Raw genomic sequence first — 57,671 nt, forward strand, 5'->3', positions numbered from 1 at the left:
CACGATGACCTTTACTGTCACTCAGGTTCCGACCATTCCCGAACCGGAAACTTATGCCATGCTGCTTGCAGGACTCGGGTTGATGGGTGCCATGGTGAAAGGCAGGAACAGTAAAAAAGCTTGAACTGATCTAACTCTAGTGCCAACCCCTCCCTCCGGGAGAGGTTGGCTGAATTAATCTCCATCAGCCTGTTTCCTGCCCTATGTGAAACAAGGCTAAGGGCCAGTCGAAGACTGACCCTCCAGTAATCTGCTACTTCAATTTTCTCATTTCTTCGGTCAGTACCCACAGGCGCGGTTGAGCCTCAGGTTCTGGTCAATCCCAGTCATAGCGCGGGTAGTGATAGAGCGCGTCCGGATTTATTCCGCCCCGTATGCCGCGCTTGATAAGGTTTTCCTGAACACCGCTAAAGGTCATCCACATGTCGCTTGCGCGATCCAGAAAGTGCCGTGGTGCCAGTAAATCCTTTTCCGTAATTGGGGCGCCGATCCGGAATCTTCATATTTGAGAGTCAAGGCGACCTCGCGCCAAGAGCACGATTATCTCCATCGCTTGCTTCACTTATGTCTACCCGAGCATAGACGCAGAGGACACGTCAGAGCTCTGATCAGATGGCTGGAAGATGAAGCAAGGCAATTGGGCTACCAGGAGCTATACCTCAAAACGGAGTACAGCAGAAATTTCTATGAGCAGCTGGTGGGAAAGTTTTTGAGGTAATCCCAGGAAGGGCCTCGGATAGGGTGCCAAACGGCCGCTTGTGCGCGGCGCATCGATGCTTGCCACCCTTATTTAGCGTTGCGAGTTTCATTTGCCAAGGATGGTCAGAGGGTCTCCATCTTCATCCTATCTGCAGGCAGGCTGGTCTGTAAAGCAGGAGCGGCGTCGATATTTTTTACGCCTCGGAATTCCAATCTGGACGCAAGAGAGTTGCGAATTGATAAGTACCTGATATCCCGATTGAAATAAAATAATATAAAAGCTGGCATAGAGATTGCTTTATATAAGTTGAAACAAACAGCTTCTTTTATTTTTATTGCTATCAAGAGGGAAAGAATCGTGAATAAAAAGCTCATCAATTTATCAATGGCTGCAGTACTGCTAGGTGGCCCCGCTATTGGATATTCCGCAACCCTGGATACATTCAGTGCAGATGGAGTACTGCAAAATTTTACAGGCTTCGACTGGCATTCAAATGGGGGTGGCTGGGTTCAGGGGTTTGACCTGACCGCTGCCAGCAAAGCCGGTGATAGCGACAGCTTCACCTTGACGTACCAGGCCTTTGCAGGTGTTATCAACACCACTTCCCCAACGAATAATCTATTTGTGGCGTCGCCTGGCCCCGAAACCGGAACGTACGAAGTAACTACCTATCAGCAGCTTACGCAGACTGCGATTTGCCAGAACGACGGGTGTTCCAGCATTCAGATCATTACGAACAGCGGAACATGGGAGATCTTCCTTGATTCCAGCCCTAATGCGGACCAGGCCACCGGGACGGGCTTTCTCGACGGAACGAGCATACTGAGTGGAACATGGGACAGTGGTTTTAGCACCTTCGCTGCAACCGGTGCAATTCCTGGTCCGGCCGTACTCGGTACGGGCGGCGGTTTTCTGTTCGGCACAGTCACCAACACTAATAGCACGTATATAAATCCGGCATTGGCAGGCACCCAGTTTCAAGCCTCGCTTCAATTCCCCGGCCAGAGTGCGCCGGAATATACGCGGCCGACAGCATTTAACGGGGTTGCCACGGGGGCTGACACTGCATCAAGTTTTGTAATACAAACCGATGGATCACAAGGTTTTACCGTCGCGGAAGTGCCTGAACCCGGGATTTTAGCTCTGATGGGTATCGGTCTGCTTGGTTTTGCCTTCACGGGTCGTCGTCGCACCTGAGCAAACAGCGGTATATTGCGTTCACTCTTTGGGCCACCCCTGTCAGGGTGGCCTTTTCATTGTTGTACCGTGGCGGCACGGCGGTTAGCGGAGGAATGCCATCTCCGTTGCGCATGCAACTGTAACCCGGATTGGGTCGCAACAAGGTCTTGCAGTTGCTGCACTCGTAGTAGAACTGACGGGGGCATAGGATGCCATATTATCGCAGCCCTGGATCATCCCTCTTCCCATGATACGGTCCATTGCGGGCCTTCATCTCCCCTTAATCTTCCACCAAACTATATATATCGTCTGTCATCCAGGGATTTTCACACAACCCCAAAATGGAAGACTCTGGTCTCTCTCTAGTCTCTTTCAGACTACTGCTAAAGGTGGGTGAAACAACGCTGCAACAAATCTGAGCAATCCCAACAGATCTAGCTGAAACGGAGTCTTAAGGAATTTATCCACAAACCTATCCCCGGTCTAACCCCGGTAACAGGGGAAACCCTCACTAATAATTCCTTGATTCGGCCTTGGTTCGGGCTACCAGCAATTTGAAGCAGCATATTTTCCTGATACCACTTCGGTTACTTTTTATTGAGCCATTTGCGCTTCAACATCCTCGATTTGTTCAAGAGTGCGGCAGGGGCATTCCCTCATTTTTGTCGCTCCGTGTGTTACCCCCACCTTGTTTTTTTGAAAACTTAATCTATTTTTAGAGTGTTTCCTCATTTAGGACAGAGGTAAATGGCGGAATTCCTCAGACCAGCAAGGAAATACAGAGGAGTATGAAAAGAATCATCGACATGTCACTTGCTCCAGGAGTAACTCCTCCCAGAGAGAAAAAAGGGCCGGTACATGATCTTGTTAACTTAACTATGGGGGGAGGACCAAATGAAGAAATTTTCCGGTGTTTTTCTATTCACCACAGTAGTGCTGGGCTCCGCCCTCGTTTTCGCCCAGCAACGTGAAGGTGGCGGAACGAACGGTAATCCGGCAAACCGTGCGGTAAACATTAATCTGGGCAGCACTGGAGGCGCGCTGGATAATTCCGCCCTGACGACAGTTCGCCGGGAGGTCGGCAAGGCCATTTCCTCAGAGGCTGTCGATACTTTCATCGTCTACAGCCCAAAAATCGGGGGTCCCGTGCAAATTGAAGGCGGGCTCAACGCCTGCGCGGAAGAAGGGTTCAGCGCGAAACCTAACCAGTTTAGGGAGTTTGTACACAAGTTGCGCGAGATTCGTCCACGGACAGGTACCTTCCTGAATGTTGAGCTTACAGATCAGTGTAAACCTGTTGGTTCCGGGACAGGAGAGGGGAACGTTTGTGGCGGCATTGCTGGAAAACGTTGTCCCGATGAAAAACAGTACTGTGATTTTGGCGTCGGTCAATGCAAGATCGCGGACGCGCAAGGCACCTGCAAGACAAAACCAAGAAATTGCACGCGCGAATTCCGGCCCGTTTGCGGCTGCGATGGAAAAACGTACGGGAATGCATGTACAGCGGCAGCTGCAGGAGTATCGATCGACCATGAGGGTGAATGCAAGACTGAGCGGCAAGCGTGCGGGGGAATCGCAGGTATTCGATGTCCCCAAGGTAAAACCTGTGTGGACGATCCTTCCGATGATTGCGATCCTAAGCGAGGCGGGGCCGATTGTCCGGGGATTTGCAAAGGTAGATAGCTTATGCTCTATGGGAAACCTCGTGGACGGCGGCTTATCCGTCCATCAGGTTTTCCATTCGGGGTGTGCAGGGCTCATGCGACAATCCGTTCACTTCCGCAAGGGGCAACTACACAGGCCGCACCTGCACTCTTGCTGTCCTGATTTCGGGATTGATTTCCTGTCAACTCGGCAATCGTTTCGACTAACCTAACGTCAACAGTGGCACAGGCTTGCAGAGACACCTCTGAAAGCCTGCGCTGAGCGCGTGGTTCTGCGCTTCTTCTTTGCCTAGAGAGCGCAACCGCAAGAGTATTCCTGCCTTTATCCGTCTAAAAATTCCGCATGGCCTGAATGAACTGGTAGCCATTCATTTGCGGCATGTTCATGTGCGGCTTCATTTCCCCGAGGATATGCCGGGGGTCTTTTTACAGGAAGGATTCTATGAAGGGCGGTTTGCGCCGGGCATTTGCAGTCCTTTTTCTTCCAGTTTTTTCTGCAAGAACTTCTGGGTGATTTTTAGCATTTTCCGTCGTCCATACTCCCAATCCTGGACAGTCTTGAGTGTAACGTGAAGCATTTCGCCAAATTCGATTTGCGTTAATCCAAGTGCTTCCCGTGCTTCGCGTATCTCTTCGGAGCTCATCCAATGAAAGTTAAGCTGATTGATCCCAGGTCTCGCTAGATTGCTTTTACTCTATTGTTTCTAAAATATTTATTTCTGAAAGATCAGCGGTGTTGCCATCGACCCATATCTGTGCCTCTATACTCGCAACTGCCAGAGCATCTGATTCACTCTCAAATGGAAGAATGGAATTTACGAATACTACCCTTCTCTCCATATCAAAAATTCTGTAGCAGCCAGTCCAAAATCTGTTTGTGCTATCCATCCTGGCGCTGATAAGGATGCCGTACCCCTTATAGTTGTTTCCTTTTATGTTCCTTTCATCTCTTTGCAAGCAACCCCCAGCCTAATTTCAGAGAGTAAGAATTTCCACCAATCCTGATCTTTTCGCAGCCATCACTGTTCGATTCACAGGGCTCGATAATCTGGGCGACGATGCGCGATGAAGGTGGATCTCAGGAATATCTTTTAATTAAACAATATGAAGCTCGCCCGAATAACGGGCGGCTTTCTGAATAAAAATATGGCTGGCTTGCCGCGGGCGGGGCTGGCTGGCTAAAAGACCGCTGGAAAAAGGAGTAACCAGCGGTAACGGATAACCTGTGTCTCCCTTGAAGGAGTAATGATAATGATAATGATTCTTATTATATTTGCAGAACTGGAGAAAAACAAGTGGAATTAGCAATCTCACAGAACAAGAGGAACAGAACACGCAGTAGATTGGCGTGTAGCTGCGCTTGCAGTAGAACTGGCGACATCCTTAGGATGCGACAATTTGTCGCATTCCTGCAGTAACCAAAATGGGTTACTCTCGCGCTCGATTTACTGAAAGATATTGCTCGAAAGAGAAATTATCCGCATATCTGAAAATAAGACCCACTCTAGCGAATCACGGCTTCCCCCTCACGAACAGACTGGAAAAAGTTGCGGCAAAGCCTGGAAAAGGCTGCTAGTTGAGCAAATATAAATTGAATATCCAGCGAAGACTCACCCTTTTTGCTCTGGCTTGCGGAGCCGGCATATCCTTTGTCGCAGCAGCCGATGAGCCGGCGCTACCGCCAGAAGACAACAATAAACCTGTTGCACCTGCGGAAAAGAAATCAGATATTGTTGCTCCAGCAACCGGGGTTCCCGCCAAAGGAAAAACCTCATCTGATGATCCCCCAGTCGAGTTGCCAGAAATGACGGTAACAGAAAAAGTAAAACCGCCTCGCACTCAGACTGAAATGGAACGGTACCGGTTACCTCAGACCACGGAAAGTATCACCCGGGAAAGAATCGACAATACGATCAATCTTGCGAATCCCGAGGATGCCATCAAGTACATGCCATCCATTCAGGTACGCACCAGGTATATTGGCGATACCAATGCCCCGGTTGGCATGCGCACCTCGGGCACGTCTGCAAGTGCCCGTAACCTGATCTACGCCGATGGGATCCTGTTGTCATCATTGCTTGGCAACAACAATGTAAATACCGGTTCGCCCCGCTGGAATACTGTATCGCCGGGAGAAATTGAACGTGTCGATGTCATGTACGGCCCATTTTCGGCCGCCTATGCCGGCAACTCCATAGGAGGCGTAATCAATATTACGACCCGAATGCCGGAAAAATTCGAATTTGGAGCGGACGCCCAAGCCTCGTGGCAAACGTTCAATCTCTATGGCACGAAGGATACTTACGATACGCAGCGCTATTCCGGTTACGTCGGTCATCGCTACAACGATCTGTCGTTCCGTTTTGACTACAGCCATCTCAATGCGCATAGTCAGCCCATTACGTTTGCGACCGCACTCATCTCGAATACTTCGGCGGGTGCTGGAGATACAGCCGTCACGGGTGCATTTGCCGGAGCCAATCCTACGAATGCCTCAAACCTGACGCTCGGCGCGGGGAATATCAACCACACCATCCAGGACAATTTCAAGTGGAAACTCGCCTATGACATCACCCCCTCAATCAGGCTCGCATACACCCTGGGCCTGTGGCTGAACAACGCGCAGGCGAGCCCGCAGAGCTACCTGAGGGATGCGGCAGGAAACATTGTAAAAGGCGGTTTTATCAATATTGATGGTCGCCGTTACAATCTGTCTGCACCCAACAGTCCCACTTTCGCCGGAAACCAGACTGATCAGAGAACCTGGTCGCACGGAATCAACCTTCGATCCAATACCGGGGGAGTTTTTGATTGGGAGTTGACCGGCAGCGTGATTGATTTTGGCAAGGATACGGTTCGGGCACCCACAGTTGATCCCACTCTCGCGTTCGGCGGCAATGCACCGGGCAGGATCACGAGCTTGACGGGCTCTGGTTGGCACACGGTGGATGCAAAAGGTATTTGGAGGCCTCGAACCGATCTTCTTGGCTATCATGAAATCAGCTTCGGTTTTCATCATGATTTATATACGCTGAAGAATCCCGTATTCAATACCGGCGATTGGCAAAGCGGCGGTGGTCAAAGTATTTTTACAAATTCCACTGGAAAGACCCAGACTGAAGGTTACTGGATTCAGGATGCCTGGGATTTCCACGAGAACTGGAACTTTACTATAGGGGGCCGCCTGGAATCCTGGCACGCCTACGATGGGGTAAACACGACTACAGTGGCAGGCTCGCTCCAGACGATAAACCAGGCTGATAAAAGCTCTGTCAATTTTTCGCCCAAGGCGAAATTGACCTGGACTCCGATGCAACAAATCAGAATTGGTGCCGCAATCGGCCAGGCTTATCGTTACGCAACTGCCACGGAATTGTTCCAGACCACTACAGTCGGTACTGGCGCAACGGCCATATCCGTTAATGGAAATCCGAACTTGAAGCCTGAAGAGGCATTAGCCTCGGAATTGTCCGGCGAGTACTTTGTGGACAAGGGAAGGTTTCGCGTCAGCCTGTTTCAGGAGCGCGTCAAAAATGCCATTTTTTCCCAGACCGGGTTAATCACCAATCCGCTTACCAATAAAACTGTTCAATCTACTTTTATATCGAACGTCGGAGAAATCGATACTTACGGTGTCGAAGTTTCCGGGGAAAAAACTGATGCGGTGATTAAAGGACTGGATATTCTTGGCAATCTCACCTGGGTGGATTCCAGAATAGAGGATAATCGAGCGGCGGACGCGGCAGCGGCAGCCTTAGGCCCTACCGCAGCCAATCCCAACGCCGCGGCACCGTCGACCGGAAAGCACCAGCCCAGACTCCCCACTTGGCGGGCAAACGCCGTAGTCACCTATCGAGCTAATGAAAACTTCAGTGCTTCAGTGAATGTTCGCTACAGCAGCGGCCAGTTCGGTCAATTGAACAACACGGATACCAATGGTTTTGCCTACACGGGATTGACGAGTTATCTCGTCGCCGATCTGGTGGCAAGATACAAAATTACGAAGCAGGTGAACGCGATTGGGGGGATTAATAATGTCAACAATGACAAATACTGGATATTCCATCCTTTTCCCCAGCGAACCTACTTCGTGCAGTTGAGGTTTAATTATTAAAAAAAGAAACCTTAATGCGCTCGGCCCGCCGATCACGCGATGTTTAGGCCTTGGTCGACAGCGTAAGAGATATCGACCAAGGCTTCGAATAAATTACCGCTACGCTAGCTAGTTTTTATGCCCAGAGTGCTCATGCCGCCCATGCATTTTACTCACCATTTTGTGCAGGTTTTTCATTTCATCTGGATCAAGCTTACCATTTTTGTCTTTGTCGTTCTGATCAAACATCCACTCGTGGTGTTTCATGAATTCTGCTTTACTGACACTACCGTCTTGTTCTTTTTTCATTACAGAAGGATTGTCTCCCTCATCTCCACCTGCCGCGCTAGTTGCGAAACCAGTCATGCCAATTAAAAAAGGAACGATTGCAATAATAGATCTCATTTTTCGTTTTTGGATCATGCTGATATCTCCTTGGTTAATTTCCAATAGTCCCTTAATGATCTTTATAGGAAAATGATATTTTTCCTCAATGAGGTACAAGATCGTCGTGACAGCCCGTATAGCATGATTTATCGGTCAGATCATCCAATACCGGCCACAAAAATTATAAATCAAAATATCGCAATAAGATTTGGGATTAGGTTTTTTGCGATTGGCATCAATCAGCGCATCAATACCATCTGATTCCATCGTTGATTGGTAGCGAAAGGCATCGGGAAAAACTCTCACCTTGCAGGCGCGCGATACATTGTCATGCTCCGCTGCGAGATTAAGTAGACCTGCCTTGTGCTTGATAACGTTTTGTTGAAAACTACTCATGGGGGCTATTCCTTTGCGTTTTCAACGCTCAATTTGATAAAGATTCGCAAACCTCTATTGAACTGGTAACCCCGCTTTTGGCAAGACTCTACTGGCAGATTAAGTCCGAATTACTAAATTTTTAACGACGCCGCATTGAGCCTTACCACCTATCCCGTGCTTAACGGGTCTGGAAAAATTCCTGATACCTGTAACTCGTTTCTCAAGAAAATTATCTACTCGTCTATGATTCCTGACACTCTTCCTTTTGGGAAGCTTGCTTCGATAGAAAGAATCTCGTGATTGAGATTGTCCGGGTTGCCTTACGGCGCCCGTATACATTCATCGTACTGGCACTTCTCATCCTGATTCTGGGACCCCTTACAGTTTTTCGGACTCCAACCGATATCTTCCCGGATATTCGTATTCCAGTAATTGCGGTTGTATGGCAATACACTGGCTTGCCCCCGGACGAGATGGCGGGACGTATTACTACGCTGTTTCAGCGTTCATTGACGACGACAGTCAATGACATCGAGCATATCGAAGCGAATTCTTATGCGGGTTCTGGAATTGTCAAAATCTTTTTTCAGCCTGGCGTAGACATAGCAGTCGCCAATGCTCAAGTTACAGCGATCTCGCAAACCGTGGTGCGGCAGATGCCACAGGGAACAACGCCGCCGCTGATTCTCAACTATAACGCCGCGACAGTCCCCATCCTTCAGCTCGCGCTATCCGGCAAGGGCATGTCCGAACAGGCTCTCGCTGATCTTGCCCTAAACACCATCCGCTTGCGGCTGGTGACCGTACCCGGCGCTGCGATTCCGTTTCCATATGGTGGAAAAACCCGGCAGATACAGATTGATCTCGATCAGGAAGCACTACAAGCACGCGGGTTAAGCGCGCAGGATGTGGGAAACGCACTTGCCGCACAAAACCTGGTTACACCGATAGGTACACAGAAAATAGATGCATTTGAGTACACGCTTCAACTGAACAATGTGGCCACCGCAATCGAGGATCTCGGTAATCTCCCCATCAAGGTTGTCAACAACGCAACAATCTATATCCGTGATGTGGCGCATATTCGTGACGGCAATGCGCCCCAGACCAATATCGTGCATGTCGATGGCACGCGCTCGGTGGTAATGACCATATTGAAAAACGGCATGACATCCACACTTGCCATCGTTGCTGGCATTCGCGCCAAGTTGGATGAAATAAAACCTGCTCTGCCGGAGAATCTCGAGATCAAGCCCATCAATGACCAATCGTTTTTTGTGCGGGCGGCAATCAATGGGGTGGTGCTGGAAGGGGCTATCGCGGCTGTATTGACAAGCATCATGATACTGTTGTTTCTCGGCAGCTGGCGTTCAACGGTAATCGTGGCGGTATCGATTCCCTTATCGATTCTCGGAGCCATTATCTGCCTTGCAGCCTTGGGGGAAACAATCAACATCATGACACTTGGCGGACTTGCTCTTGCTGTTGGCATACTTGTCGATGATGCAACTGTGACCATCGAGAGCATCAATCTACATTTGGAACAGGGAAAGGAAGTTGAGGAAGCGATCATGGATGGAGCTGCGCAAATCGCAACACCGGCTTTCGTGTCCTTATTGTGTATCTGTATCGTTTTTGTGCCGATGTTCTTTCTGGAAGGAGTTGCGCGCTTTCTATTCGTACCAATGGCAATGGCAGTCATGTTTTCAGTTGCGTGGTCTTTCATTCTCTCTCGTACTCTTGTCCCAACCATGTCCAAGTACTTATTGCATCCGCATTCATCCAGGGATGAGAGTCAATCATCACGCAACCCGCTAGTACATTTTCAGCGCCGCTTCGAAGCACGCTTTGAACATTTTCGAACCCGTTACCGTGAATATCTTGAATTTACGCTGGCACACCGGTACCCGTTCATATGTGGATTTCTCGTATTCGTGCTTGCTTCTTTTTTGTTGTTACCCTTTTTAGGGGAAAATTTCTTTCCCGCAGTGGATAGCGGCCAGATTCTGATGCATGTGCGTACCCCGGTTGGCACCCGTGTGGAGGAGAGCGCCAATCAATTTGCCCAGATTCAGAAATCCATCCGGGAAATCATTCCACCCGATGAAATCGACGTAATGGTGGACAATATCGGTCTTCCTCCGAGTAGCATCAACTTGACTTACAACAACACGGGGGTGATGGGTACTCAGGACGGGGATATCCAGATTGCGCTGAATCCAGGGCATCAACGTACTGAAGATTATGTGCGCAAGCTGCGCGAAGAGTTGCCGCGCCAGTTTCCAGGGGTGGCATTTTCATTTCCCCCGGCTGATATCGTAAGCCAAATCCTGAATTTCGGTTCGCCTGCGCCGATCGAACTGCAGATCCGCGGCGCCAACCTGGAGGCAAATTTCGACTATGCCGGATTGTTGCTGCCCAAGATCAGAGCGATTTCCGGCGTTGTGGATGTTCGTATCCAGCAGTCCCGTAGGAGACCTGTTTTTAACGTGGACGTTGACCGAACTCGTGCACAAGAAATGGGAATAACCATGCGTGATGTCACGAATAGTTTGGTGGCCAATCTCGCTGGCAGCAGTCAAGTTGCACCCACCTTTTGGCTAAATCCCCAGAACGGCGTGCAATATCCGATAGTGATGCAAACACCGCAGTATCGCCTCGACACACTCGCCGCTCTTGCAGACATTCCGATCGGAGGTAATGACGGAAATTCACAAGTGCTTGGCGGACTTGCGAGTTTCACACGCACCAGCGGTAATGCATTGGTCAGTCAATATGATATTCAACCGATGGTGCAAATCCATGCGACGACGCAAGGAAGAGATCTCGGTGCGGTGGCAAATGACCTTCGTCGCATCCTTGCCGATACTGCAGGTGAGGTGCCAAAAGGGTCAAGAATCTTACTGCTTGGCCAAGTAAAAACCATGGAAAGTGCCTTCTCCGGATTGTTGTTTGGTTTGCTTGGCGCAATCGTATTTATCTATCTGCTGATCGTTGTGAACTTCCAGTCCTGGACTGATCCATTCGTTATCATCACTGCATTGCCTGCTGCGCTCGCTGGAATCGTATGGATGTTGTTCATTACGCACACTCCAATCTCGGTGCCAGCCTTAACCGGCGCAATCATGTGTATGGGTGTAGCAACCGCAAATAGCGTGCTGATGATCAGTTTCGCGCGGGAACGGTTAGATGTGATTGGAGACGCTACCGCAGCTGCGCTGGAGGCCGGCTTCGTGCGTTGTCGGCCAGTCTTGATGACCGCTCTTGCGATGATCATTGGAATGCTGCCTATGGCGTTAGGCCTTGGCGAGGGCGGTGAGCAGAATGCCCCGCTGGGCCGGGCCGTGATTGGAGGCCTGGTTTTTGCCACAGTTGCAACGCTGATCTTCATTCCTGTCGTTTTTAGCGTTATACATGAACGGCATGTCAAGAAACGCATATCTGCCACCTTCGACGCCCCAGAAGCCGATGCTACCTGACTCTTCCGAATCCCGAGTCTCAACTCGAAGACTCCTTGTTTTTGGTACAGCTGCGATAATCATCATCGTTGCTACGGTTACAATTGGTCTTATTAGTCGTGCCTCTGCAAGCAAGCAGCTGCGCAACTGGACGAGCGAACAGGCAATTCCCGTTGTCGCAGTCATCACACCTGGCCTACAGGAAAATATTATCTCCCTTGATTTACCGGGTCGTCTGCAGCCATATTCCCGCGCAATCCTATATGCGCGCGTAAATGGCTATCTGAAAAGCTGGAAAGCGGATATCGGAACTCAGGTGAAGGCCGGGCAATTGCTCGCCGAGATCGAGACGCCAGATCTCGATCAGCAGTTGTTACAAGCAAAGGCCGATCTTGCCAGTTCAGAGGCGACCGCATCGCTTGCAAAGACTACCGCGGAACGATGGGAAGCATTATTGAATTCCGGCTATGTTTCAAAGCAGGCAGTCGCGGAAAAAACAGGTGATTTCATGACCAAGCAAGCATTGGTTAATGCTGCTCGTGCAAATGTGGATCGCCTGCAGGCATTGAAATCTTTTGCCCGTATCATTGCGCCTTTTGATGGGCTCATCACTGCCCGGCTAACAGACATCGGTGCACTCATAAACAGCGGCAGTGGAGCAGGGCAAGAGCTTTTCGAGGTATCAAACACAAGAATGTTGCGTGTATATGTCAACGTGCCGCAGGTTTACGTACCCCACATCTCCCCCGGCACCACGGTAACGATCACTGTGCCGGAGCATCCGGGCAAGACCTATACTGCTGCTGTTGTCGCATCAGCACAAGCTGTCAATAATGTGTCCGGTGCAACCCAGATACAAATCCAGATCGATAATGCGAGGGGAGAGTTGCTTCCAGGCGGATTTACAAATGTGAATTTCAAGTTGCCTAATAACAGACCTACGATGAGCGTACCGGCGAGTGCTCTGATATTCAACAAGGCGGGTTTAAGTGTGGCAACGATTGATCTTGATGACAGAGTTGTACTGAAACCTGTCATGATCATGCGTGATTTGGGCAAACTCGTCGAACTCAGCGCAGGTTTGAGAGCTGATGATCGTATTATCGAAAATCCACCGGATGGAATTTCAAACGGGGACAGCGTTCGTATCAGTAGTATTTCTTCACGAAACTGATGATGAAAGTGGGGCAGTGAATGATACGTTTCCTGGCCTTTCTTATATCCTCATTTTTTCATTGAGAGCCAGACCAGCTCCGCTGGGAATGCCATTTCCCCGAATGCCATTCCCAGGGGGGTATGGGTGATTCATATGACCATAATCCTCGCTTTGCAGCCTGCGCTTCTTCCTGAAGCTGAACGAGTTCCCTATCCTCCACCGATTGGTCTGCTACCCATGCCATTCCTTGCCGCACCTGCTCGGCGTTAACATTCACTCCATTACACTTAACCTTTGCCAACATGCGTCCATAGTAATCCTTGCTTATCGAACTGAACTCTGCTTCTACCCAGAAGCATAAGTCATGGAGGGATTGCTTGGAATCAATAGCAAATAGCTGATTTCCTTCCGGGGCGTCTACCCCTGCCAGGCGTACCCTTACCAGCTCCTGATTTATAACAACGCTGATCGAGTCACCATCAACAATACTGACTGCTTTTGCCCGTATCATTTCATCGGCAGAGTCAGCGGCTGAAAGAGGCAAGGCAACAAGGGTTGAGAGCGCAATGATCGCCAAAGCTATCATTGCTTTGAAGGGAGGTTGCTTGAGCCGCAGATACATTCTTTCAGCAGGGAGGAGTAGTGCCGCAAGAATGGAAACAAGTTTTTTCTTCATCGCGGCGTATCCTTTCAAGCGCAACTCACTTACAAAAGGCTGCACTTCCTATAAGTTCATCTTGGAGCAGGTTTATCGAATTCCCCTGATACTCCATATAGCCTCGTAGGAGGACGCTACTTCTTACACACCAACTCCAGCAGTGTCTCCCCTATAGTGCCGGCTATCACTTTCGTTACTGGCCCTTCTTCTATTGAGGAGGACATAATATCTCCCCTACCTCCATACTGCGAATAGTGCGTGCTTTGCCGGGTGTAATAGGATCTATTTTTGCAATCGTACCTATATTGAAACTTGGTCGACTTGGAGGGAGTCCTGGTATTAGGGAAATCGGACATTTCCCAAACATCTACAGTATTGCCGTGCCTCCTGATGCTCGGCATATGGACAAAAAAGACCTCCTTGTCAGTTGTCGCCACAACTTTCCATCCTGGCCCTGGGTGAGGGGTGTTCAGCGTATTATCCTGGCCTCGTGAAACCAGGGGGAAAGAAACAGAAATAACTAACAAAACCAGTCCAAATAAATACATCGTCATCAGTTGAGTGTGGCGCATGCCACTTCGCACGTCTTGTTATTCTGGTTTAATTCAGCTCACCCTGGCTATCTTGACAGTCAGGACACTTTTTATGCAGGCACGATCAAGGGCGTTGGCAGATTCTATCAGCAGACCTTCATCGATACCTACTTCAAGTGGCTCAGGCCAAGCTCGGCCAAGCTCCATACCAGCAAGGTGATCTGCTCAACGACCGGAGCTACCTTTCTTTGCTGAGCAGAGCGGAGTATTGAGTGCTGCGGGAAGCCCGAACCCACGATTACCAGCTCTACCTTGCGATCAACGACATCGAGCGCTCACAAACCAGGGCAAATCGTCCGGCGACCAACGGCATTCTTGAAGCATTCGTTTAACGAGTGCAATTCAGGCCTTAATACCCCTTGGCGCGCATGCAGGAAGAATAGGCAGCCTGATACTGTCCATCATGGGATTTGGTCTCATTGAGACCATAAAGAGTTCCGCCAGCAACGCCTGTTATACTACCAATCGCAGCGCCCTTGCCGGCACCTTTTCCACCGCCGGCGATCGCTCCACCTGCAGCGCCTACAGCCGCTCCTAGCGCTGCGCCGAGCGCTGCATTCTTGAGCACTTCTTCGGCTTTGCTGTTCACCTGCTCGCTTGCATAGCGGTTGCATTCATTCATGACGGACTGAGACGGGTAGGACGAACGTACCGGCTGCGGGGGATATGCCACCGGGGGAGCGTAGGACGGGGGAGGCGGAACCGCAGCTGCGGTATTCTGGCTCGATTGCGTCACTCTGGGGCGTTTTGGAGGCTCAGGTGCAGCTTGGGCGATTGGGGCCGGTTCGGGAACCGAAGCAAGAGGCTTTTTTTCTGCCTCGGAAGCCGGAGTTTCGCCCGCAGGGGAAGCTGCCTCAGTCTCAGCCCCAGAAGCCGCGAGCTCAGGCTTGGAATCGGAATCACGCCCCGTGATGAACAGGGTCGATGCAACGCTTGCGCCCACCAGCAATATTCCAATCGTTGCAAACTTCCAATAGTTAACCGCTTCGTTCGACATCACATCTCCTTCCAAAAAGTCTTTTTCTGCTATTGCTTCTGGTCTTTCCCGTCGCCTAGGGACAATTCCTAGTAATCCGCATCCTTGCCATGGCCCTTGTGGCCTTCGTGACCATTGTGACCCTTGGATCCCTTACTGGATTTATCCTTCTTGCCCTTGTCGCTGCCCCCATGATCATGAGGACCTTTACGCTTGCCTTTTCCGGCATGATCTCCATCGCCCGCTTCACGCCCATTCCCCCGCTCATCCTGGTTTCTCCAGTCGGCACGATCCTGTCCGCGTGCCGCCTCAGTAGACCACTGGGCGTTCGAGTTCTCCATGCCGTGCTGGCCCATATGCTCGGATGCCGTTCCTCCGGGGTTTGCATGTTCAACTCCCTGATGCCCGTCGTGCTTCCCGCCGCCGTTCCGTGCCAGTACCGGAGTTGCATACGCAATTGCCGCCGCCAACAATATTGCCAAAATCCGCATCCTCATCTCCTCTTGTTGAAATTGTTTGAACTGAATTCACATCTCACTCGTGGCGATTATCTTCATGTGTTGCCGTGATAGCTATTGGACTTAAGTACAGTGTTACAAGACAAGTACAGTGTTACAAGACGGGCTATCTGGTGAATGACCCTGGCTGCTCCTCCTGCGCTATCCAATAACGTGATACTACCTCGTCCGTTTACCGTCAGAGAGAATATTGTGAAGTTTTTGTGAATTTTCTGTAACGACAGGACAACCGATTCTAAAGTGACGCGTTATACCTTCTGCAGGTTGAAATAGTGAAGCTCGGCTCTTCTCTTCGTTAATTACTACTTTGGAATGGAGGTCTTCATGACAAAAATAAAATTCGGATGCTTTGCACTCATGCTGTTCATCGCAGCTCCCTTGAGTCCTGCGTGGGCTGGCAGAGGGCATGGTCACGGCCATCATGGGCACCACCACCATGGACATCATCACCATCGACACGGCGGAGGTGGGGGGTGGGGCTATGGAGTCGGGATCGGTCTGGGGTTGGGTCTGCTGGGTTACGGCCTGAGTTCCTATGCTGCTCGTCCCTCATATCCGCCTGCCTATTATCCCCCGGCAGGGTATACATCCGGCTATGGGTATGCGCCTGTCGTCTCGGTTCCCGCTGCTCCACCTGTCTATATCCAGCAGGGCGTCGTGCAGACGCCGTCCCAGCCTCAAGCCTCAAACTACTGGCATTACTGCCGGAATCCGGAAGGCTACTATCCTTACGTGAAAAGCTGCCCAAGTGGATGGCTACAAGTTGCGCCTCAGCCCGGGCAATAGCGAAATTGCCATGATTACTCCCCACGCCTCCACCTCGGTAGGGTAAGATTTTTAGTTTTGGATAACCTTACCCTTGAACCGCCTGCCGGTCTTGAACATACCCTGAGCCAAGCAATGCGCCGCAACGAGTAAGGCGGCGCATTTCAGCAGGTTGCCGCAAATTTGCTTTAATGAATTGATGAACCGGCAGTTTGCAGCAGCCGCTTTCGGCGCATTGATTTATTTCGGTTGTGTTATTCCGCTGGCAGCTGCGGAATATGAGGCCTTGCGCCAGAAAATGGTGAGGGAAGTGGTTGCCGCATCCGGTAATTTCCCTCCCGGAGCAAGTGTTGTAGCAGCAATGGAAAAAGTGGAGCGCCATCGCTTCGTACCTGCCTGGCTCTCCATATTTGCGTATCGCAATCATCCACTCCCGATCGGCCATGGGCAGACGATCTCGCAACCCCTCATCGTCGCGCGGATGACCGAGCTGCTGAAGCTCAAGAAAGACGACAAGGTTCTTGAGATCGGGACGGGCTCGGGTTATCAGGCTGCTGTCCTGGCGGAGATCGCGAAAATGGTTTATACCATTGAACTCATCGAACCTCTGGGAAACGAGGCTGCGCGAAGATTGCAATCACTGGGCTACGACAATGTGAAGACCCGCATAGGGGATGGTTATTACGGCTGGCCGGAAGCGGCCCCGTTTGATGCCATCCTGGTAACAGCTGCCGCCAGTCATGTGCCCCCTCCTCTGCTCAAGCAACTGAAGCCCGGCGGGCGCATGGTGGTGCCACTGGGCGCACCTTTCATGACCCAGTACCTGATGCTGGTGGAGAAGCAGCCGGACGGTTCAGTTACTACCCGTCAAATTGTCCCGGTTCGTTTCGTTCCCCTCAGAGGCGGACATTGAGCATCATGTCCTTGCCACGTCCGCCCTTTATTGCCATCGGACTGCTCTCCGCCTGCGTGCTGGCATATGAGGTATTGCTCACACGCTTGTTCAGCATCGTGCTGTGGCACCATTTTGCCTACATGATCATCAGCGCGGCGATGCTGGGCTACGGAGCGAGCGGCACGGCTCTCACACTCTCACGAGAAAAAATTGCCGGGTACATAGGCCCTATCTATCTCGCGGCGGCCGTCGGCCTCGCTTTTCTCATGCCCGCGGCATTTCTACTGGCGCAGGAAGTCCCGTTCAACCCCCTCGAACTGCTATGGGATCCATTCCAGTTGACGCGCCTGCTCTCCATTTATCTGCTCATGATGCTGCCCTTCTTCTGCGCGGGAACAGGTATCGGCCTCATCCTGTCGCACTTTGGACAGCAGGCTGGGCGCATCTACGCCTTCGATATTGTGGGGGCGGGGATAGGCAGTGTGTGTGTTATCGGCGTGCTGTTTCTTATACCACCACACAACCTGCTTATCGTCCTCGCCGCGCTGGTCCTGTTTGCCGCCGCTATCGCTACAGTCGAGATGAGGATACGACCCGAGTGGTTGGGGATTGCCCTTCTCGGGCTGGCTTTCCTGGTATTGCTGGCAATTCCCCCCGACTGGTTCCGTGTGCATCCTTCCCCTTACAAAGATTTGAGTCAAGCCCTGAATATTACGGGCGCGCAGGTGATCGGGGAACGTTCCAGTCCACTGGGACAGATTGCGGTCGTGGAAAGCCCGCGCGTTCCTTTCCGTTATGCTCCTGGCATGAGCCTTAATGCGCTGGAAGAACCGCCGGATCAGTTGGGTATATTCGTGGATGGAGACGGTCCCTCCGTGCTGACGCGCTTTGACGGCCGACGTGAACCACTATCCTATCTCGACCAGCTTACCTCGGCGCTACCTTACCATGTGCTGCAACGGCCTCACGCAGGCCCCCATGTGCTGGTGTTGGGAGCAGGAGCGGGCAGCGACGTTCTGCAGGCCCTCTACCATGGCGCGATCAGGATCGATGCGGTAGAGCTCGACCCCAACGTCATCAATCTCGTCGAAAAGCGCTTCCATGACTTTGGGGGAAATATTTACACATTGCCCCAGGTGCATATACACGCGGCGGAAGCGCGCGGCTTTGTTAACGCAACCCGCAGCCGCTACGATCTGGTTCAGGTCGCCTTGCTGGATTCGTTTGGTGTTGCCGCCGCGGGTGTTTACGGCTTGAGTGAAAGCTACCTTTATACCGTGGAAGCGTTTCAAACCTATCTGAGAAGGCTAATGCCGGGCGGGGTGCTGGCAATTACGCGCTGGCTGACCTTACCCCCACGGGATGCGCTGAAATTATTCGCGACAGCGATAGCCGCACTGGAGCGAAGCGGTGTAGACGATCCAGGAGCGCGCCTGGTAATGATAAGGGGCTGGAAAACGGTCACGCTGCTTGTGAAGCACAGCAATTTCACGGTGGCGGAGATCGAAGCGATCAGGAAATTCTGCCGCGAGCGCTCATTCGACATAGCCTATTACCCGGGAATGCGACCTGAGGAAGCAAATCGCTACAATGTGCTGGCGCAGCCCTATTTCTTCGAGGGAGCAACTGCGTTGCTGGCCGGGGATCGCCAAACCTTTATCGACCGGTATAAATTCTTTATCGAGCCTGCCACCGACGACCAGCCTTTTTTTTTCCGTTTCTTCAAGTGGGATTCCCTGCGCGAATTGCTTGCCCTGCGGGAACAGGGGGGTATGCCGCTTCTGGACTGGAGCTATCCCCTGCTGGTGGCAACGCTGATCCAGGCGTTCGTTGCGAGCGTTGTTCTCATTCTGGCGCCACTCCTGGCCTCAAAGGCACGCCGAGCGCTGCCTCCCGCAAAAGTCGCTTTGTACTTCCTTGCCATCGGCTTGGCTTTCATGTTCATGGAAATTGCGTTCATCCAGAAATTTATACTGTTTCTGGCTCACCCGTTATATGCGGTCGCCGTCGTATTGTGCGCATTTCTGGTATTTGCCGGTGTGGGAAGCTGGCTCGCCGGGCGCTTGCAAAAGCGGTTCCGGCGGAGCGGACATCTGACTGTTGCAGTAATGGCAATAGGAGTCCTTGCACTGCTCTATCTCGCTATCCTGCCCAGCCTGTTTGATACGCTGATCCATTTATCCGATCCGGCAAAAATCGCTATTTCGGTAGCGTTGATCGCGCCGCTTGCATTTTGCATGGGCATGCCCTTTCCCACCGGAACGATGAGGCTAGCTTTCACTGCACGCGAGGCGATCCCCTGGGCCTGGGCAATCAACGGCTTCGCCTCCGTCGTGGGAGCGGTACTTGCCACTTTACTGGCTATTCACCTGGGGTTCGCTTTCGTGATCCTGTTGGCGGTAGGGATCTATAGCTTGGCGGCGCTTACGTTGAGGGGGTTTCCGCAGGAAGTCGCGAAGTAGATTGGAACTCCTTGGGCACCTCAGCAATCTGCGCTGGCTAAGCATTGTTCGCCCCCTTCCCAAGCAATGCCGGATGCATTCGCCCTCTACGAGCCTATCCTGAATACCGGCTCACCTCCTTCGACAGATCCTCCTGAGGGCTTTCTTCTTTTAATTACCAAGCAAGATTAAAACGAGTAATAAACAGGGCGCGACGGAGATTCCAGCGAAATTATTGCCGAGCTCTTCATCAGGCTCTTCTGTAAGAGATTATATACATCCAAGTCAAAGCTCAGGGCTGAGCGCGTCTGTAAAAGATCCTCAAGCTCTTCGCCGTTTTGCACGGTTCCGAGGTGGCACCACTTGTCAAACACATGAAGTTGGCTGCGGCCGGAAACTTCATTAAATTCACGAAAGCCAATTCTGCCGGGATAGGGCCAGGGCTTCAGGCGAAGCGGGATCAGCGCCTGTTTGAGACGCAGATAGTGAAGCTCTGATAATTCCTTGCCGACACAGACCCCATCACAACGTTTGATCTGATAGGCAAAGCACGGGTTCCCAGTACCAGCACCTTGAGTACTGGCACCTTCGACTCCAATCACGCGTGGACATAATCTGTTATCGCCGGCGATCTTGCGAAGCGTATCCATGGCTGCCTTTTTCGAGCGAAAGAAACCGAAAAGATGGTCGAATCTTGCCGGATCAATGTCATCTTCCGTTACGATGCTTATCAAGGGAACCTGATCAGGTCCACCCAGGCTCAGGGAGAACAAGGTACGCGTCAAACGTAAACGCCGGTTATGGATCGGCTGGCGTTCCTTGATCAGGCTCGATTCCAGCAGTAGAGCGCCCAACTCGCCTGCCGTTTCTATCCATTCCACGCGGTTTACCTGCTGGCCGATACGCATGGCCTTGCTGGATGAATGATCACCGCTGAAGTGCGACATGACACGCGAGCGCAAAGTGACGCTTTTGCCGATATAGAGCGGGAGATTGTTTTCGCCATAGAAGAGATATACGCCCGCACTATCCGGTATCTCATCCAAAAAGGCGGCATCCAGGCCAGTTGGCAGGCTCGGCCCTTTCAACAAGGCGGCAACCTCGTCCAGGACGCGCTTCTCCCCTAATTCGCGTTTGGCCAACGCGAGATAAGTCACCAACAGATTCACATCCCCCATGGCGCGATGACGGTCGCAAGTTACAAGCGAATGACGCTGCATGATTGCATCAAGACCATGACTTCTATGCTCCGGATAGAGCCGCCGGGAAAGCTTTACCGTACACATGACCTTCTGCCGAAGTACCGCGCCCAGCCGCCTGAATTCACTCTTGAGGAAACCATGGTCGAACCGGACGTTATGCGCTGCCAGCACGGCCCCTTCAATATAGCCATACAATTTGTGAGCGATTTCATCGAACGCAGGTGCGTCTTTCACCATTTCATTGGTAATGCCGGTCAGACGGGAAATGAAAGGTGGAATACTGACTCCTGGATTAACCAGTGTTTCCCAGCGCTCCATTTCAATTCCGTTTTCGAAGCGCACGAGAGCGACCTCCGTGATACGGTCGTGCAAAGGCGAATCTCCGGTCGTTTCGAGATCCAGGACTACTAAATGCGGCAGGTTGGAAAACATTGAGTTGTCGATCGCTGTCAGAACTGAAGGCCCAACGAGACCAGGAAGAGAAAGTTGCTGAAACTAGAGCCTGTTAACACTTGTTCGCGCCCTCGACGGAGACGATTTTATTCAGCGCAAGGTATGAGCCGCACCGCAAAGCAAGCTTCTGTAAGCAGCGAGTAACGATGGGCTGGACAAATCGGTCCCCTCCGTTCGGGTTGCGCCAGCGTGAAAACCACTGACGGCCGCTTGAACTCTGAAGCCCGGGTCGCCATCAGATATTTTACCGCGATTTGGAAATTGAAGGCTTAGCTCGTCGGGTAGGTTGCACTGCTGTAAATTGAAGGTGAGATAGCTACCACTTTGGCTCGATACGACATTCCACTATCGCTTATGAAATTATTCGGCGCATTACGCACAGTCGCAGTTTTTGAAACCACCAAAGGTGCTCTGGTATTGCTGGTGGGATTTGATTTACTCTCCCTGGTACATCACGACATTCAGCAAGCCGCCGAGCACCTGCTGGCGCACACTCACCTGAATCCAGCCTCCCGTTATCCCCACATCTTTATTGATTTGGCCAACCAGCTCACAAACACCCGCTTATTGCTGATCGCGGCTGGAGCTGGCGTCTACTCGCTGGTACGATTCATCGAGGCATATGGGCTCTGGCGTGCAAGGCGCTGGGCGCAATGGTTCGCGGCTGCAAGTGGCGCGATTTACGTGCCTTTTGAGCTTTTCGAATTGTATGAGCGTGTTACTTGGCTTAGCCTTGGCGCCTTGACGCTGAACCTGGCAATTGTTGCCTTCATGCTCTACCACCTGTTCCATGCGGGTGACAAGAAGATAGCGAATGCGCCCTCATCGAGCTGAAAGCTGCTTCAACCTGGCGCCGCAGGGCGTACGTGCTCAGGTGCATCAATCCAGCCCGGGCGTATCCGGTGTTACCACTTTAAGGGTCGGAACAGTCAGTGCATCGCTCTGCCATGCCTATGACTTTTCCATTAAACCTTTCCATTGAACGTTGCAATCTGTGCCGACTATGAGAGACACGTGCAATTGCCCCGCGGGTAATTTCAAAGAATCGGCACGACGTTAGAAGGTTCGTTGAGTGGGATTCCGCACAGATTATCAGGTTTGCCGAATTTAACCTGTTTTGGAAATTGCACACTACCTTCCAAGTACCGATGAGGAGATTCCTCATGGCAACAATACATGGAACGACACGTGGAAATGGGTAAAGGGAAAGTAAAGGGAAACTGCCCTCATCTCCGATCCCCGCGCCCCCGGGAAGCGGTAGAGAAAATACATCCAGCGGCTACCCGGAACTGGCTACAGGAAGCGGCGCCTCTCACGCCCTCTCTATGTTCCTCTATTTTCTCCATGGAGAATCTTATGCATCTGCCTCTTTTGACATCCTCTGCAAACCGCCTGGTCATTTCTGTCATATTTTTTCTTGCATTCACCCCTCCTGCAGTGCTGGCGCAAGCGCGGCAATCGGCGCAGGCACCACAGCCCATTGAAGCAACCATGAGAAACATGGTTTCAGCTATTCTGGCTAACTCATTGGCCGATTTTGTATCGCCAGGAGATGAAGCATTTCAAGCCGGGATGACAAAGGAGATGCTCAGCAGCATCAACCAATCTCTCGCCTCGCGCCTCAAGCAAGGATACACCACGACATTCCTGACCACACTGCATCAGCAGGGATTCGACGTATATGTCTGGAAGGTGGTATTCAAGGACGGGAATGATGACGTTCTTATTTTCATGGCCCTTAAGGACCAGAAAGTCGGTGGATTCTGGTTGCGTTAGCTCCAAAAGAAATATGGATCAAGTCAAGCCTGCGATAAGGACCGATAGGGGCCGAGATCTGTATGAAGAAGATTAAATTGATGTGCTTTGTCCTTCTCATGCTTGGGTTGATTCCTGGCATTTCCGTATGGGCGCGTGGAGGTGGCGGGGGAGGACATGGAGGTGGAGGATTTGGTGGCGGTGGACATATGGGAGGCGGTGGACATATGGGAGGCGGTGGACATATGGGAGGCGGTGGACATATGGGAGGCGGTGGACATATGGGAGGCGGGGGGCCTATGGGAGGCGGAGGACATATGGGAGGCGGAGGAATGCATTTTGGAGGCGGCGGGCACATGGGGGGCGGGGGATGGGCGCACGACGGAGGAATGCATTATGGGGGTGGGGAGCATTTTGGCGGAGGAGTCGGTTATTATCGAGGCGGTGGAGTCGGCCGCTATCGCGGGGACGGATTTGGTTACTACCGGGGGCCGCGCGGTTTCTATCGGGGCTATGGTTACGGCCTGGGATTTGGATTTGGAGGATATGGACTAGGGCTAGGATTAGGATATGGCCTGGGTTATGGCGCTCTAGCTTATGGGCCGCCTTATTATCCATATCCACCCATGTATCCATATCCACTCGCGGTGCCTGTGCCTGCGGCACCGCTGGTATACATCCAACAAAACCTTCCGGAACAAAGTGACACGCAAAATACGGTTCAGCCGCAATCCGGCTATTGGTATTATTGCCGGGAATCGGAAGGTTATTACCCTTATGTCAAGGATTGTCCCGGTGACTGGGTACAAGTTGCTCCACAACCGCCGCCCCAATAATGTCGTTTACCTCCATATACGCATTCGCACGAAAAGGTAAAAATTGGGGTCGAAACAAAGGACTCGCACTTTGCAAGCCGTTGTTTGATGGTGGGCCGAGAACGACGAAACGGAGAACATCTACGCTATACCCCTCCAAAGTGACAAGCCAAGGACAACCGGAAGCCGCTGAAATAACCCTGCTTCCTGGCCGATCCGCTGCATTTCAAGTCAGAAAATGAAAGGGGACGCTCCGATTACTTTTCGGGCGCTGGCAATGGCGACAGCCCAAGTTCTTTCAGAAACGCATTGTGCCTGGCCTTTGTTTCTGGGATCTCCTTCTCGATCTCGACCAGTTCCTTGTGCGTAGCCGATAGATCGATCAGACCTCCTCCTTGGCCGTGCTGACATAGCGCGAGATGTTCAGGTTGAAGTCGTTGGCTTCGATCTCGTCCATTCCCACGTGCCTAGCGTACCGCTCGATACCCTTCGGATGCTGTTGGTATGTGTCGATGATCCGCTGGATATGGTCGTCGGATAGGTCGCCATTACGCCGTCGTCTTTAGGAAGTGAAACCCGTGCAGCAGGAACGCGAAGTCCGCCGCCGACTTCGGGGCCAGTCCCTAGTTTTTGAAGCGCACGCCCTCGCCCAACGCCTAGGTCGGGTTCCAGCGATAGCTGAACGGTTGTCGACCACTGCGTCGAAGTAGGATCTCTTCGCCGGGTTTGTCTCACGCAGCATGTCCCAGTGAGGTCATTCCAATATGGATGGGTTTTCAGTGATCGGGGCCTTTTTTGTAGCAAGCACTTTATCGATGCGCTTTCCATCCATGTCCATGATCTCAAAGAGCCATCCTTCCCACTCGCAACGGTCGGCCGTATGCGGCAATCTTCCCACCAGTAACATCATCATCCCACTCAAGGTGTTGTAACGTCCCTTTTCTTCTTCAGGCACCTCTTTGAGGTCAAGTCGATCTTTTAACTCGGGAATGGGAATGAAACCGTCCAGCAGCCAGGTTCCATCCTCACGTTTCATTGCCCACGCATCCTCAGGACGATGCGGTTTGAACTCCCCCGTGATCGCCTCCATTACATCCTGCAAGGTAACAATCCCTTGCACTTCCCCATATTCGTCAATAACAAAGGCGAGATGAGCTCCGGAGTTTTTGAAGTTTTCCAGTAATTCCATCCCCGTCAGGGACTCGGGAACGAATACCCCTGGTTGCAGATTAGCGGTCAAATTTAGTTCTTGGCCATGCAAGGTTTGAATGAAGAATTGTTGCGCGCTTGCGACTCCTAACACTTCTCCCCAATCACCTCGTATCACAGGAAAACGCGAATGTTCACTTGATTCAATGCGTTTAAGGTTGGCGGCCAGTGGCTCTGCAATGTCCAGGTAGGTTACTTCGCCGCGCGGCACCATGAGTGAAGCAATCTGGCGATCATCCAACCGAAAAACATTCCGCACCATTTGGTGTTCCTGATGCTCAATCACGCCTGCATCCGATCCTTCAGCTAGCATCAGATTAATCTCTTCCTGAGTCACACTCGGACCAATCCTCTCCTTGATGCCCAAGGACTGGAGTATCAATTGGGTTGAGCCAGATAATACTTTTATGAATGGTTTTGATGCGGCTGCCAGCCATAGCATTGGCCGCGCTACCAAGCGAGCTACTGACTCGGAATTAATTTGCCCCAGGCGCTTTGGCACCAATTCGCCAAAAATGATGGATAAGTAAGTTATGCCAATAACAGTTATCCCACTCGCTATATAGCCGGATAGGGTATCCTGTACTCCAAGTGTTTTCAGCCAATCGCCGAAGGGGCGCGCCAGGGCGGCTTCGCCGATAAACCCGTTTAAAATCCCGATCAGAGTAATGCCAATCTGTACTGTAGAAAGAAAACGGTTTGGATCTTCACCCAGTTGAATCGCTGCCGTTGCGGCAACATCTCCCGCTTGCGCCAGGTTTTGAAGCTGGGCTCTACGAGCGGTAATCAAGGCAATCTCAGACATGGCAAAAACGCCATTGAGAATGATGAGAATAAACAGTATGGCTATTTCCATGTGTTATATGCTCCCGAATGAGCACCGGTATTGAAATAAGTATTCATTAAAGAGCGACCTGCTCTCCAAAATCAGTACCAATCCAAAATGGAAAATTCCGGCTTCGTTGGCCTGCCTGACAAAGCGTTTTCCCTTGCCTGACGGGCGAATTTAGCAGGAGTTGTCCCCTGCCATGCAGGACGGGGACTCACCTCATTATAGTACTGCCGCATCCGTCAATCCTGCGCGTGACATCTCTCGTGACAAGAAGCGGTGCGTTCAGGCACTCCCGCCGCTCCCGCCATAGATTTTCGCGCTCCCGAAAACTTCCTATCACTACGCTAAGGTTTAGTGCCATTGAACAAAAGTAGCATCGCACTGGTGCGACAATTTGCCGCTTCCTGGATTAACTGAAATGGGCTATTCTCGCGCTCGACGCCAGGCATATTGTCTAAATGGGAATTATCCAGCTGATCTGAAACAGCCCCATCCCAGACTGCATAAAATCGGGGGTCACCTTAAAGCAGTTAATCACCGACCCTGCTTACCAAGCAGACTGTTCAACCAACCCTTATATCGAACGTTGAAGAAACGATCCCTACGGCGGCAGTCAATGCCGTGCTCCCGTCGACTATCTCGTTACAGGTCAGTCAGTTCGATCAATTGAATAACAACCGACCACAATCGTCGGTGTTAATAATGTCAGTAATGACAAGTATTGGATATTTCATCTTTTTCCGCAGCAGACTTACTTTGCACACCTGAAGCTCAATTATCAAAAATAGAAACCGCACTGAAACCAATTCATAGATTTTTCCCATGGAATTCATCTGATGCGTCGTTTTTCCTTACCGCAGTTTTTTATTTTGCTCATTTTGTTAAGCCCGGTAATAGCTGTTGCTCATGGCATTTCCGAGGAAGACAAATTGCGGATGCTCAATGGCGGTTATCTGCAATACATCTGGCTCGGCGCTACACATATGCTCACCGGATACGATCACTTGCTGTTTCTGTTTGGCGTGGTGTTTTTTCTGACCAGCTTCAAGGATATCGCCAAGTTTGTAACAGCTTTCACAGTCGGTCACTGCATTACCCTTATTTTTGCAACTTTCTATCAGATCACCTGGAACTACTTTTTGATCGACGCGATTATTGCACTTAGCGTGATCTACAAGGGTTTTGACAATAACGGGGGGTTCCAGAAGTACCTGGACATGAAATCTCCCAACTTGTTGGGCGCGGTGTTCCTGTTCGGGTTACTACACGGCTTTGGTCTTTCCACTCGTCTCCAGCAGCTACCACTTGGCGACGACAATACAGGCATTCTTTTACGGATATTGAGTTTTAATCTCGGCGTTGAGATTGGACAGATCGCCGCTTTGATAGTCATGGTCGCCATGCTTTCGCTATGGAGGCATAGACCGTCTTTTCAACGATTCAGCTTTGCCTCCAACCAAGCGCTTATTTATGCCGGCGTAGTATTACTGTTCATGCAGTTGCACGGGTATCAGCATGATATTGATCCCGATGGTTTTCGCTTCGCGAGTCAAGAGCACAGGCATGCGCACGAGGATTGGGAGATTGAGGAAAGTACCGATACAGAACACGAAAATCTTTAATTTAATAACTCCAGGAGACTGCGTAATGAGAAAACTATTGATGACAATGATCCTGACTGCCGGGCTAATTGGAGCTGGCGGCGCAGGGGCAGGGGAGAGTGGCCCTTGTCACTTTCACGGCAAAAAAGTTGCTTCGGAGGAAACTGTTTCCAATTGTGCGGCTGAGCGCAAAGAGCTCCTGATTATGGACGGCAAGATCGATCCATCATGGGAGCCTGTTGAACAAGACAAGATCGAGATGATAGATGGAAAAAAAGGCAAGGAATGGTTAGTCACCTTCGTTAACCCGGCTGTTGCCGACAAGACGAAAGAAAAGCTTTATATGTTCTTTACAGCGCCTGGAAACTTCATTGCCGCAAATTTTTCCGGGAAATAAAAGGTTGGCACCTGAACACTTCTTTCTTGGTCAGGTGCTCCTTATAGTCCCACCTCAATCCGCCGCAGAATAAAAAAGAAAACAAAATAACACCCTATAGTAACTGCGACGGACAGGCTGAGGCTCAGCCAAAAGCCCAGGCCCTGCTTAAGCAATACGGGCAACAGCAGGAAAAACAGGAGTGAAGGTAACACCAACCAGAAAATTTGCTTTGAAAGGTCGGCAATCTGCGAAGGCGCAATGCCCTCAAGGTGGAGCCAAATGAACGCGAGCAACGACGTGAGCGGCAGAGATGCTACGAGTGCAGCAAATCCTGTGTTTCGCTTTGCAATTTCCGCGATAGCTACGATTACGATAGCAGAGACAAAAACTTTGAGCGCGTAATAAAGCATAAGCCTATTTCGCCTTTTAGGCTGTCCTTGTTTTTTTTAACGATAAAAATTAATATTGCATCGCAAGATTCGGGGATTTAGCAGCCTCCCCATTCAAGACGCTTGCGTCCAAGGCCTGCTCCAATCTTAAGGGTTGAATTCCCTATGGAGGAGAATGCATGGACGTTTCAAGCCAAGGTATCACGATACTTGATTCAGATACATTCCCCACTGACCTGAATGAGAGCATAGCGCACGTACCACACGAGCCGCTTGGCCGTCTCTTTTTGCGCTTTTTGAAGTTCGGTTCACTGGCATGGGGCGGACCCGTTGCGCAAATCGCGATGCTCCGGCACGAGTTGGTCGAGGAAGAGAAGTGGGTGAGCCCGCAGCACTTCAATCGGGTACTGGCGATGTATCAGGTGCTGCCTGGTCCCGAGGCACACGAGTTGTGCGTGTACTTCGGCATGCTGGCGCGCGGGCGCACTGGCGGCATCCTGGCAGGACTCGGCTTCATGCTGCCTGGCTTCCTGCTCATGTTCATCCTGTCGTGGTTGTATGTTCACTATGGGCTACAGACGACGGGTACTATTGCGACTGTATTCGCTGTTGTGCAGGCAGCTGTCGCCGCGCTCATTGTGCGTGCGGTCCATCGCATCGGCAGTCACGTGCTGCTTGATGGATGGGCGTGGATCATCGCACTCATCGCCACGGTGGCTCAGCTCATAGGCATTCACTTCGCGATCACGCTCATCGCGGGAGGCGCAGCTTACGTGCTGGCGAAGCGGGGCTGGACGTCGCTTGCCACCCTCTTGATGGTCCTGTTCGCCGTTGGAATAACCGGTTGGCTCGCTTTCAAAGGTTTCGATCTCGCTGGCATGGGTAGCGCGGCCACGCAGCAGGGGCAAGGCCAAGCGCAGCGTTCGCTAGGGGAGTTGTTCATCTCCGGACTAAAAGCCGGCATGCTGACATTTGGCGGCGCCTACACGGTTATACCGTTCCTGCAGGAGGACGCGGTTGCTGACGGGGCCTGGATGACGAACACTCAGTTCCTTGATGGCTTGGCGCTATCCGGTTTGCTGCCCGCACCACTGATCATCTTTGCGACGTTTGTCGGTTACCTTGGCGGTGGTGCCGCCGGGGCGATTGCACTGACAGTAGGCATCTTCCTGCCTGCCTTTGCCTTCACACTCCTCGCGCATGATCCTCTGGAGAAGCTTGTCAGCCAGCCGCGCATACGCATGTTCCTCGAGGGTGTCACGGCAGGAGTCGTCGGTTTGATCGCCGGGACCACCATCGCCCTGATGGTGGTCAGCATAGTGAACATTCCCACCGCGCTCGTCTTTGCGGTAGCGCTCACAGCCCTTTTTTATTTTAAGTCCAAGCTGACTATCCCGCTCGTTGTCGCCAGCGCTGCGCTTATAGGTTTTGCGATGAGCCTCCTCTAGCGGAACAGACGCTTACCTCCAAGAAGGGCCTATTGCCCATGAGTCCTGGACAGTGCAGGAAGCTTCCCGGCCTTGCTACTGGTAGCATTCTCGTGCGCATGGACAAGCCGGTATAGCACTGGCAAGACAAGCATCGTCAATGCCGTAGACGATAGAATACCTCCGATTACCACGGTAGCCAGTGGTCGCTGTACTTCCGCCCCGGTGCTTGTCGCCAAGGCCATGGGGACGAATCCGAGCGCGGCCACGAGTGCCGTCATCAAAACGGGACGCAGCCTGGCGAGTGCCCCCGCTTGAATGGAATCATCCAGGCTCAATCCTTGTTTGCGTAAATCCCGAATGAACGCCAGCATGACGAGACCATTCAATACGGCCACCCCGGACAGGGCAATGAACCCTATCCCCGCAGAGATGGATAACGGAATATCCCGCAACCACAAAGCCAATACTCCTCCACTGAGAGCGAAAGGAACCCCCGTAAACATCAGCAAGCCGTCACGCACATTCCCAAACATCGAATAAAGCAGGATAAAGATCAGTCCAAGAGCGAGCGGTATAACGATCTGGAGTCGCTCGGCGGCTGAAATGAGTTGCTCAAACTGTCCCCCCCAGATGATCCAGTAACCAGGAGGTATCTCTGCCTGCTCTGCGACGAGCACCTCAGCTTCTTTAACGAATGACCCCAGGTCGCGACCACGCACGTTTGCGGTAACCACTATTCGTCTTTTTCCGTTCTCGCGACTGATCTGATTTGGGCCTTCGACAACTTCGAGATTGGCCACTTCGCCCAAGGCAACATAAGCGGGGCGAGGCATCAAAATGCTGTTTGTATCTCCTCCAAGGCTGAATGCGGGAATCCGGATAGGTAACTGGTTAAGCGATTCCATGTCGCCACGCCGCTCCTCTGGCAACCGGACTTGCAACTCAAAACGACGGTCGCCCTCATAAACCATTCCCGTAGGCCTGCCGGATATAGCAATAGACACTGCATCTTGTACATTGGCCACGCTCAGGCCATAGCGAGCCATTTTTTTTCGGTCCATCTGGATGGAAAGTACTGGCAGCCCGGTAATCTGCTCGGTTTTTACATCTGCCGCTCCCGGGATTGTTTGGAGGAGTTTTTCGATTTGCTCGCCTGCGCCCAGAAGTGTGTCCATGTCGTCACCGAACACTTTTACCGCCACATCCGCGCGCACACCCGATAGCAACTCATTGAAACGCATCTGTATGGGCTGCGTAAACTCGTAATTGTTACCCGGTATTTCCAGCACTGCCTGTTCCATCGCAGCAACCAATTCCGCCTTGGTCCGGTAGGCTCCCGCCCATTCCGACTGAGGCTTAAGGATGACAAAGGTATCCGCCACACTTGGCGGCATGGGGTCAGTAGCAATTTCAGCGGTGCCTATCTTGGAAAAAACCCTGTCTACCTCGGCAAACGTCTTGATCTTTTTTTCAAGCTCGTCTTGCATTTCGATAGCCGAAGTGAGGCTCGTGCCGGGAATGCGCAGCGCATGCAGCGCAATATCTCCTTCATTGAGGCTCGGCACGAATTCGCTGCCTAGCCGCGTTGCCAAGAGGCCGGAGAGCACCACAATCACCACAGCGAGTGTGACCGTGTATTCTTTATTTCTCATCGCCGCGGCAAGAGCCGGTCTATACACCTTTCTTGCCCATGCAACTGCCGCGCTCTCTTTTTCTTCGAATTTGCCATTCAGAAAAAGTGCCACCGCGGCCGGAACGAATGTTACGGAGAGAATCATTGCTGCAAAGAGTGCGATTACGACGGTGAAGGCCAGGGGGTGAAACATTTTTCCTTCGACCCCGGACAGTGCAAAGATGGGGAGATAAACAACCATGATGATCAGCTCCCCGTAGATAAGGACGCGTCGCGCTTCCCTGGATGCTTCAAAAACCATCGTAAAGCGCTCGCACGGGGTCAGCACTCGTCCTATTCGTGCCTGTTCTTGAGTCAAACGCCGAATACTGTTTTCAACAATGACGATGGCACCATCTACGATCAGGCCGAAATCAAGCGCACCCAAGCTCATCAAGTTCGCACTGACCTTGTTGGCCACCATGCCTGTGAACGTAAATAGCATCGCCAGGGGGATGACAAGCGCGGTAATCAGCGCAGCGCGCAGATTGCCTAAAAACAGGAATAACACCGCGATAACCAGGGCGGCACCCTCCAGCAGATTGGTTGCGACAGTTTGAATGGTTTTGTCTACCAGTGTGGTGCGATCATAGACAGGGGTGGCCACCACACCTTCTGGCAGATTCCGGTTGATCTCGGATAATTTTTTTGCAGTGGCGTGGGACACCGTGCGACTGTTTTCCCCGACCAACATGAGTGCCGTGCCGAGCACCACTTCCTTGCCATTTTGCATAGCCGCGCCGGTTCGGAGCTCCTTTCCTATCAAAATATCCGCCACATCCTTGATGCGTATGGGGATGCCCTGTCGCGAGCCGAGCGTGATATCGCCGATCTCGTCCAGATTCCCTATCTGGCCGGGCAAGCGCACAAGGTACTGTTCGCCGCTTCGCTCAATGTAGCCTGCGCCTACGTTGAGGTTGTTTTGTTCCAGGGCAGCGATAACGTCCTGTAGCGTTAATCCGAAGGAAATCAGTTTTTCCGGGTAGGGGGCGACATGAAATTGTTTTGTGAAACCGCCAATCGTATTTATTTCCGTCACACCTTTTACAGTGCGTAATTGCGGCCGGATGATCCAGTCCTGAATCTCTCGCAAATCAGTCGGGGTATAGGCGGTACCATCCGGTTTTCTCGCGTCTTTGTCCGCATCGACCGTCCACATGAAGATTTCACCCAGGCCGGTAGCGATGGGTCCCAATGCGGGATCCACACCGGGAGGCAACCTGTCTTTTGCTTCCTGAATTCGCTGACTCACGAGCTGGCGCGCAAAGTAAATGTCGGTGCCATCTTCGAAGATCACCGTTACTTGGGACAACCCGTAACGTGAAATGGAGCGCGTATATTCCAGGTGTGGGAGGCCGCTCATGAGTGTTTCGATCGGCAAGGTAATACGCTGTTCTGCTTCAACGGGCGAGTAGCCAGTTGCCTCTGTATTAATTTGCACCTGCACATTGGTAATATCCGGCACGGCATCAATGGAGAGGTGCCGGTAACTGAAGATTCCGAGCATGGCCATGCCCATCACCGCTAGCAGGACAAGTCCACGCTGATGGATGGAGAGCCGTAAAATACGTTCGAACATGATGGGGTTAATCCTTTAATGGTCGTGAGTTGCGCCAGACTTGCCGAGCTCGGCCTTGATAGCAAAGCTGTTACCCGCCGCGTATTGTCCTCCCGCGGATAAACCCTTGAGAACTTCCACCATTTGTCCATCGCTGCGTCCGAGCTCGAGTGGCCGTGCTTCCAGGTATTCTCCGTAGCGCCCAAACACCACAGACCAATCACGAACTTTCTGTATGGCATCCGCGGATACAGCGACGGGCACCTGGATTTCTTCAGCTTCCAGCTCCGCGTTGACGAACATGCCTGGTCGCCATTTTCCATCCCGGTTATCAAGCTCGATCCGGGCTGTCGCGGTTCGGGTTTGCTCCCCTATCAGGGTGGTTATATAAGTGATGAGGCCCTTATCCTCGATATCAAAAGCGGTTGCTTTGATGGTTGCCTTCTGGCCGACCTGAACCATCGCCAAATCCTTCGGGTACACGGTTATTGCCGTCCAGACTGTCGATACGTCGGCGATGGTATAGATCTCTTCGTCTTCCTTGAGCGTCTGACCCTGCGCGATTGCTTTTTCGATAACCAGTCCGGGGATTGGCGTACGAATTTCATAACGCGCGAGATTTCCTTCACGGTAGCTTGACTCCGGGCGTACTCCCAGTAAGCGCAGCTGTACCGCAGCCAAATCGACTGAAATTTCCGCCTCGCTCAAGGACTGTTGCGCGGCAAGGTAGTCCTGTTTGGCTGAAATCCGGTCTTCCCAAAGGCGCCTCTCCCGTTCGAAAGTGGTTTGTGCCAGTGCCAGCCGTTTCTGGGCAACCCGATACTGACTGCGTAAATCCGCCAGCATCTGGCTTTCGATCACAGCCAGTACTTCCCCTTTTTTTACTTGTTGACCGTGATGCGCGTGGACAGTCATCACAATCCCGGGTAGGCGGGGCACTACATGGACGATGGTATGTTCATTGAAGATGATCTCGCCCGGTCGGTGGAGTTTAGGCTTGATCACGGCGGGACCCGCGGTCATTATTTCGACTCCGACGCTTTTCAGCATTTCATCTGGCATTTCCACTCTCGCCTCAACCTGGCTGTATTTCCAATGGAACGTTTTGCCCTTCCAGTTCGCATCGATAAGCACGTCGAATGAATGAGGTTCCTCCACTATCTGGTCGCCAAGCAGGAAACTTGCCTGGGGCTTGAACGCAAACGCTTGCGCCGGCCCACCGAGGCGCGACAGGGTGACGGTAACCTTTGCTGCGGACGGCGGAAGCGGCTTGCCCTTCTCATATAGATAAATCCGGAACTGCGGCGGTACGCCTTCCTCATAAATAGTTATTTCAAGGCCAAAGTCATCCGTTTTGAACAGCTTTCCACCCTTTGGGCCTCTGCTGTACGACGAGTCCGCCGTACCGTCTCTAGAATCCTGTTTGCTCTCACCGGATTTTTCACTCTTGGCGCTGTCTGAGGAATCGACTGAAGCAGAGCCAGAATTCCTGTCCCATGTAAGAATCAGGCCAGCCAGCACAACGCCGATGGCGATCGTGCTGATAATGGGAACGAGCTGTTTCCTGTTTTTCACCATTTACTCCTCATAATCTTTCACAACGCTGCTATTGGTAGTTCGCTGATTCAAGACGCGATTGAGCGGTCTTCCAATGAGGCGTTCGATTTCGTTAATCAGGCGCTGATAGTTCGCAAGTGCCCGCACATGCAGGATTTGGTTCTGGAACAAGGTTCGTTGCGCATCGAGCACTTCCAGGAAACTGAATCTGCCCAGTTCATAGCCTTTGTTGGTCACTTCGAAGGCGCTTCTTGCGGCAGGTAATATCTCGTTACGCAATACCCCAATCTCGTTCTGCACGGCAGATAGGGCTTCATAAGCCTGCACAAGCTCGGTTTTAAGCCATAAATCGGTTGCAATTTGTTCATCCAGCGCTTTATTCACGCGCTGGTGGGCTTCCCGTAGATTTCCCTGATTCCGGTCGAATAACTGCAGCGGCATGGAAATGCCAACCAGCGCAGTGGTGCCGCCGGATTCCCAGTGTTTGATCACGCCCCCCAATGGTTATGTTTGGCACTCTTTGTGCCCGCTCCACTTCCAGCAGTGCCTCGCGGTGTTCTATTCCCTTTCTTGCACGATCTGCCATCGGACTGGAGAGGGAGAATTCAACAAGTGCTTCATAAGTCGGTAGAGTGACCGAAGCTTGAAGATCGCCGAGCACCTTCCCGAATTCGGGTAAGGAGTCACCCCACAGGAGGGCAAGCCGCTTGCGAGCTGAAGTAAGTTCCCGTTGTGCTTGCCCCAGTGCAATGCGCGTAGCGGAAAACGCTACCCCGATCTTAGTTTCCTCAATAGGAGGCACTTTGGCGGCCTGCACCCGCTTGCTTACGGTATCCACCACCCGCTGCGCCAATTGCTGGCTCTCCTCGGCTAGCTTCAATTGCTCCTGCCCTGCGAGCACCTCGATAAACCCGTTCGCTACTCGGACAGCAAGCTCAAGGCGTTTGGTTTCATAATCCTTGCCTGCCAGCTGCTGCCCAAGCGATGCCGCGTGCACCCGGGCTGCACGTTTTCCACCAAGCTCGATCAATTGGCTGACGCGAACAATTAAATCTTGCTGCTCGACGTTTTCTTTAATCGTTGGGTTTATGCTCGTACCAGGACGCTGCCCATTTCCCATGTTCCCCGCGTTATCCACGTTCACGGATAATTCAGGGTTCCGTAGCAGGCCAGCCTGTAAGATTGTCCCTTCCAGCGCGCGCACTTCCTTGTCAAATACGGCCAGTTCGGGGTTGTGCTGTAGCGCGAGATACAGCGCTTCTTCGAGGGTAAGGTCTTTTTTTTTCGCCACTAAAGAGAGGCTGCTTGTATCAGGGGGAACACCGGTGAAAGTATCTTCAGCAATAGCTGAAGAGACGCCATAGTCGGCAAGAAAAAGCCATCCCAGCGGCAGGACGTACCATGTGCGCGTGAATGCTAAGTAAAGATTCATGAAAATCCTCGGCAAATATCATGCGAAACGCTCGATTGAGCGAATCGACTGAAACGAGCAAGATCGAGTCCTTTTTGCGAATACAGTCAGCCGTGCGCTAAAAATAGCGGATGGTCTGGTTGCATCGTGCTGTCGGGAATCCCACCCGGAGGCTAACTGCTTATGCGAGGGGAATGCTTCGGGGAGGACGCAGAGGAGAATCCAGAATGGAATCGGGAATGTTGGCCAAGACAAATGCCATCAAAATTTCAATAGCACTGAAAGCCGGAACGATCAGCGGCGGCATAAAGAAAAACGGCTGATACTGTCCTACCGCGTGCAGGTATAGATGAGTCGCGGCATCCAGATGATCATCGTCATTTCCTTCGGGGTGATGGTGATCGTCAAGATGCGCCGCTGGATCGAGAGAAAGGACATGATGATGTGCATGATCAAGCTCATGCGCAACCAGCTTGGCATTAAATGCCCAACCACATGCGTTGGCGAGTATACCGACCAGTAACGCAAATAGGACATAGTGGCGGACAAAGCGCGTTTTCATCTCACTGCGATTATATAACTAAAAAACCGGGGACATTCAATCTTCGCCAGGGGAAGTGAAACATCAACTCACTGATATCCTGCTATGAATTAATGCAAGTATTTAGAGTGACGGTAGAGAATAGAAGATTTTTTGTTGAAGTGTTTCTGTCTTTTTAGCTGCCGTAGCACCGCAATCCATTATGCTTTTGCATACAGCATATGTATATGGAGAGTGGCAGGTGAATTACACTGTTCGCACTAATCCCGTTGACCTATCTTCCAAGTGCCCAGATTATTTTCCTTTCTACTCATTGCTTCGTGTACCGCCCCGGCTACGATATGCTGCACCAGATTGTAGAATATGATCGGGACCATTATGTTCGGGTAGGAAGATAAAGCTAAAGATGCAAGAACCAATCCAGTTCCGTTATTGTTCATCCCCAGTCCAAACATGAGCGAGATGTCTTCCGCCCGGTTCAATTTGAACAAGCGGCCGAGGCCATGGCCAGCGGCAAACAGGGTTAAGCAAAGTCCTGCCGTAATGACCAATGTGATGGCCAGAAAATCAAAATCGTGTTCAGCCATGGCTTGCGGCAAAGATACTGAAGCATTAGAGTAATTCAATAACAGCAAGACAGCGGCATTGATAAGCTTCAGATAGGGCACACCCCTTGTTTGCCAGTCTTTGCTAATCATCAGGCGTGTTGCAATACCCAGCAACGACGGCAGCACCACCCAAATGCCGAGGAAGCCACCGGAGCCGTATGCCGCCAGCCCCCGCAAAACTTTCTCGTACTCCTCTGAAGCCATTTCGCTAAAAATATCGAATGCTACCGGAGTGACGATGGGACTCAGAATGATGGAAAAAAAAACCAATCCCAGGCTTAAGGCCAGATTCCCGTTGGAGTTTTGTGCCCATGTAGTAGATGAGCCTGCGATCGGCATGGCGGCGACCAGCGCGAGCCCTACAAGAATATATTGGACTTCGAACGGTTCGTACCAGCGCCGCATGGCTATGGTCATCCCATAAATATAAATAATGGGGATGATCAGATTTGCCGCCAATCCAGCCAGCAACAAATATTTCTTCTGCATGAGGTCTTTCACATGGGAGCATCTCAGCCCCAGGCCAGCGTTGAACATGAGTATGGCGAGCATAATCATCAGCAACGATGCGCTGGTTCTGTGCTGGAAAATATTTATCTCGCCAAAAGAAACATCTCTGATCCATAGCCCAGGAACTGGCAAGATCACCGCAATAACATACGCGGCGATCAGGAACCAGAGTAGGTGGCGGTGAAAAAAATGGGATATTGAGAGTAGAAACAATTTATCCGTATCTTTCTGGAGCATCCGGTCGGATGACTTGTACGCACATTAGGTAGGCCAAATAGCCGGGAACTCACCAAAGGAAGATCAACACCTCGCAATCTGTCGCATTGTTCAACGCCTCATCGCTGTTTTTTAGAATGAGTCATTCTCGCTCCAATGGAACATTCACGTGCCTGAAGGACACCAGCAACGCCAAATCATATGCAATCTTTAAAGCTCCACAAGCAATTAAGGGAGCGCTAAGAAGCCCGCCGGCCAGCAAGGCGCCCCCCAAGCTTGGACTCAGGATTGAGGCGAGGCTGCGGGGTACGGTAGTGAAGCTCGCGGCAGCAGCGCGCTCCGGTGCCGTAACTGCGGCCATCACGTATGCAGTCCGTGTGGGCACATCCATCTGAGATAATGCACTTCGCACGAACAATAGCGTCAGCGCGATTTCTACGTTTGGAGCAATCGCCGCAAAAATGAGGCACACGTTCGCAGGAATGTGAGTGAAGACCATCGTGTTAAGCAGCCCGATCTTGCGTGCAACTACCGGTGCAGCGAGTTGTGATCCGGCTGATAGAAACCCTGCGCAGAAGAAGAAGGTTCCTGCCTCTCCCGTTGAGAGTCCAAAGCGCTCAAAAAGCCAGAGTGTGAGTAGCGAATTCACAACCAGTCCACCGGCAAATGCATCAATGCTGAACAACATCGCAAGCTTGAAAACGATACCGCGTGACGGACCTAGCGGCGCTGGTAGTTGCCTGGTAGAGATGTCGCCCGCTGGCAGGGCCCGATAGAGCAGCCAAACCAATCCGCCGAGCAGGCCGTATAGCACGAACATTGTGCGCAAACCCTCAATCAAGGGTAGCCCTGCCCATTGCATCAGCCAGGAGGGGATGCCAGCGGCCAAGCCGCCTACAGCCGCGCTTAGCGAGCCAGTAAGCGTGTAACGGGCAAACAGAGTGGTGCGTAGGGTGCCGGGTGCCGCCTGTGCCAGATGGGCATGCTCAAGCGGCAAAAACATGCTCACATCGCCCGAACTCGGATTAAGGGTTCCAACAAATGCAACAACGAGGAGTGGCCAAAATGAAGAGACGCTCGCGAAAGCAAGGCCGGTAGCTGCCATTAACAGGGCAGCGAACAGCAACAGTCGGCGGCTTGACCATCGGTGGCCGATTACCCCGATCGCCAGTGTCGCCAAGGCCGATCCCGCGAGGGTGGCCGTACTTAAATAACCTACGTCCAGCTGGCCAAATCCCAGCGCCAGGAGATACGCAGGCAGAAGCACGACCACATAACCGTCTGCAAAACCACGCAACGCCCGAGCGATCAGTAGTGGAGAAGCAGTTTTGGGTACTCCTACAGGCATGAGCAAGCGGGCAAGTATCCTGCCGGTCCGACCTGTTTCCACCGACTTAACCTTCTCTACCTGATCCACCACGGGCACAGGCCTCCCAGGATTGTGTCACACAGGACTATTCTGGATGGTCAGCTTGTTTATTCAATGCGCTCCTGATTGTTTTGGCCAGGTCCTTCGCATCCCCTTTGCCCCAGTAGTGCATGAATAAATAGTGTGGCTTCTCATGCGTCATGTGTTGATGAATTGCTACAATATTTATGCCACCTGCTCGCATTGTTCTCAAGACAGCCTGCATTTCATCTGCAAGCATGGCGAAATCCCCATCCACGACTGCCTCGTTATCGTTGCCCGCAAACGCTGCCCAGGTGTTTATACCCATTTCTTTTCCCACCGGCGCTCCATGCATAGTGGCCGGGCGGCCGATGACAACTTTAAACATGCCATCTTTCGAAGTTCCTTTCATCCCCAGGATTTGTTCCAGAGGCTGGGGGGAAATCTTGTTCTCCTGCGGGATTGTATTGGGAAACCAGGAAGAAGGCACAGGGTGGGCCGCACGGATTTCAGCGACTTTGTCATAAATCCTTTTAACGCCGGCTGCAAGCTTGGCAGAGCTCCCAATGCCACCGATGTGCATGAAATACACCTTTGGTTCATCAAAGAAAAAATGATTGTGCAAGGCAGTTACTTCCAGTCCCGCCTCGAAAGCCACGCTTATCGCCGGATTGACCTCGTCCTCGAACAGCACGGTATCGCCCATCATTACAACCTGGCCATCCTGTGCAGGAGCAAAGGCAGCCCATGAGCCCAATCCCATGAAAGGCGGCATCGGCCATTTATCTACCTTTATTTTTACATCAGTGCGGGGTTTGGATACTTTGAAAACGTTTTCTTCCTTGGAATACGTTCCTTTAAGTCCCGTCAATCGCTCGATCTCGGCTGTATCCAGGGTGGCGCGAGTATCCGCGGCATGAGCGATTGCGGCGATGAGCGCCAATGAAGCAGCAATAAGACAATGTTTAAGAAGCCCTGAATAAGACATCGTGATTCCTCCTCTGGCTAAATGAAGTTGAAAATAATCATTCCGGGAACCATGCCGATGATGCTGCAGCCTGGAATGACTGAAAAACTCCTGCCTTGAAGCGAAATAATGCAATCATTGCGATAGCGGCAACCCGCTTTTTCTGACGAGATATTGGTGCACGGTCCCGATCTGTCCGGCCACGAACCGATGAATCCGAGCCTTGGCCAATATAAAGCGGCCGGGATGAGAATAGCAGGAGGGATGTATCTAAATCCGGTACCTTGGTACCTTGGCTTGAAGCGTCCATGCATTCTCCTCCATAGGGAATTCAACCCTTAAGATTGGAGCAGGCCTTGGACGCAAGCGTCTTGAATGGGGGAGGCTGCTAAATCCCCCGAGAGATAGAGATATTTATCATAGTTATTCCCCTTCGAAAAGGCAAGGCAGAGGAAAGCGGCTTCAGCATCCCAATAAATTATTTACTGCCTAACAATGCCGAAGCTATATTTTTCCTTATTTTTGAAGGGGGAGTATTCAACCTCTTGGTATTGATACTGCGCTGGCAGGCTGCTCCAAAAAAGAGAAAAGGGCTCGTGACCTGAGAGAAGGTGCGACGAGTCCGAATGAAAGGAAGACAATGCGTCAAAACAACGTGGACTACCAGCTTCTGACAACAGACAAAACAGGGGCCTCTTGCGGCATCCTGGCAACTTCAATAAGAAGTTGCTGGCAGAATGATCGATTTTTACCGTTGCAGGAATGTGGCAAATTGTCGCGCGACAATTTATCGCAGATGTTTCGGGAGATCGGGGGCGAGTATGAAGGAATCTCGGCAGTTGCCTCAAGGAGGAGATGCCTAAAGCTCTTGCTGCCTGTGGAGCGAGGGAATCCTCGCTTCTAGATGCGAGGGCTTGACATTGAGAAGGCGTTGGCGGAGGGTCTTCCCGTAAGACCTTCCGATATTTCCTGGCTAGGTAAGTGGTTGGGCAAATTTATAATGCCCAAAACAGCCTCAATCAATATTTCAAATGAGACGGGTTTGGAAAGATGTACCTGGAAACCGGCATTGAGGGCTCTTGTCCGGTCCTGAGGCCGACTCAAAGCAGTGAGAGCCAACGACGGCGTATATTTGCCTTTATCGGCGGGGAGATTCCGCACTGCCTGAATGAACTGATAGCCGTCCATCTGAGGCATACTGATATCGCTTACGATGAGATCGAGCTTTTGCCTCTGCACCTGCTCCAATCCTTCAGCAGCAGTAAGAGACGTAATTACTTCGGCACCATGTAATCCAAGTACCAACCCAGTGAGAGCTAGTGCGTCTTCCTCATCATCTACGACCAATACCTTGAGTCCCGAGAGGGACAAGTTTTGGTTATCCATTGCAATGGAAGCCGAGTCATTTTAGCCATAATTTTAATACTTTTCCTCACTCTGATTCTGTTCGCTTCTTCACATAAAACAGCTTAAAGCATTTCAAATTGGAAAAAGGATGAAGATTTAAGGGCTGAGTAAATAAACAAAAAATCCGCCGAAGCGGATATGTTCACCTGCAGCGCATTTGTCCGCTCATTCCAGTTCTACTATATGTAGGATTACCCACCCCAATCCAATCTCTAGTTAGCTTCATCCCTTCCCTTGGGTACTCTTCCATAGCCAAAGCTCGTACCAATCGGTCCTGATCTGCGGGGATCATAGCGGCTACACATATTCGATAGCATTACCCGTAACTTCGCCGGATCGAGAGTGGCGCGAACTTCCTCAGCGCCCCGGTCTTCATGTACCGAACATTCCACGTAATCAGGCTTGAGGGTTCCGTCTGGGGAAAACCGGAGGCCGAGGCTGCTCAGGCTCTAACCCATCGATAAGGCGGGGGAATTGCTATCAACAGAGGGAGAAGAAGGATTAATGAGGATATTTTTAAGAGCCTGGGAACTAGCTCATGAGAGACAGCCGAGATGCTCCTCGTCCAAAAACTGAAACTGACGGAGGATGGGCTCATTTTCGCTCTTTCTCCTGCTTGGAATAGGTAGTGTTCACGCATTGGTTCGACTATCTCTATCTCATCCTTCTTCCTTAATGGAAGTTTGCTACTTTCTTACAACAAAATCTGTAATCCAAAATTTTTGGGCACAAGCAATCACCAGAATTCTCTTGCAACGAGAGGAGGTGGCAGGGTGGGGTCGCTCTTTTTACCTTTATTTAGAGCTAGGAATGAGTTCAAAACAATTTTACTCTACTGTCCCGCGCCGGCCAAGGTAGCAATATGGTAGCAATGAAGAAAAATAATCAAGGGGTTTATATACAAGCCCTTGGATTTTTGGTGGGTCGTGAGCGATTCGAACGCTCGACCTACGGATTAAGAGTCCGCTGCTCTACCAGCTGAGCTAACGACCCGGATTGAATGAACCGGAATTATTCAATTGCAGGTTCAAGTATGACAGAGGCAAAACCGGATGCCGCTCGCCCTTGCCTGAACCCGAAGCCTGAATCTGAGGGTGCTAATCCTACCACATCCGGAAAGAAATTCGAATGGGACAATTACTTGATCGGGCTATTACGTGATCAAAAATTGTGACCGGATGAGCAGGAGATCGCGCTTCCCCTGCCGATTGGGAAATATTCAGCTGCTCAACGTAAGCGGTTATCCAGCAAATCGATTCGACTTAATACACTCCTCCAGCATCGTCCGCATGCGCTGCCAGTGCGAACCCTCCCAGAAAACCCGCTGACAGATATCACACGTGCTGAAATGGTCGAAGCGCTCGCGTACGGAGGGCGGCAGGTGCTCAAGCACTGCAGCCTTCTCGACAGGCCGTAGAGGTGCGTTGCAGTTCAGGCATAAAGTAAAAGGCTTGATGCTGTGTGCGAGGTCCAGCCGATCGAAAATCTCGCAAAGTTGGTCAGGCGGCTTCAAGGTCCGCACATAACATCCATGCGTAATTGAGCGCCGCTTGAGCAGTTCCCGGTCGCGGGTGAGCACGATGCGCTTTTCCTGGGCAGCGAGTAATTCGATCTGTCGGTCGTGATAATTATTGTCGTACAGCGTGTCGAAACCCGTCATGCGCAACAGATGCGCCAAGCCCCCCAGATGAGCATCTGCAATGAAGCGTGTTATCCGTAGGGGATGCTCACGCACCCGCAACAAGGGTGTGACATCGACCATTTCGAATTTGGGAAAGACCGCGACCCGATCGCCATGCTCCAGTATCCGGTCGAACCCCACCGATTCTCCATTTACCAGCACCAGTTCCACTTCGGTGTGAGGTACGCCCAGTGCTTCGATCATATGCTTGGTGGTCGCTGCACGAGCGCAGGGACAGGAAAATTCCCGCTTGCGCCGCTCGGGAGCGAGAAAGTCATTCAGTTCCTCATAAAAACGGAATGTAGCGGTAACCATGAATCAGTATTGCACTTTTCAGGCTTAAGTGCATGATTACCCCTTTCCTGGAGTATCAACGGCAGTTTGCGCGAGAGTGTTCTCTTTTTCTGGAGTAACATCGTCATACTGCGCGCACGTCTGCTGTTCGTCGCCCATCAGGCGATTCCATTTAGCGGGGAAACATGCAATTCACAATACGGGAAGGTCGCCTGACGGATGCCGAGGCGGCCGGGATGATCTGCTACGAAGCATTCAGGACCATTTCTCAGCAGCATGGTTTTGAACCTGATTTTCCCTCGTTCGAAGTGGCGCGTGATCTCCTGCTGGCGTTGCTTTCGAGACCCGATGTATATTCAGCCGTGGCTGAAAGCGAAGGAAGAATCATCGGCAGCAATTTCTTGTGGCAGGATTCCGTCATTGCCGGCATTGGTCCACTGACGGTAACACCGGAAGCCCGCGGCAGGGTGGGCCGAGGCCTGATGGAGGATGCGCTGGAGCATGCCCGGAATAAACATTTCGCGGGCGTGCGGCTGGTGCAAGCCGCATACAATAACCGCTCCTTCTCCCTCTACACCAAGCTCGGGTTTGAGGTGCGGGAACCATTGGCAACTCTGCAGGGAGCACCCCTGCAAATTGATATCTCCGGCTACAATGTCCGTCCTGCGGGGGCGGAGGATGCAAACGCATGCGACTCCTTGTGCCGGAAGATACACGGCCACGATAGAGGGCAGGAATTGCGCCATGCGATTGCGCAGCAGACCGCAATGGTGGTGGAACACGGGGGCGGCGTCACCGGTTACGCGACGTTAATTGGCTTCATGGGGCATGCAGTAGGAGAAAGCAATGAAGAGCTCAAAGCCCTGATCGGCGCCGCAGACGCGTTTGCGGGCCCAGGCTTTCTTCTGCCCACGCGTAATAGCGAGTTGTTCCGCTGGTGCCTGCAGCAGGGGCTTCGGGTAGTTCAACCGATGAATCTGATGAGCCTTGGCCTCTACAACCGACCCTCGGGGGTCTTCCTGCCCTCCATTCTTTTTTAAGGGGAAGGGATTCCAGGAGCTTGCCGCAATCATATCGGTACGACAGTTGGCACGGGCGATACAGACGGATAAGTCAAACAGGAGGCCAGATGTCTCAACATGAAACATTCCTGCGGGAAGCAGTGCGTCTCGCCAAAAACAACCGTGAACGGGGTAACCGGCCCTTTGCCGCAGTCCTCGTTGTCGAGGGGCAGGCCGTTTCCACCGGCGTCAACGACGTCGTGCAGAGCAATGATCCCACCACGCATGCAGAAATGGAGGCAGTGCGCGCTGCCAGCCGGAACCTCCGTCGTCCTGATCTGAGAGGCAGCATCGTTTATGCGAGCGGCCACCCCTGCCCCATGTGCTTGGCGGCCATGGTGATAGCAGGAGTGGATGCCATCTATTACGCTTTCGACAACGATGATGCGGAACCCTATGGTTTTTCGAGCAAGGCAACCTATCAGAAGCTGCGCCTGTCACTGGAGCCTCCACCCCTGCCGCTCATTCGACTCGATCTCGGCCTGTCTCCCGCAGAACTGTACGGCGCCTAGCTTTGCAACCTGAAAAGAGGAGCAGGAAAAGAATAAGAAGCAAAGAGATAAGAATAAGGAGGTAAGACGTGGCCGTGCGTTCCGCGGCTTTTTTGGCGGGTTGGCAAGAGTGTCGAAAAGTATTGCAAATTCTAGCTCAACAAACGCTCTTTAAGTACCCGCCCTGAGCAATCAGAGAGTTATAATGACGATACATATATTGCCTGTCAAAGAAAAAGACACAGACTTTATGAATAAGCAACCATTGCAAGACATGCTGCTCCTTCCCCGAATATCAGACATACCTGAGCCTCAGGATCATGCGGAAGCTACAAGCAATAGCGAAAGTCCCGTTGAAAGCTCTATTGACAACCCCGTTGACGCCCCGATCGTGGGAGAAGCAATAGACGACAGAATAATACACCCTATGCACCTTACTCGATTTCTGGTCACAAATTTTCGCTCGGTGGAGAACAGTGGCTGGGTTGAGGTTGATAGCGTTACTGCGCTCATCGGCGTGAACGAATCCGGCAAGACAAACCTGCTGGTTCCGCTCTGGAAGCTGAACCCGGCAGTCGGGGGAGAGCTCGTGCCGGCTTCCGACTACCCGAAAAAACAATTCGGCGCCGTGCGGCAGGCGCCGGAAAGCTTCCACTTCATAACGGCGGAATTTGAGGCAGGAGAGCTTGGAGAAGAGCTTTGCGGCAAGCTGGAGATCTCCAGCGAAGAGGCCTCTCTCATCGCTGTAAAACGCTACTTCAATGGAGAGTATTCGATCTCCTTCCCCCGACGGGAAGAGCTTGGCGAGATCAGGAGATCATCGGGGGAAGGCGCAGAGGATGTTGTGGATACGGTAATCCACTCCCTTCCGAGATTTGTCTATTACTCTGAATTCGGAAATCTGGATTCTGAAATCTATCTTCCCCATGTAGTACAAAATCTTCAACGCACTGACCTTGGGCCCAGAGAAGCAGCCAAGTCGCGTACATTGCGCGTTCTTTTTAAATTCGTAGGCCTCGAGCCGGGAGAAATTCTTGAACTCGGGCGGGACTTCCCAAGGCGCAAGGGTCGTCGTCGTGAACCCACAGTAGAAGAGATCCGGGAAATCGCGATGAAGAAAAGGGAGCGTTCCATCTTGCTGCAATCGGCAGGCGGGCTTCTGACGGATAAGTTCAGAAACTGGTGGAAGCAGGGAGATTACAAATTCCGCTTCGAAGCGGATGGAAGCCATTTCCGCATATGGGTTTCCGATGACCGCCGTCCGGAGGAAGTTGAACTCGAAAGCAGAAGCACGGGGCTTCAGTGGTTTCTGAGTTTTTATCTGGTCTTCCTCGTGGAAAGCGGGGGTGAGCACCAGAACGCCGTCTTGTTGCTGGACGAGCCCGGATTGTCGCTGCACCCCCTGGCGCAGCGCAATCTTTTTGCCTTCTTTGACAGTCTGGCAAAAGTCAACAAAATCCTCTACACGACCCATTCACCATTCCTGCTGGATGCAGAACACCTGGGACGCGCGCGCAAGGTGTATGTTTCCCAGAGCGGAACGACGCAAGTGACGTCCGACCTTCGTAGCGTGGAAAAGGATGTCCGGCAGGCGGGAGCGGCCTATGTGGTTCACTCGGCATTGAACCTGAATATTGCCGAGAGCATGGTAACGGGCTGTCAACCGGTCGTCGTGCAGCGCATCTCGGATCAATATTATCTCTCGACCATCAAGACACTGCTTATTGGCGCAAACAAAATAGCCCCGAAGCGCGAACTGCTCTTTCCTCCGGCCGGCGCCAGCAAAACGGTAGGCGTTATCGCAAGCATCATCAGTGGGCGCGACGAGACGCTGCCCAAGGTAGTCCTGCGGGATGATGAAGCAGGAAAACAAATCAATGCAGAATTGAAGTCGGATTTGTACAGCGACGCGCAAGAGCGCATCTTTTCGACGGATAATTATGTTCTCTTCAACAATTCCACGACAGAAGATCTGATACCCGCACCGTTTTTTGCACAAGTGATAGACCGCTGGGAGAGGAATACGGACACGGCCTTTGCGGATGTCCTGGTCAACGGCAAGCCGGTGGTGGAGCAGGTGCAGGCCTGGGCCGAATCGCAGGACCTGGTGCTACGGGATGAATGGAGAGTTGAAGTTGCAAAGCGCGTCAAGGAACAGGCGCTGAAAAAGGGCATCGGCGCGTTTGATGCTGGCACCATTGCCCGCTGGGCAAAGCTCTTCCAGGAGTTGATCCGGAACTGATCGCCTCGAATGAATCGCTGCCAATGCTGTTGGTCCCATCGCAAGACGATTTGCAACACAAGATAGAAATCCCTGATTACTCGCGAAGCAGCTGGTCGATGACATTACGTGTGATGGCATCGATCAGCGGATTTTCGAGCACCTGAGCCCAGTCGGTAGTTCCCGCAGTGAACACCGCGCCGTTGCGCGAAAAAATTCCCATTGTTGCCGCATGAATACCTTCTCGGGCGGGATAAGCCTCTCGAGGCGGAAGTTCCTGCCAATTGCCATCCAGCACGCTTGCTGCCAGAACACGAAACCCGTCTGGAGTACCGGTATTTCCGGCGTTCGAGGAAAGGACTGCAAGTCCCGTAGCTTTGTCGAAGTCATCCAGCGGAGCGCCGTCGCACTCGTATCCGACGAGCGGTGGCGAGGTTTTGTCACCAAATGCGTCGCCGCGGCTCAACCCAGTGCCGGCAAACACCCAGTGCTCCGGGTCCTGCACGATATACCCTCCCGTGTTCCGCGGTCCATCCCACCAGCCGCCCCCGTTCCGATAACTCACGCCCGTCAATGAATCCTCGGGACGAGCCGCACCTGTGAATGGCCACCAGTGATCAAGCGCTCCACGAGGCCCCCCTTGATGGCATAGCATCGCTGCTCCGCCATCGATGATATGAATGCGCCACCAGCAGAGGTTCGCGCCGAAGAAGGCAACGTTGCCTCCTTTTGACACAAAATCTTCCGTCCGGTCGCGTATCGTCTCGCTCCAGTATTCGTCGTGCCCCACGCTCAGCATAAGCCGGTAGCGATCACACAGGTCCGGATCGGAGTGGATATCGAGATCGGTGCAGAATTCCGGCTCGTATCCGTTGCGCAGCAGCCAGCGAATGAAGCGCGCATCCCAGTGGGCGAAAGTCTGGCGTGGCGAACTCAAATCGTAGTAGTCGAGCGCGCCCCAGGTCTCACCGCCGATACCGCCACCGGGACGAAGCAGCGAGAGCCTGGCGCCTGGTGGCTCCTGTGAACGTGGAGGATTGACATAGAAGCAGCTACCGCCGGTGCAGTTATAGGCATGGTAAGTGGCAAGCGGAATCTTGTAGAGCAGCTTGCTGTGTCCACTGCCGCGGACGACGAACAGGACGGCGGCGCTTTCCATTGCCAGGGACACGGCATTGCCGCCCGGTTCCTCCAGGTGAGCAATATAGACCCCGGACAGCCAGTGGTGCGGAACAGGAAACGCGTATGATGGCCATTGCCAGTCTTCCGCCGCGCTTCGTGGGAGCGCATATTCCCCTGCCAGCCAATCCGTTTCGGACACCCGCAGCAGGCCCTCTCCCCAACGATAGAAAATCACGCGAAAGCGCGGCGCGTCGGTGGCAATGTGCAGCACTAACGAATCTCCCGGAGCGACGCCTGCCGAAGCGGGATAGCCTCGAATCACGTTATTTCTCCTGCTGTTTTCTCCTGCTATCCGACAGGAGTGACCGGCTCGGGTTCGATACGCTTGCGCACGAGATAGGGCGGCATGGCGAGTGCGTGCATGGGCGTGCGGCGAAATGACTCAAGCGCCTGGGCAGGCGTTTCAACGATAGGCTCTTCCTTTCGATTGAAGGATGTATTGAGTACTACGGGAACACCCGTACGGGCTTCGAATGCCTTCAGCAGCGCGCGCAGGAAGGGATCATCCTGCTCGCCAACGGTTTGCAACCGGGCCGTACAGTCGACATGCGTAACAGCGGGGATGATATCGGCGGCCTTGGGCCAAACCGGCGCGGCGAACTGCATGAAGGGGGATGGACGGCGGATATCGAAGAATTCATCCGCCCGCTCGAGCAGCACTACCGGCGCCAGCGGACGAAACCATTCCCGCTCCTTGACCCTGGCGTTGATCCAGTCACGCACGTAGCCATGGCGCGGATCTCCAAGAATACTGCGGTGACCGAGTGCGCGCGGACCGAATTCGCTACGCCCGCGATAGAGCGCGACCACCTTGCTGTCAGACAGCAGGTCCGCTATATGACCGCACAAGTCGGCAGATTGTTCTATATGCTCCACGACAAAGTCATCCGCCCCGTTTAACACGGACTCGATGTCTGACAGACGCGGCTCGGGCCCGAGATAGTCGTTCTCCCACCTATAGTCGCAACGCATTCCCCCCACTTCGGTAAGGCCGTACACGGCGCAACCAAGCGAAGTGCCTGCATCGCTCGGGGCCGGAGGAATGAAGACGCGCTGGAAAGGGGTTTCACGCAAGAGGCGATCATTGGTGGAGCAGTTAAGACCGGTGCCTCCGGCAAAGCATAAGTTCTCGGCGCCCGTTTGCGCGTGCAGCCAGCGGGCAACTTCGAGCACTGCCTCCTCGAATGCGCGCTGCCCGGCAGCAGACAGATTGGCGCTATCGGCAAAACGGGAAGCATCGCCGGCAGCATAGCGAAAACGGCTGCGATCGCGCAGTATTTCCATCCAGCAGCCGGGAATCGTCACCTGCGGACCATCCACCTTCAGGGGCGGCAGGCCAAGCGCATGCGGGTCCCCGTGCGGAGCGAGTCCCATCACTTTGCCTTCGTTGCCCTCGCCTGGAAAAACCGCCTGTGTCAGCAGGAAGTAAAACATTCCGAGCCCAACTAGGCATCGCTCGTTGCGGTCCCATAATTGCTTGCCAATGCATTCGATCCGCCCTCTATCTGCCTGATAGAACGAGGAGACTTCCCGCCAATCCGGAGGTACACTGTCCGATCCGCTCCATTTCTCGGTGAATTCGGAAACCGGGCTGCCCTGACCATCTATGATCATCACCGCGGCCTCTTCAAATGGCGACGGATGGAATACGCTGTAGACATGCGCGAGATGGTGCGAGATGCGCTTGCGCCGGTAGCCGGGGGCAAATTTCAACGTTTCGGCCATCTCCTGCTCATAGGCAGGAAAATTTTTTATCTCGCTGTCGGATGAATAGCATTCGACGAGAACATCGATCGGCTTGCCGAGATCGGGAAGATGCGGCACGTACGCATTGCGGAAATCGTCGAGCCTGCCCCAGTGGTGCTTCCGCCTTGTGAGCCGTTCCTTTTGTATTGCGTATACGACCTGTGATCCATGCATCAGACAGATGCTTGCATCTTGCGTGCGGTTAACCCCAAGCACTACCGGTCCATCTCCCATTAGCTTCTCCTTTGTTGTTAAGCGGATCACTCACCTTGGAATGAAAACATCTGGCTGGTTTTTTCCAGATGCTCCAGCCCGTGGAGCAGGTATTTTGCGATACTTGGGGGATTCACCTGATAGGCCAACGGGTGAGTCCGTTCAGGAATCGCTGTTGGCGTAGCTACCTTGCAGCTACCCTCGTCTCTGAATTGAGGGAATTTCCTGGGCAGCCTTATTATGACTATAGTAGGGATTGGGTATTTGTAAAGGTTACTTGCGGGAAGGGAGTGAGCTGGCGGAAGGTTTCATAAAGGAAGGAGAAGCGGTAAAGGAGAAACGCTAAAAGAGAAGCGCCGAAGGAGAAGAAAATTGGCCAGCTACCTGCTCGCTGATTTCCGGGCGCATTTCTTTCCCGGCTCTATGGCAAATAGAGCCGACATCGATGACAGGTAGGGGCGTATCACAAGAAGGCAAACATAAGCTTCCCGGGCAGATAGCAGCGGCGGTATCGCTAACAGAAGGAAACAGAAGGAATTCCGCTTAGTACAACACTGTTTCCTGCTCGTTGTGGTCGATATCACTGGCAAGAGAGGCGATATTACCCCGTATGCTGCAACTGATGACTTCCACGCAGCTTTTCCAGAACCCTCCGGAGAGCAGTTGCAGGGCCCGGAAATATCTGTTCGAGATTTCGGTCGGGGCGGTGTAGCGGCAGGTGATCCCCAGGCCTTCTTCATTGAGATTGATCGTCTTGTGCCACATCCAGGCAGGGAAAAACAGAACGTCGCCGGGATGGAGGTCGAACTCATAACGCGGCGCATATTCCACCAGGGGATACGCATCCCGGTCGCTCGGTTCCCCTTCCTTATCCGCGATGAACTCCGCAAACCGGCGCATGCCGTTGCCAAGTGCTGCCGGGTATAGCAACCAGGAATATTCGGATTCGATCAAGGTCCAGCGCTTGGAACCGGAAACGGCAAGATACCAGTTAGGCCCTTCCTCACAGTGGTAGTTGGCGTTCAATCCCGCTCCCAGGCCTAAGATCAGAAAGCTCAGAACCGGCTTCGAGGGCCGCCCCATGACGGGGAAATACGCATGCGAGCACGGAATGCGAAAGTATTCGTAGAAAGTCGGATTTTGATCGAGCAACAATTGCTGCGGAATGTAATTGCAGCGGCGGTCCTCTGCGATCTCGCGCAGAGAGGCATTCACCATCTTCTTGCTCCGCTTGTCCAAGGCCTGGACGATGGTATCCGGAAAACGTTCCGCAAGTTTGTCGAGCGTCCAGTCGATTGGCGCCTTACCCACGAACCCGCGCATAATGCACGGTACGCTGCGCTTCACATGCTCCCGGTAAAACCGATTGGGCTCTATCTGGCCGGGTTGATATTCCGTGAGGGGGAGAACTTGCCTGCGCGCTACCCCTCGATCCTGCAACCGTTGCAGGATTCGCGATTCGGTACGCTTGCGGGCATTCCTCAGCAGGTTGGGGTTATGAGACAGATGCTGGCACAACATGATGCTCTTGAGCGCCAGCACATTCCAATATCCCAGCGGCAGTTTCTTCACAGCACGCTTGCCCATACGCTCCACAAGAAAGGTGCGCAGAAAAAGCTGCTGCTCCGCCACCAATTGCCATAGAACATAAAAAAATGTGGCAATTCCAGCGAGAGGTATTGCTAACGTGTCTCGCGCACGTGTCAATGCAGTAGTTTTTTTTGGCTGGCCTGCAATCTCCATGGAAGCCTCCCTCTAAGGTTGATTCACCATGAGAATCAGTTCATTTAACTCCTCATCTTAGGGCTCATTTTATGGATTAAGTCTAGCCCGTATCTCGACATAATGGAAATAATGGACAAACGCGAATTAACGTGTAGCTTCCTCCTCCAATACTAAAAACAGAGAAAAAATCTTCAGCGATATGTCTCCCTGCGATGGCCTATTCTCACAACGAGAATCCGCACCGTACTGTCTTCGATATTTGCGATAACACGGTAATTACTAACTCGATACTTCCAGAATTCATTCAATTGGGAACTCTTCAGGGTTTCACCAATACTGCGCGGGTCGTCAAGCAAGGCCACGCGTTCGTACAAAAAAACCAGAATACTGCGTGCCACTGGCGGGTCGAACTGCCCCAATTCACGCTCAACTGCAGGATCTAACTCAATCCTCCACGCCATAACGCTTCATCACTTCCTCTATCCGCACTGCCTGAGTTTTACCGGAACGAATATCAGCTAGGCGTTGCTGGGCTAGATACAAATCTTCCAGATCATCCAGATGCTCACGGATTGCCTCAGTGATGTAATAACTCTTGGTTCGCCCCGTCCTGGCCGCCAAGTTTTTTAGCCTGACTTCCACATCACTGGGAAGCCGAATCGAGAGAGCCATGAAAATTCCATTGTGAGCAATATGAATTGTGATACAAGTATCACATAAGGGATGACGAGTCGCAATTTTTGCATTGGACAAATGATCTGCCTAACTCACTTGGTAGATTACCTATGACGATTCCAAAATCAGAAACTCTGTCTGCGAACTACCCGTTCAACAGCCTGCGTTCCAGAACCGACTGCATATGCCGTCGACCCTTCGCGGCCTGCTCAGATTCCGCCTGCTGTTCCATGGACTCCAAGTCTCGGTAAATCCCTACCTCCATCGTCTTTCACGTCTCATAAATCCAATTAGGCTAAGGCCTGCAAGAAAGAGCGCATAAATCTCAGGCTCAGGGATGATTCTGATGACGAGGACTTGCCAGCGTTATTGATAGCAGTGACTCGAAGTAGAACCTCCCCAGGGGGGCATATCAACCAGTGAATTAAGATCCATCATGCCCTTACCGTTGGGGCCGGTAATATCGAGCAATTAACCCGATTCCCGAACCGTCGTCCTAATGCCCTGCTGCTCGCCGGTCTTGGAGTGGTGAGCTTCATGGCAAGGCGCAGGTAGTAAAAGAACCAAGGCCGTTCACGGACTAATTAACCGCCCTGTCGAGCTGCCACTTTTAATCTTGGCAAGGGCGGCAATAGCTCGTTTCTCTTCCATGTTCCCCTTGGGCTTCCGGTAGCCTTAACATCTAGCTTTCCCTTGCAATGGTCTATTGCAAAAAAGGTCACCTTTAGAGCGTTGCCTTATGCCTTCCACCCTGGCCAGTCACTTTCAGCCAATGTCCCGCCAGCAGTTCTTTCAATGCCTTGTTGAGGGTGTCCTTCGACTTCCATCCTCGGGGCTGCATTAACGTCCAGGCTGCGCACAAGTCGCCGTTGTTATCTCCCTCTTGTATTGAGCCAGCAGATCATTCAACAGCTTGACCGCATGGGCTGATAATCGGGTGAAACTTTGGCTCCTTATCACCACGAAAGGCAGGGGCACGTAGCCCTCGCCCTCCCGCTTAGCGTGGGGCATCCCGGAATCGGTTTCTTCCCATGCCTAACCATCCGACAGGCGAGAAAGAAAGCGATACAAGCCCCCGGTTCGATTTATGATGGAAGGGATATTCTTATGAGATAAGACTTTGTCGCATTGATAACGCTAAGTGGGTAAATTATCTTTCAGCATGACTGATCTTGAATCCATCCCCAAACTAACGCTTTTTGCTCTGGCAAGTGGTCGCTCCGGCACAAGTTATCTAGCTGACTTCTTTTCGAAAAATGTGCAACAGTGCTATAGCACACATGAACCCTATCTTATTCCCGGAAATCCTGTTTTGTTCGGGAAACCGATAGACTGGAATACGCGGCGCGACGATAACGCGTTATTGCCAGTGCTGATGCGGAAATGTGGATTTATCGCTAAATGTAAAGAACCAGTGTATTTCGAATCCAATCATGCCTTCCTAAAAGCGTTTGATCGTCATGCGGGCGCACTTTTAAAAAATGTCGGTTTTGTTCACCTTGTTCGTCATCCCGCAAAGGTAGCCAAAAGCGAGCTACTGCGTGAACAACTGATACGCAAGGTAAGGATGCCGTTTGTCGATTATAAAAGCGATACAGGCGACCGTTATTTTCGCTGGGCATTAACTGGAAAGGAGGCCATCTATCAGCACTACGCCGAGCACACTCTGAGTCGGTTCCAGTTTTATCTGTTGCAGTGGATTGAAATCGAATACCGGACAATGCAACTGCTTAAACAGAATCAATGGCAGGATCGCGTATTTTTTATAGATGTTGATGCACAGTTAAAAGATGAAAGAGTGTTAAGGCGTATGCTTCAATTTTTCGATTTACGTCATAAGCCAGCTTTCGATATGAATTTGCGCAGAAATAAAACTCCATTTGTCGGCTCCACGGTGATCACCCCACAGGACGAGCGAGAAATACAGGAGGTCATGCAAAATCTACCGGCCAACTATAAAACGATGCTAAAGCGTGAGCCTTATTCGAAATGTTCCGGTTGGGAAACTTTTCGGCAGATTATTTTCCCTTGATCTGTTACAACATCAAGTTCCGGTGAGGGTATTTTTCGCCAAATTATGCCCCCTCTAGATGCTGGATTCAATAGAACTTGATGAGACGTAACGGGAGGAAAAACCAGTGAAAAAGCCCGCACGTAGCGGACTTTTAGGGCTGTTTGCGACTTGTTTGAATAGTGAATTGGTGGGAGGAGGAGCGAATTAAAATACACACATTGTTTTCAAAGGTATTATTTAAAGGTATAAGAAATATGCCCCCAATTATGCCCCTACGGAGAAGTGCTAAAAGGAAAATCTAGGTGGAAACAGCTGCGCCCTCTACCACTACCAGAGCTTAAGCCCATCACGGACTCTAGCTCTTGATAGGCTTAACCAACACAGCCCGCCATATCTCTTGCAAGACCCGAACAGTCAGCAACCTGCTAGGGCTGGCTTCCGCCTGCTGTGGGCAGGACTTGGATGGGCCATTTGACGTTGTTCTCGGTACATATCCCATTTGGTCAAGCGTTCACTCGTTGCTGCGAGTAGGCGAGGATGAGAAATTCAAAACTTTGGCCAAAATAACCTCTTTTTCGAGTTTCCCAAATGGAGGCTTTATTATATGAGTTGTTAAGCCTAATAAGATCAGGAAATAAGACAATATCTAATGACCTATTTCTAGCTTAATCGCCCCAGTCATTTTTCAAAAAAATTGTATAGATTTATGAAAGGAAAGCGAGGTGAGCGGTGTCTAGGGAGAAACAATAGAGTATTTCCCACCCCTTCTTGAATGAAGTCTAGACAACCCGCTTTGAGTTTGTCATATAGTACGTTTTTGATAATGGTGACTTGTAATAGTCTTCGTCCAGAAACCTCAAAATATTTTTCAGTTCTGCTTTATTTGTCGGCAGACTAATAAGTTCTACGCCATCCTCCACAATCGTATTTAGCGCGATATTAAATTCCGTGGCTACCGCTTTAATTTCATTGATTGGCACCGTCTCAAGTATTTGGCTTTGCTGAATTAGTGAAAATTTTCTTCTAATCCAGTTATCCGATATAGAGATTAGCTGGGCAAGGTCGTCCACTTTAATCGCGGCGAGAGAGGCAAAGTCACTAATATCGCTATCTGTCGCTTCGCGGTAATAACCGCTCAAGTCAAAAATTTGTCGTAACACATGAAAGCTAAGAAAACGGAGAGATTTGCCTTTCAGTGTTGCCGATATTTTATTGTCAATTGTTAACCCAATACCCTCGACCCGCTTATAGGTAGTACTAGAGTGAAATAAAGAGAAGCCATTAGTAGATATTATTTTTCTCTTGTCAAAATATTGAATTAGCACGGTCACCTTGTCAGCAGCATCTACATAGCCCGAGAATATGGCTTTAATGCTATTGAAAGCCTCCGGCGAAGGAGCAATTTCAGGTATCCCAGAGGATTCGTGATCGCGTCACTCAGGTTATCAATATCATCATAATTTTCGATGATTAGAATCTCCTGAGCATCCGGCTTATATTTCCCGTCAAAAATAATCTCCTGCCCCGCGCGCGCCAAAAAGAATTGCTCTTGCCCTTGCAAATAAGGCATCAGATCGGTCTGAACGTCTTCAGTAAGAGTGAATTTAACAATCCTATTTGCAGGGTCGCTTGTAAGCGCAAATAAACTACTTAGCATTACTTACCTCGATCAACATCCAGTTGGATATTTTTTTTACGTACCTAATATTTTTGGGGTCGGTAATTTCTTTCTTTGAAATTAATGTGTATACCATGCCTGTGGATGACTCTACCTTGTAAAACCTGTATTTAATTAATCTAAGAACCGGGTGCGCGGGAATGTTATTGATAAACCAAAATAATGAAAAAAAGATTAAAGCCATGAATGCGCTTTTCGTAAAGTCGAGATTTACTCCATGATTGATAATGGGCATGAAGTATCCAGCAACAAATACAAATAGCATAAAATCATTTGATTCTACTTTTTTTGCATTAAACGAGATTAATTCACTCGATTTAATGATCAACATCAGAATCCAAATCGGGATTGCTGTGCCAAGCGCTCCTGTCACTAACAAATATATAACGGCAGCCCTGAAGCCGTGAAGATCGTATTGCACATACGCGAGCGTGAATAATACTGGCGAAAAGGCAGAGAAGAAGAGGAGTGTTTTAAGATAATTGCGCACAGTATTTCTTATTATTTATTGTTGTGCTAGGTAGTAGCTTAGGCGATTGTAATGCACTTCGAACAACGACATAAAGGAACTTAATGTAAGTTATTTTGCTTTACGACACTTCTACACCGCCTCTTAATCAGATATATATCTGTTGTTTGTCGCGCCGATTGCTTTCTAATACTAACTTGATACCTGGCCTACCCGCCCTAATTCAGTTTTCTATTTTGTGGAAATGAAAAAAAGACTAGGCGCACGTCCCTAAGGCATATGCTCTAGACTTTTGACTCGCCCTTCCCTCTTGCCCTGAGCGACTCGGCCTGCGTCTTCTCTTGATGACAATCTGAGCACAGCCCTGTGTGTTCTCCGGGTCCTCTGTGCCACCCTCTGCCAACGGGATGATGTGATCTATCTCTCTCCATCTGTGAAAATGAGAGCAATTGCCCACA

50 protein-coding genes, 1 tRNA gene and 2 pseudogenes are annotated in these 57,671 nt (G+C 51.6%); 21 read left to right on the top strand and 32 right to left on the bottom strand.

Annotated elements, in window-relative coordinates:
• The 4 genes from BMW46_RS13655 to BMW46_RS13675 all read left to right on the top strand — a co-directional run.
• The coding region (locus tag BMW46_RS13655; RefSeq protein ID WP_371113523.1) for a PEP-CTERM sorting domain-containing protein at positions 1 to 124 on the top strand (124 nt) is incomplete at its 5' end.
• A gap of 429 nt (positions 125 to 553) precedes the next feature.
• Positions 554 to 718, top strand: coding sequence for a GNAT family N-acetyltransferase (locus BMW46_RS15985; RefSeq protein ID WP_371113524.1), 165 nt, complete (start codon positions 554 to 556; stop codon positions 716 to 718).
• Positions 719 to 1,057: 339 nt separating this feature from the next.
• Entirely contained in the window at positions 1,058 to 1,897 is an 840-nt protein-coding gene (pepA, locus tag BMW46_RS13670) for a flocculation-associated PEP-CTERM protein PepA (RefSeq protein ID WP_074709220.1), read from the top strand.
• Between the two features lie 876 nt (positions 1,898 to 2,773).
• Positions 2,774 to 3,562: a Kazal-type serine protease inhibitor family protein gene (locus BMW46_RS13675; RefSeq protein ID WP_074709221.1), complete on the top strand. Its 789-nt coding sequence runs from the start codon at positions 2,774 to 2,776 to the stop codon at positions 3,560 to 3,562.
• A gap of 421 nt (positions 3,563 to 3,983) precedes the next feature.
• On the opposite strand, the gene BMW46_RS13680 is transcribed toward BMW46_RS13675, so the two are convergent.
• On the bottom strand, positions 3,984 to 4,187 hold the full coding sequence (locus tag BMW46_RS13680) for a helix-turn-helix domain-containing protein (RefSeq protein ID WP_074709222.1): 204 nt from the start codon (positions 4,185 to 4,187) through the stop codon (positions 3,984 to 3,986).
• 46 nt (positions 4,188 to 4,233) lie between these two features.
• A complete protein-coding gene (locus BMW46_RS13685; RefSeq protein ID WP_074709223.1) occupies positions 4,234 to 4,500 on the bottom strand; it encodes a hypothetical protein in 267 nt (88 codons plus the stop codon).
• Between the two features lie 619 nt (positions 4,501 to 5,119).
• On the opposite strand from BMW46_RS13685, the gene BMW46_RS13690 reads away from it, so the two are divergent.
• Positions 5,120 to 7,657, top strand: coding sequence for a TonB-dependent receptor (locus tag BMW46_RS13690; protein WP_081355818.1), 2,538 nt, complete (start codon positions 5,120 to 5,122; stop codon positions 7,655 to 7,657).
• Between the two features lie 108 nt (positions 7,658 to 7,765).
• Here the strand turns inward: BMW46_RS13690 and BMW46_RS13695 are convergent, their stop codons facing one another.
• The gene (locus tag BMW46_RS13695; protein ID WP_074709224.1) at positions 7,766 to 8,059 is read right to left on the bottom strand and encodes an EF-hand domain-containing protein; all 294 of its coding nucleotides are present in this window, start codon (positions 8,057 to 8,059) and stop codon (positions 7,766 to 7,768) included.
• Between the two features lie 159 nt (positions 8,060 to 8,218).
• Positions 8,219 to 8,419: pseudogene (locus BMW46_RS13700) on the bottom strand (helix-turn-helix domain-containing protein); the annotation flags it as partial.
• A gap of 278 nt (positions 8,420 to 8,697) precedes the next feature.
• Between BMW46_RS13700 and BMW46_RS13705 the strand changes: the two are divergent.
• Together BMW46_RS13705 and BMW46_RS13710 are read left to right on the top strand one after the other, a co-directional pair.
• A complete protein-coding gene (locus BMW46_RS13705; RefSeq protein ID WP_074709225.1) occupies positions 8,698 to 11,880 on the top strand; it encodes an efflux RND transporter permease subunit in 3,183 nt (1,060 codons plus the stop codon).
• Positions 11,825 to 13,033 (top strand): efflux RND transporter periplasmic adaptor subunit, encoded by a 1,209-nt coding sequence (locus BMW46_RS13710; RefSeq protein ID WP_256377081.1) that lies wholly within the window; start codon positions 11,825 to 11,827, stop codon positions 13,031 to 13,033. The genes BMW46_RS13705 and BMW46_RS13710 overlap by 56 nt, the downstream gene beginning before the upstream one ends.
• Before the next feature lie 58 nt (positions 13,034 to 13,091).
• Here BMW46_RS13710 and BMW46_RS13715 read toward each other — a convergent pair whose 3' ends face one another.
• Positions 13,092 to 13,691, bottom strand: a complete 600-nt coding sequence (locus BMW46_RS13715) for a thermonuclease family protein (protein WP_256377082.1) — start codon at positions 13,689 to 13,691, stop codon at positions 13,092 to 13,094.
• 116 nt (positions 13,692 to 13,807) lie between these two features.
• Positions 13,808 to 14,245 carry a surface-adhesin E family protein gene (locus BMW46_RS15990; protein WP_074709227.1) on the bottom strand — a complete coding sequence of 146 codons (438 nt, stop codon included), beginning with the start codon at positions 14,243 to 14,245 and terminating at the stop codon, positions 13,808 to 13,810.
• Between the two features lie 33 nt (positions 14,246 to 14,278).
• Here BMW46_RS15990 and BMW46_RS15995 point away from each other — a divergent pair.
• A pseudogene (locus BMW46_RS15995) lies at positions 14,279 to 14,592 on the top strand (IS481 family transposase); the annotation flags it as partial.
• A gap of 23 nt (positions 14,593 to 14,615) precedes the next feature.
• Here the strand turns inward: BMW46_RS15995 and BMW46_RS13730 are convergent.
• Together BMW46_RS13730 and BMW46_RS13735 are read right to left on the bottom strand one after the other, a co-directional pair.
• On the bottom strand, positions 14,616 to 15,263 hold the full coding sequence (locus tag BMW46_RS13730; RefSeq protein ID WP_074709229.1) for a hypothetical protein: 648 nt from the start codon (positions 15,261 to 15,263) through the stop codon (positions 14,616 to 14,618).
• A 68-nt stretch (positions 15,264 to 15,331) separates the two neighbouring features.
• The gene (locus BMW46_RS13735) at positions 15,332 to 15,733 is read right to left on the bottom strand and encodes a hypothetical protein (RefSeq protein ID WP_074709230.1); all 402 of its coding nucleotides are present in this window, start codon (positions 15,731 to 15,733) and stop codon (positions 15,332 to 15,334) included.
• A 351-nt stretch (positions 15,734 to 16,084) separates the two neighbouring features.
• Between BMW46_RS13735 and BMW46_RS13740 the strand changes: the two genes are divergently transcribed.
• The 3 genes from BMW46_RS13740 to BMW46_RS13750 all read left to right on the top strand — a co-directional run bounded on the left by BMW46_RS13740 (position 16,085) and on the right by BMW46_RS13750 (position 19,882).
• On the top strand, positions 16,085 to 16,546 hold the full coding sequence (locus BMW46_RS13740) for a hypothetical protein (protein WP_074709231.1): 462 nt from the start codon (positions 16,085 to 16,087) through the stop codon (positions 16,544 to 16,546).
• Positions 16,547 to 16,724: 178 nt separating this feature from the next.
• Positions 16,725 to 17,438: a protein-L-isoaspartate(D-aspartate) O-methyltransferase gene (locus tag BMW46_RS13745; RefSeq protein WP_074709232.1), complete on the top strand. Its 714-nt coding sequence runs from the start codon at positions 16,725 to 16,727 to the stop codon at positions 17,436 to 17,438.
• A 5-nt stretch (positions 17,439 to 17,443) separates the two neighbouring features.
• Positions 17,444 to 19,882 (top strand): spermine/spermidine synthase domain-containing protein, encoded by a 2,439-nt coding sequence (locus BMW46_RS13750; protein WP_081355820.1) that lies wholly within the window; start codon positions 17,444 to 17,446, stop codon positions 19,880 to 19,882.
• A gap of 167 nt (positions 19,883 to 20,049) precedes the next feature.
• Here BMW46_RS13750 and BMW46_RS13755 read toward each other — a convergent pair whose 3' ends face one another.
• Positions 20,050 to 21,495 (bottom strand): exonuclease domain-containing protein, encoded by a 1,446-nt coding sequence (locus BMW46_RS13755; protein WP_074709233.1) that lies wholly within the window; start codon positions 21,493 to 21,495, stop codon positions 20,050 to 20,052.
• A gap of 345 nt (positions 21,496 to 21,840) precedes the next feature.
• Here BMW46_RS13755 and BMW46_RS13760 point away from each other — a divergent pair, with 345 nt between their 5' ends.
• The 3 genes from BMW46_RS13760 to BMW46_RS15485 all read left to right on the top strand — a co-directional run bounded on the left by BMW46_RS13760 (position 21,841) and on the right by BMW46_RS15485 (position 24,107).
• The gene (locus BMW46_RS13760) at positions 21,841 to 22,350 is read left to right on the top strand and encodes a DUF2127 domain-containing protein (RefSeq protein WP_256377083.1); all 510 of its coding nucleotides are present in this window, start codon (positions 21,841 to 21,843) and stop codon (positions 22,348 to 22,350) included.
• Positions 22,351 to 22,872: 522 nt separating this feature from the next.
• A complete protein-coding gene (locus BMW46_RS13765) occupies positions 22,873 to 23,292 on the top strand; it encodes a hypothetical protein (RefSeq protein WP_074709235.1) in 420 nt (139 codons plus the stop codon).
• Between the two features lie 62 nt (positions 23,293 to 23,354).
• Complete coding sequence (locus tag BMW46_RS15485) at positions 23,355 to 24,107, top strand: hypothetical protein (RefSeq protein ID WP_177171105.1); 753 nt, start codon at positions 23,355 to 23,357, stop codon at positions 24,105 to 24,107.
• Between the two features lie 361 nt (positions 24,108 to 24,468).
• Here BMW46_RS15485 and BMW46_RS15630 read toward each other — a convergent pair whose 3' ends face one another.
• Together BMW46_RS15630 and BMW46_RS13780 are read right to left on the bottom strand one after the other, a co-directional pair.
• Positions 24,469 to 24,612, bottom strand: a complete 144-nt coding sequence (locus BMW46_RS15630) for an N-6 DNA methylase (RefSeq protein WP_218141810.1) — start codon at positions 24,610 to 24,612, stop codon at positions 24,469 to 24,471.
• 228 nt (positions 24,613 to 24,840) lie between these two features.
• Positions 24,841 to 26,151, bottom strand: coding sequence for a hemolysin family protein (locus BMW46_RS13780; RefSeq protein WP_074709237.1), 1,311 nt, complete (start codon positions 26,149 to 26,151; stop codon positions 24,841 to 24,843).
• 812 nt (positions 26,152 to 26,963) lie between these two features.
• On the opposite strand from BMW46_RS13780, the gene BMW46_RS13785 reads away from it, so the two are divergent.
• On the top strand, positions 26,964 to 27,749 hold the full coding sequence (locus BMW46_RS13785; protein ID WP_074709238.1) for a HupE/UreJ family protein: 786 nt from the start codon (positions 26,964 to 26,966) through the stop codon (positions 27,747 to 27,749).
• A gap of 25 nt (positions 27,750 to 27,774) precedes the next feature.
• The gene (locus BMW46_RS13790; protein WP_074709239.1) at positions 27,775 to 28,125 is read left to right on the top strand and encodes a DUF6488 family protein; all 351 of its coding nucleotides are present in this window, start codon (positions 27,775 to 27,777) and stop codon (positions 28,123 to 28,125) included.
• 41 nt (positions 28,126 to 28,166) lie between these two features.
• Here BMW46_RS13790 and BMW46_RS13795 read toward each other — a convergent pair whose 3' ends face one another.
• Positions 28,167 to 28,517: a DUF3147 family protein gene (locus BMW46_RS13795; RefSeq protein WP_074709240.1), complete on the bottom strand. Its 351-nt coding sequence runs from the start codon at positions 28,515 to 28,517 to the stop codon at positions 28,167 to 28,169.
• 158 nt (positions 28,518 to 28,675) lie between these two features.
• Here BMW46_RS13795 and chrA point away from each other — a divergent pair, with 158 nt between their 5' ends.
• The gene (gene chrA, locus BMW46_RS13800; RefSeq protein WP_081355822.1) at positions 28,676 to 29,944 is read left to right on the top strand and encodes a chromate efflux transporter; all 1,269 of its coding nucleotides are present in this window, start codon (positions 28,676 to 28,678) and stop codon (positions 29,942 to 29,944) included.
• 29 nt (positions 29,945 to 29,973) lie between these two features.
• Here the strand turns inward: chrA and BMW46_RS13805 are convergent, their stop codons facing one another.
• The 11 genes from BMW46_RS13805 to BMW46_RS13860 form a co-directional block, all read right to left on the bottom strand.
• Positions 29,974 to 33,177 (bottom strand): efflux RND transporter permease subunit, encoded by a 3,204-nt coding sequence (locus tag BMW46_RS13805; RefSeq protein ID WP_074709241.1) that lies wholly within the window; start codon positions 33,175 to 33,177, stop codon positions 29,974 to 29,976.
• A 15-nt stretch (positions 33,178 to 33,192) separates the two neighbouring features.
• Positions 33,193 to 34,734 carry an efflux RND transporter periplasmic adaptor subunit gene (locus BMW46_RS13810; protein WP_074709242.1) on the bottom strand — a complete coding sequence of 514 codons (1,542 nt, stop codon included), beginning with the start codon at positions 34,732 to 34,734 and terminating at the stop codon, positions 33,193 to 33,195.
• Positions 34,735 to 35,154, bottom strand: coding sequence for a TolC family protein (locus BMW46_RS15860; protein ID WP_256377084.1), 420 nt, complete (start codon positions 35,152 to 35,154; stop codon positions 34,735 to 34,737).
• Positions 35,090 to 36,145 (bottom strand): TolC family protein, encoded by a 1,056-nt coding sequence (locus BMW46_RS13815; RefSeq protein ID WP_256377085.1) that lies wholly within the window; start codon positions 36,143 to 36,145, stop codon positions 35,090 to 35,092. Before BMW46_RS13815 ends, BMW46_RS15860 begins: the two co-directional genes overlap by 65 nt.
• A gap of 160 nt (positions 36,146 to 36,305) precedes the next feature.
• Positions 36,306 to 36,686, bottom strand: a complete 381-nt coding sequence (locus BMW46_RS13820; protein ID WP_074709243.1) for a hypothetical protein — start codon at positions 36,684 to 36,686, stop codon at positions 36,306 to 36,308.
• A gap of 239 nt (positions 36,687 to 36,925) precedes the next feature.
• Positions 36,926 to 38,020 (bottom strand): bile acid:sodium symporter family protein, encoded by a 1,095-nt coding sequence (locus BMW46_RS13825; protein WP_074709244.1) that lies wholly within the window; start codon positions 38,018 to 38,020, stop codon positions 36,926 to 36,928.
• 121 nt (positions 38,021 to 38,141) lie between these two features.
• A complete protein-coding gene (locus BMW46_RS13830; protein ID WP_256377086.1) occupies positions 38,142 to 39,419 on the bottom strand; it encodes an MFS transporter in 1,278 nt (425 codons plus the stop codon).
• 34 nt (positions 39,420 to 39,453) lie between these two features.
• Positions 39,454 to 40,377, bottom strand: a complete 924-nt coding sequence (locus tag BMW46_RS13835; RefSeq protein ID WP_074709245.1) for a DUF1259 domain-containing protein — start codon at positions 40,375 to 40,377, stop codon at positions 39,454 to 39,456.
• A gap of 879 nt (positions 40,378 to 41,256) precedes the next feature.
• On the bottom strand, positions 41,257 to 41,742 hold the full coding sequence (locus tag BMW46_RS13850; protein ID WP_081355823.1) for a response regulator: 486 nt from the start codon (positions 41,740 to 41,742) through the stop codon (positions 41,257 to 41,259).
• A gap of 938 nt (positions 41,743 to 42,680) precedes the next feature.
• Positions 42,681 to 42,756: transfer RNA gene (locus BMW46_RS13855), tRNA-Lys, on the bottom strand.
• A 247-nt stretch (positions 42,757 to 43,003) separates the two neighbouring features.
• Positions 43,004 to 43,759: a Mut7-C RNAse domain-containing protein gene (locus tag BMW46_RS13860; RefSeq protein ID WP_074709248.1), complete on the bottom strand. Its 756-nt coding sequence runs from the start codon at positions 43,757 to 43,759 to the stop codon at positions 43,004 to 43,006.
• Positions 43,760 to 43,923: 164 nt separating this feature from the next.
• Here BMW46_RS13860 and BMW46_RS13865 point away from each other — a divergent pair, with 164 nt between their 5' ends.
• The 3 genes from BMW46_RS13865 (at position 43,924) to BMW46_RS13875 (ending at position 47,532) form a co-directional block, all read left to right on the top strand.
• The gene (locus tag BMW46_RS13865; RefSeq protein ID WP_074709249.1) at positions 43,924 to 44,778 is read left to right on the top strand and encodes a GNAT family N-acetyltransferase; all 855 of its coding nucleotides are present in this window, start codon (positions 43,924 to 43,926) and stop codon (positions 44,776 to 44,778) included.
• Between the two features lie 89 nt (positions 44,779 to 44,867).
• Complete coding sequence (locus BMW46_RS13870; protein ID WP_074709250.1) at positions 44,868 to 45,311, top strand: nucleoside deaminase; 444 nt, start codon at positions 44,868 to 44,870, stop codon at positions 45,309 to 45,311.
• Between the two features lie 229 nt (positions 45,312 to 45,540).
• Positions 45,541 to 47,532 (top strand): AAA family ATPase, encoded by a 1,992-nt coding sequence (locus tag BMW46_RS13875; protein WP_218141807.1) that lies wholly within the window; start codon positions 45,541 to 45,543, stop codon positions 47,530 to 47,532.
• Between the two features lie 76 nt (positions 47,533 to 47,608).
• On the opposite strand, the gene BMW46_RS13880 is transcribed toward BMW46_RS13875, so the two are convergent.
• The 6 genes from BMW46_RS13880 to BMW46_RS16000 form a co-directional block, all read right to left on the bottom strand.
• Positions 47,609 to 48,955 carry a N,N-dimethylformamidase beta subunit family domain-containing protein gene (locus tag BMW46_RS13880; RefSeq protein ID WP_074709251.1) on the bottom strand — a complete coding sequence of 449 codons (1,347 nt, stop codon included), beginning with the start codon at positions 48,953 to 48,955 and terminating at the stop codon, positions 47,609 to 47,611.
• A 26-nt stretch (positions 48,956 to 48,981) separates the two neighbouring features.
• Positions 48,982 to 50,673, bottom strand: coding sequence for a carbamoyltransferase family protein (locus tag BMW46_RS13885; RefSeq protein ID WP_074709252.1), 1,692 nt, complete (start codon positions 50,671 to 50,673; stop codon positions 48,982 to 48,984).
• 522 nt (positions 50,674 to 51,195) lie between these two features.
• Entirely contained in the window at positions 51,196 to 52,395 is a 1,200-nt protein-coding gene (locus tag BMW46_RS13890) for a cupin-like domain-containing protein (RefSeq protein WP_074709253.1), read from the bottom strand.
• A 173-nt stretch (positions 52,396 to 52,568) separates the two neighbouring features.
• Positions 52,569 to 52,838, bottom strand: coding sequence for a type II toxin-antitoxin system RelE family toxin (locus BMW46_RS13895; protein WP_074709254.1), 270 nt, complete (start codon positions 52,836 to 52,838; stop codon positions 52,569 to 52,571).
• On the bottom strand, positions 52,822 to 53,049 hold the full coding sequence (relB, locus tag BMW46_RS13900) for a type II toxin-antitoxin system RelB family antitoxin (protein ID WP_074709255.1): 228 nt from the start codon (positions 53,047 to 53,049) through the stop codon (positions 52,822 to 52,824). Before relB ends, BMW46_RS13895 begins: the two co-directional genes overlap by 17 nt.
• A gap of 258 nt (positions 53,050 to 53,307) precedes the next feature.
• Positions 53,308 to 53,400 carry a PEP-CTERM sorting domain-containing protein gene (locus BMW46_RS16000; RefSeq protein WP_074709289.1) on the bottom strand — a complete coding sequence of 31 codons (93 nt, stop codon included), beginning with the start codon at positions 53,398 to 53,400 and terminating at the stop codon, positions 53,308 to 53,310.
• Positions 53,401 to 54,193: 793 nt separating this feature from the next.
• On the opposite strand from BMW46_RS16000, the gene BMW46_RS13910 reads away from it, so the two are divergent.
• Positions 54,194 to 55,084 (top strand): hypothetical protein, encoded by an 891-nt coding sequence (locus tag BMW46_RS13910; protein ID WP_256377087.1) that lies wholly within the window; start codon positions 54,194 to 54,196, stop codon positions 55,082 to 55,084.
• Between the two features lie 761 nt (positions 55,085 to 55,845).
• Here BMW46_RS13910 and BMW46_RS13915 read toward each other — a convergent pair.
• The 3 genes from BMW46_RS13915 to BMW46_RS16005 form a co-directional block, all read right to left on the bottom strand.
• On the bottom strand, positions 55,846 to 56,397 hold the full coding sequence (locus BMW46_RS13915) for a Kiwa anti-phage protein KwaB-like domain-containing protein (RefSeq protein ID WP_218141808.1): 552 nt from the start codon (positions 56,395 to 56,397) through the stop codon (positions 55,846 to 55,848).
• 14 nt (positions 56,398 to 56,411) lie between these two features.
• Positions 56,412 to 56,723 carry a hypothetical protein gene (locus BMW46_RS13920; protein WP_074709257.1) on the bottom strand — a complete coding sequence of 104 codons (312 nt, stop codon included), beginning with the start codon at positions 56,721 to 56,723 and terminating at the stop codon, positions 56,412 to 56,414.
• A gap of 746 nt (positions 56,724 to 57,469) precedes the next feature.
• Entirely contained in the window at positions 57,470 to 57,670 is a 201-nt protein-coding gene (locus tag BMW46_RS16005; protein WP_177171106.1) for an HNH endonuclease, read from the bottom strand.
• Position 57,671: the final 1 nt, after the last annotated feature.

This window comes from Nitrosospira multiformis, from assembly GCF_900111585.1.
GTDB classification, from domain to species: Bacteria; Pseudomonadota; Gammaproteobacteria; order Burkholderiales; family Nitrosomonadaceae; genus Nitrosospira; species Nitrosospira multiformis_B.

Excerpts from the sequence above, each read along its gene's own strand:
- relB (WP_074709255.1), bottom strand. The coding sequence starts at position 53,049 with ATGGCTCTCTCGATTCGGCTTCCCAGTGATGTGGAAGTCAGGCTAAAA.
- BMW46_RS13740 (WP_074709231.1), top strand. The coding sequence starts at position 16,085 with ATGACAAAAATAAAATTCGGATGCTTTGCACTCATGCTGTTCATCGCA.
- BMW46_RS15485 (WP_177171105.1), top strand. The coding sequence starts at position 23,355 with ATGAAGAAGATTAAATTGATGTGCTTTGTCCTTCTCATGCTTGGGTTG.
- BMW46_RS13815 (WP_256377085.1), bottom strand. The coding sequence starts at position 36,145 with ATGAATCTTTACTTAGCATTCACGCGCACATGGTACGTCCTGCCGCTG.
- BMW46_RS13920 (WP_074709257.1), bottom strand. The coding sequence starts at position 56,723 with ATGCTAAGTAGTTTATTTGCGCTTACAAGCGACCCTGCAAATAGGATT.
- BMW46_RS13875 (WP_218141807.1), top strand. The coding sequence starts at position 45,541 with ATGAATAAGCAACCATTGCAAGACATGCTGCTCCTTCCCCGAATATCA.
- BMW46_RS15860 (WP_256377084.1), bottom strand. The coding sequence starts at position 35,154 with ATGCCGCTGCAGTTATTCGACCGGAATCAGGGAAATCTACGGGAAGCC.
- BMW46_RS13785 (WP_074709238.1), top strand. The coding sequence starts at position 26,964 with ATGCGTCGTTTTTCCTTACCGCAGTTTTTTATTTTGCTCATTTTGTTA.
- BMW46_RS13820 (WP_074709243.1), bottom strand. The coding sequence starts at position 36,686 with ATGAAAACGCGCTTTGTCCGCCACTATGTCCTATTTGCGTTACTGGTC.
- BMW46_RS13795 (WP_074709240.1), bottom strand. The coding sequence starts at position 28,517 with ATGCTTTATTACGCGCTCAAAGTTTTTGTCTCTGCTATCGTAATCGTA.
- BMW46_RS13765 (WP_074709235.1), top strand. The coding sequence starts at position 22,873 with ATGCATCTGCCTCTTTTGACATCCTCTGCAAACCGCCTGGTCATTTCT.
- BMW46_RS13735 (WP_074709230.1), bottom strand. The coding sequence starts at position 15,733 with ATGCGGATTTTGGCAATATTGTTGGCGGCGGCAATTGCGTATGCAACT.
- BMW46_RS13870 (WP_074709250.1), top strand. The coding sequence starts at position 44,868 with ATGTCTCAACATGAAACATTCCTGCGGGAAGCAGTGCGTCTCGCCAAA.
- BMW46_RS13825 (WP_074709244.1), bottom strand. The coding sequence starts at position 38,020 with ATGCTCCAGAAAGATACGGATAAATTGTTTCTACTCTCAATATCCCAT.
- BMW46_RS13790 (WP_074709239.1), top strand. The coding sequence starts at position 27,775 with ATGAGAAAACTATTGATGACAATGATCCTGACTGCCGGGCTAATTGGA.
- BMW46_RS13750 (WP_081355820.1), top strand. The coding sequence starts at position 17,444 with ATGTCCTTGCCACGTCCGCCCTTTATTGCCATCGGACTGCTCTCCGCC.
- chrA (WP_081355822.1), top strand. The coding sequence starts at position 28,676 with ATGGACGTTTCAAGCCAAGGTATCACGATACTTGATTCAGATACATTC.
- BMW46_RS13730 (WP_074709229.1), bottom strand. The coding sequence starts at position 15,263 with ATGTCGAACGAAGCGGTTAACTATTGGAAGTTTGCAACGATTGGAATA.
- BMW46_RS13715 (WP_256377082.1), bottom strand. The coding sequence starts at position 13,691 with ATGAAGAAAAAACTTGTTTCCATTCTTGCGGCACTACTCCTCCCTGCT.
- BMW46_RS13780 (WP_074709237.1), bottom strand. The coding sequence starts at position 26,151 with ATGGAAATAGCCATACTGTTTATTCTCATCATTCTCAATGGCGTTTTT.
- BMW46_RS13835 (WP_074709245.1), bottom strand. The coding sequence starts at position 40,377 with ATGTCTTATTCAGGGCTTCTTAAACATTGTCTTATTGCTGCTTCATTG.
- BMW46_RS13680 (WP_074709222.1), bottom strand. The coding sequence starts at position 4,187 with ATGAGCTCCGAAGAGATACGCGAAGCACGGGAAGCACTTGGATTAACG.
- BMW46_RS15990 (WP_074709227.1), bottom strand. The coding sequence starts at position 14,245 with ATGCGCCACACTCAACTGATGACGATGTATTTATTTGGACTGGTTTTG.
- BMW46_RS13755 (WP_074709233.1), bottom strand. The coding sequence starts at position 21,495 with ATGTTTTCCAACCTGCCGCATTTAGTAGTCCTGGATCTCGAAACGACC.
- BMW46_RS13850 (WP_081355823.1), bottom strand. The coding sequence starts at position 41,742 with ATGGATAACCAAAACTTGTCCCTCTCGGGACTCAAGGTATTGGTCGTA.
- BMW46_RS13710 (WP_256377081.1), top strand. The coding sequence starts at position 11,825 with ATGTCAAGAAACGCATATCTGCCACCTTCGACGCCCCAGAAGCCGATG.
- BMW46_RS13860 (WP_074709248.1), bottom strand. The coding sequence starts at position 43,759 with ATGGTTACCGCTACATTCCGTTTTTATGAGGAACTGAATGACTTTCTC.
- BMW46_RS13865 (WP_074709249.1), top strand. The coding sequence starts at position 43,924 with ATGCAATTCACAATACGGGAAGGTCGCCTGACGGATGCCGAGGCGGCC.
- BMW46_RS13890 (WP_074709253.1), bottom strand. The coding sequence starts at position 52,395 with ATGGAGATTGCAGGCCAGCCAAAAAAAACTACTGCATTGACACGTGCG.
- BMW46_RS13695 (WP_074709224.1), bottom strand. The coding sequence starts at position 8,059 with ATGATCCAAAAACGAAAAATGAGATCTATTATTGCAATCGTTCCTTTT.
- BMW46_RS13805 (WP_074709241.1), bottom strand. The coding sequence starts at position 33,177 with ATGTTCGAACGTATTTTACGGCTCTCCATCCATCAGCGTGGACTTGTC.
- BMW46_RS13810 (WP_074709242.1), bottom strand. The coding sequence starts at position 34,734 with ATGGTGAAAAACAGGAAACAGCTCGTTCCCATTATCAGCACGATCGCC.
- BMW46_RS13675 (WP_074709221.1), top strand. The coding sequence starts at position 2,774 with ATGAAGAAATTTTCCGGTGTTTTTCTATTCACCACAGTAGTGCTGGGC.
- BMW46_RS13895 (WP_074709254.1), bottom strand. The coding sequence starts at position 52,838 with ATGGCGTGGAGGATTGAGTTAGATCCTGCAGTTGAGCGTGAATTGGGG.
- BMW46_RS13745 (WP_074709232.1), top strand. The coding sequence starts at position 16,725 with ATGAACCGGCAGTTTGCAGCAGCCGCTTTCGGCGCATTGATTTATTTC.
- BMW46_RS13885 (WP_074709252.1), bottom strand. The coding sequence starts at position 50,673 with ATGGGAGATGGACCGGTAGTGCTTGGGGTTAACCGCACGCAAGATGCA.